The sequence below is a fragment of the Sulfurimonas sp. RIFOXYD2_FULL_34_21 genome (assembly GCF_001830805.1).
GTDB lineage: Bacteria > Campylobacterota > Campylobacteria > Campylobacterales > Sulfurimonadaceae > Sulfurimonas.
In genome coordinates this window covers 1-57,671 of record NZ_MICH01000008.1, presented here as the reverse complement: position 1 = coordinate 57,671, position 57,671 = coordinate 1, and the positions used below count along the sequence as shown (strand labels likewise).

At 33.8% G+C, this 57,671-nt stretch carries 52 protein-coding genes, 2 tRNA genes and 1 other RNA gene (1 of these 55 running past the window's edge); 37 read left to right on the top strand and 18 right to left on the bottom strand.

The window, feature by feature from the left end; genetic code table 11:
* The 4 genes from A2530_RS05145 to A2530_RS05130 all read left to right on the top strand — a co-directional run.
* Window positions 1-400: the end of a glycosyltransferase family 1 protein gene (locus A2530_RS05145; RefSeq protein WP_294886251.1), read on the top strand. Its footprint begins 719 nt before the window's first position; the window shows 400 of its 1,119 coding nt (coding positions 720-1,119); its start codon lies beyond the left edge, outside the window; it ends in the stop codon at window positions 398-400.
* The gene (locus tag A2530_RS05140) at window positions 397-1,485 is read left to right on the top strand and encodes a glycosyltransferase (RefSeq protein ID WP_294886249.1); all 1,089 of its coding nucleotides are present in this window, start codon (window positions 397-399) and stop codon (window positions 1,483-1,485) included. Before A2530_RS05145 ends, A2530_RS05140 begins: the two co-directional genes overlap by 4 nt.
* Window positions 1,486-1,493: 8 nt before the next feature.
* Window positions 1,494-2,804 (top strand): sugar transferase, encoded by a 1,311-nt coding sequence (locus A2530_RS05135; protein WP_294886248.1) that lies wholly within the window; start codon window positions 1,494-1,496, stop codon window positions 2,802-2,804.
* A gap of 73 nt (window positions 2,805-2,877) precedes the next feature.
* Complete coding sequence (locus tag A2530_RS05130; RefSeq protein WP_294886246.1) at window positions 2,878-3,771, top strand: GGDEF domain-containing protein; 894 nt, start codon at window positions 2,878-2,880, stop codon at window positions 3,769-3,771.
* A gap of 1 nt (window position 3,772) precedes the next feature.
* On the opposite strand, the gene ssrA is transcribed toward A2530_RS05130, so the two are convergent.
* Window positions 3,773-4,149: a transfer-messenger RNA gene (ssrA, locus tag A2530_RS05125) on the bottom strand.
* Window positions 4,150-4,282: 133 nt separating this feature from the next.
* Between ssrA and A2530_RS05120 the strand changes: the two genes are divergently transcribed.
* From A2530_RS05120 to A2530_RS05095, 6 genes are all read left to right on the top strand, one after another.
* Complete coding sequence (locus A2530_RS05120; protein WP_294886245.1) at window positions 4,283-4,693, top strand: FixH family protein; 411 nt, start codon at window positions 4,283-4,285, stop codon at window positions 4,691-4,693.
* A 9-nt stretch (window positions 4,694-4,702) separates the two neighbouring features.
* Window positions 4,703-5,878, top strand: coding sequence for a TolC family protein (locus A2530_RS05115; RefSeq protein WP_294886243.1), 1,176 nt, complete (start codon window positions 4,703-4,705; stop codon window positions 5,876-5,878).
* Window positions 5,878-6,840, top strand: coding sequence for an efflux RND transporter periplasmic adaptor subunit (locus tag A2530_RS05110; protein WP_294886241.1), 963 nt, complete (start codon window positions 5,878-5,880; stop codon window positions 6,838-6,840). The genes A2530_RS05115 and A2530_RS05110 overlap by 1 nt, the downstream gene beginning before the upstream one ends.
* 4 nt (window positions 6,841-6,844) lie before the next feature.
* Window positions 6,845-9,892: a CusA/CzcA family heavy metal efflux RND transporter gene (locus tag A2530_RS05105; RefSeq protein WP_294886239.1), complete on the top strand. Its 3,048-nt coding sequence runs from the start codon at window positions 6,845-6,847 to the stop codon at window positions 9,890-9,892.
* A 12-nt stretch (window positions 9,893-9,904) separates the two neighbouring features.
* Window positions 9,905-10,564 (top strand): response regulator transcription factor, encoded by a 660-nt coding sequence (locus A2530_RS05100; RefSeq protein WP_294886237.1) that lies wholly within the window; start codon window positions 9,905-9,907, stop codon window positions 10,562-10,564.
* Between the two features lie 64 nt (window positions 10,565-10,628).
* The gene (locus tag A2530_RS05095) at window positions 10,629-11,687 is read left to right on the top strand and encodes a HAMP domain-containing sensor histidine kinase (RefSeq protein ID WP_294886236.1); all 1,059 of its coding nucleotides are present in this window, start codon (window positions 10,629-10,631) and stop codon (window positions 11,685-11,687) included.
* Window positions 11,688-11,695: 8 nt separating this feature from the next.
* On the opposite strand, the gene A2530_RS05090 is transcribed toward A2530_RS05095, so the two are convergent.
* The 5 genes from A2530_RS05090 to mraY form a co-directional block, all read right to left on the bottom strand.
* Window positions 11,696-11,771 (bottom strand) — tRNA-Phe (locus A2530_RS05090).
* Window positions 11,772-11,802: 31 nt separating this feature from the next.
* Window positions 11,803-11,878, bottom strand: a tRNA-Phe gene (locus A2530_RS05085).
* A gap of 65 nt (window positions 11,879-11,943) precedes the next feature.
* A complete protein-coding gene (locus A2530_RS05080) occupies window positions 11,944-12,507 on the bottom strand; it encodes a phosphoribosylglycinamide formyltransferase (protein ID WP_294886234.1) in 564 nt (187 codons plus the stop codon).
* Window positions 12,507-13,706: a UDP-N-acetylmuramoyl-L-alanine--D-glutamate ligase gene (murD, locus tag A2530_RS05075; protein ID WP_294886233.1), complete on the bottom strand. Its 1,200-nt coding sequence runs from the start codon at window positions 13,704-13,706 to the stop codon at window positions 12,507-12,509. The genes A2530_RS05080 and murD overlap by 1 nt, the downstream gene beginning before the upstream one ends.
* A complete protein-coding gene (gene mraY, locus A2530_RS05070; protein WP_294886231.1) occupies window positions 13,706-14,767 on the bottom strand; it encodes a phospho-N-acetylmuramoyl-pentapeptide-transferase in 1,062 nt (353 codons plus the stop codon). Before mraY ends, murD begins: the two co-directional genes overlap by 1 nt.
* Window positions 14,768-14,840: 73 nt before the next feature.
* Here mraY and gpmI point away from each other — a divergent pair, with 73 nt between their 5' ends.
* The 5 genes from gpmI to accA all read left to right on the top strand — a co-directional run bounded on the left by gpmI (window position 14,841) and on the right by accA (window position 19,714).
* Window positions 14,841-16,316: a 2,3-bisphosphoglycerate-independent phosphoglycerate mutase gene (gpmI, locus tag A2530_RS05065; protein WP_294886229.1), complete on the top strand. Its 1,476-nt coding sequence runs from the start codon at window positions 14,841-14,843 to the stop codon at window positions 16,314-16,316.
* 20 nt (window positions 16,317-16,336) lie between these two features.
* The gene (fabG, locus tag A2530_RS05060; RefSeq protein WP_294886227.1) at window positions 16,337-17,083 is read left to right on the top strand and encodes a 3-oxoacyl-ACP reductase FabG; all 747 of its coding nucleotides are present in this window, start codon (window positions 16,337-16,339) and stop codon (window positions 17,081-17,083) included.
* Between the two features lie 132 nt (window positions 17,084-17,215).
* Window positions 17,216-17,443, top strand: a complete 228-nt coding sequence (acpP, locus tag A2530_RS05055; protein ID WP_294886226.1) for an acyl carrier protein — start codon at window positions 17,216-17,218, stop codon at window positions 17,441-17,443.
* A 102-nt stretch (window positions 17,444-17,545) separates the two neighbouring features.
* Window positions 17,546-18,763: a beta-ketoacyl-ACP synthase II gene (locus A2530_RS05050; protein ID WP_294886224.1), complete on the top strand. Its 1,218-nt coding sequence runs from the start codon at window positions 17,546-17,548 to the stop codon at window positions 18,761-18,763.
* A gap of 15 nt (window positions 18,764-18,778) precedes the next feature.
* Window positions 18,779-19,714 carry an acetyl-CoA carboxylase carboxyl transferase subunit alpha gene (gene accA / locus A2530_RS05045; RefSeq protein ID WP_294886222.1) on the top strand — a complete coding sequence of 312 codons (936 nt, stop codon included), beginning with the start codon at window positions 18,779-18,781 and terminating at the stop codon, window positions 19,712-19,714.
* A gap of 6 nt (window positions 19,715-19,720) precedes the next feature.
* On the opposite strand, the gene A2530_RS05040 is transcribed toward accA, so the two are convergent.
* The 5 genes from A2530_RS05040 to A2530_RS05020 are packed head-to-tail and all read right to left on the bottom strand — an operon-like array spanning window position 19,721 to window position 23,984.
* Window positions 19,721-20,512 (bottom strand): 3'-5' exonuclease, encoded by a 792-nt coding sequence (locus A2530_RS05040; RefSeq protein WP_294886220.1) that lies wholly within the window; start codon window positions 20,510-20,512, stop codon window positions 19,721-19,723.
* 10 nt (window positions 20,513-20,522) lie between these two features.
* A complete protein-coding gene (locus A2530_RS05035; protein WP_294886218.1) occupies window positions 20,523-21,110 on the bottom strand; it encodes a phosphoribosylanthranilate isomerase in 588 nt (195 codons plus the stop codon).
* The gene (rpe, locus tag A2530_RS05030) at window positions 21,110-21,751 is read right to left on the bottom strand and encodes a ribulose-phosphate 3-epimerase (protein ID WP_294886216.1); all 642 of its coding nucleotides are present in this window, start codon (window positions 21,749-21,751) and stop codon (window positions 21,110-21,112) included. Before rpe ends, A2530_RS05035 begins: the two co-directional genes overlap by 1 nt.
* 44 nt (window positions 21,752-21,795) lie before the next feature.
* Entirely contained in the window at window positions 21,796-23,190 is a 1,395-nt protein-coding gene (locus A2530_RS05025) for a chemotaxis protein CheX (RefSeq protein ID WP_294886214.1), read from the bottom strand.
* Window positions 23,187-23,984 (bottom strand): HDOD domain-containing protein, encoded by a 798-nt coding sequence (locus tag A2530_RS05020; protein WP_294886212.1) that lies wholly within the window; start codon window positions 23,982-23,984, stop codon window positions 23,187-23,189. The genes A2530_RS05025 and A2530_RS05020 overlap by 4 nt, the downstream gene beginning before the upstream one ends.
* 157 nt (window positions 23,985-24,141) lie before the next feature.
* Here A2530_RS05020 and rpmB point away from each other — a divergent pair, with 157 nt between their 5' ends.
* The 3 genes from rpmB to argJ are packed head-to-tail and all read left to right on the top strand — an operon-like array spanning window position 24,142 to window position 26,657.
* Window positions 24,142-24,330, top strand: coding sequence for a 50S ribosomal protein L28 (rpmB, locus tag A2530_RS05015; protein WP_294886210.1), 189 nt, complete (start codon window positions 24,142-24,144; stop codon window positions 24,328-24,330).
* Window positions 24,331-24,349: 19 nt separating this feature from the next.
* Window positions 24,350-25,486 (top strand): TrkA family potassium uptake protein, encoded by a 1,137-nt coding sequence (locus A2530_RS05010; protein WP_294886209.1) that lies wholly within the window; start codon window positions 24,350-24,352, stop codon window positions 25,484-25,486.
* Complete coding sequence (gene argJ / locus A2530_RS05005) at window positions 25,479-26,657, top strand: bifunctional glutamate N-acetyltransferase/amino-acid acetyltransferase ArgJ (protein ID WP_294886208.1); 1,179 nt, start codon at window positions 25,479-25,481, stop codon at window positions 26,655-26,657. The genes A2530_RS05010 and argJ overlap by 8 nt, the downstream gene beginning before the upstream one ends.
* Before the next feature lie 37 nt (window positions 26,658-26,694).
* Here the strand turns inward: argJ and A2530_RS05000 are convergent, their stop codons facing one another.
* Genes A2530_RS05000 through A2530_RS04985 form a run of 4 tightly spaced genes read right to left on the bottom strand, consistent with a single transcriptional unit; the run spans window position 26,695 to window position 31,233 of the window.
* The gene (locus A2530_RS05000) at window positions 26,695-27,306 is read right to left on the bottom strand and encodes a TRIC cation channel family protein (protein ID WP_294886205.1); all 612 of its coding nucleotides are present in this window, start codon (window positions 27,304-27,306) and stop codon (window positions 26,695-26,697) included.
* A 3-nt stretch (window positions 27,307-27,309) separates the two neighbouring features.
* Entirely contained in the window at window positions 27,310-27,837 is a 528-nt protein-coding gene (locus A2530_RS04995) for a gamma carbonic anhydrase family protein (protein ID WP_294886203.1), read from the bottom strand.
* A 1-nt stretch (window position 27,838) separates the two neighbouring features.
* Entirely contained in the window at window positions 27,839-29,941 is a 2,103-nt protein-coding gene (locus A2530_RS04990; protein WP_294886202.1) for an RNA degradosome polyphosphate kinase, read from the bottom strand.
* A 56-nt stretch (window positions 29,942-29,997) separates the two neighbouring features.
* Complete coding sequence (locus A2530_RS04985) at window positions 29,998-31,233, bottom strand: apolipoprotein N-acyltransferase (RefSeq protein WP_294886200.1); 1,236 nt, start codon at window positions 31,231-31,233, stop codon at window positions 29,998-30,000.
* A 102-nt stretch (window positions 31,234-31,335) separates the two neighbouring features.
* Here A2530_RS04985 and yajC point away from each other — a divergent pair, with 102 nt between their 5' ends.
* From yajC to A2530_RS04915, 14 genes are all read left to right on the top strand, one after another.
* The gene (gene yajC, locus A2530_RS04980) at window positions 31,336-31,602 is read left to right on the top strand and encodes a preprotein translocase subunit YajC (RefSeq protein ID WP_294886199.1); all 267 of its coding nucleotides are present in this window, start codon (window positions 31,336-31,338) and stop codon (window positions 31,600-31,602) included.
* Window positions 31,592-33,157, top strand: coding sequence for a protein translocase subunit SecD (gene secD / locus A2530_RS04975; protein WP_294886197.1), 1,566 nt, complete (start codon window positions 31,592-31,594; stop codon window positions 33,155-33,157). The genes yajC and secD overlap by 11 nt, the downstream gene beginning before the upstream one ends.
* Before the next feature lie 2 nt (window positions 33,158-33,159).
* Entirely contained in the window at window positions 33,160-34,131 is a 972-nt protein-coding gene (gene secF, locus A2530_RS04970) for a protein translocase subunit SecF (protein ID WP_294886195.1), read from the top strand.
* Between the two features lie 72 nt (window positions 34,132-34,203).
* Window positions 34,204-34,392, top strand: a complete 189-nt coding sequence (locus tag A2530_RS04965) for a PLDc N-terminal domain-containing protein (protein WP_294886193.1) — start codon at window positions 34,204-34,206, stop codon at window positions 34,390-34,392.
* A gap of 74 nt (window positions 34,393-34,466) precedes the next feature.
* Window positions 34,467-34,805: a DUF6394 family protein gene (locus tag A2530_RS04960; protein ID WP_294886192.1), complete on the top strand. Its 339-nt coding sequence runs from the start codon at window positions 34,467-34,469 to the stop codon at window positions 34,803-34,805.
* Between the two features lie 9 nt (window positions 34,806-34,814).
* Window positions 34,815-37,283 carry a leucine--tRNA ligase gene (gene leuS / locus A2530_RS04955; RefSeq protein ID WP_294886190.1) on the top strand — a complete coding sequence of 823 codons (2,469 nt, stop codon included), beginning with the start codon at window positions 34,815-34,817 and terminating at the stop codon, window positions 37,281-37,283.
* Window positions 37,284-37,285: 2 nt separating this feature from the next.
* On the top strand, window positions 37,286-37,807 hold the full coding sequence (gene lptE, locus A2530_RS04950; protein ID WP_294886188.1) for an LPS assembly lipoprotein LptE: 522 nt from the start codon (window positions 37,286-37,288) through the stop codon (window positions 37,805-37,807).
* Window positions 37,808-37,816: 9 nt separating this feature from the next.
* Window positions 37,817-39,373 carry a GGDEF domain-containing protein gene (locus tag A2530_RS04945; RefSeq protein ID WP_294886187.1) on the top strand — a complete coding sequence of 519 codons (1,557 nt, stop codon included), beginning with the start codon at window positions 37,817-37,819 and terminating at the stop codon, window positions 39,371-39,373.
* Window positions 39,370-40,518, top strand: coding sequence for a bifunctional folylpolyglutamate synthase/dihydrofolate synthase (locus tag A2530_RS04940; RefSeq protein WP_294886186.1), 1,149 nt, complete (start codon window positions 39,370-39,372; stop codon window positions 40,516-40,518). The genes A2530_RS04945 and A2530_RS04940 overlap by 4 nt, the downstream gene beginning before the upstream one ends.
* Window positions 40,511-41,467: a M23 family metallopeptidase gene (locus A2530_RS04935; protein ID WP_294886184.1), complete on the top strand. Its 957-nt coding sequence runs from the start codon at window positions 40,511-40,513 to the stop codon at window positions 41,465-41,467. Before A2530_RS04940 ends, A2530_RS04935 begins: the two co-directional genes overlap by 8 nt.
* On the top strand, window positions 41,464-41,820 hold the full coding sequence (locus A2530_RS04930; RefSeq protein WP_294886183.1) for a polymer-forming cytoskeletal protein: 357 nt from the start codon (window positions 41,464-41,466) through the stop codon (window positions 41,818-41,820). The genes A2530_RS04935 and A2530_RS04930 overlap by 4 nt, the downstream gene beginning before the upstream one ends.
* 19 nt (window positions 41,821-41,839) lie before the next feature.
* Window positions 41,840-44,812: a DEAD/DEAH box helicase gene (locus tag A2530_RS04925; RefSeq protein WP_294886181.1), complete on the top strand. Its 2,973-nt coding sequence runs from the start codon at window positions 41,840-41,842 to the stop codon at window positions 44,810-44,812.
* A 242-nt stretch (window positions 44,813-45,054) separates the two neighbouring features.
* Window positions 45,055-47,514, top strand: a complete 2,460-nt coding sequence (locus A2530_RS04920) for an N-6 DNA methylase (RefSeq protein WP_294886179.1) — start codon at window positions 45,055-45,057, stop codon at window positions 47,512-47,514.
* A 98-nt stretch (window positions 47,515-47,612) separates the two neighbouring features.
* The gene (locus A2530_RS04915) at window positions 47,613-48,425 is read left to right on the top strand and encodes a TIGR00282 family metallophosphoesterase (protein ID WP_294886177.1); all 813 of its coding nucleotides are present in this window, start codon (window positions 47,613-47,615) and stop codon (window positions 48,423-48,425) included.
* Here A2530_RS04915 and A2530_RS04910 read toward each other — a convergent pair.
* Entirely contained in the window at window positions 48,422-48,880 is a 459-nt protein-coding gene (locus A2530_RS04910) for a hypothetical protein (protein ID WP_294886175.1), read from the bottom strand. The genes A2530_RS04915 and A2530_RS04910 overlap by 4 nt on opposite strands.
* Before the next feature lie 139 nt (window positions 48,881-49,019).
* On the opposite strand from A2530_RS04910, the gene A2530_RS04905 reads away from it, so the two are divergent.
* Window positions 49,020-49,694, top strand: a complete 675-nt coding sequence (locus A2530_RS04905; protein WP_294886173.1) for a response regulator transcription factor — start codon at window positions 49,020-49,022, stop codon at window positions 49,692-49,694.
* Entirely contained in the window at window positions 49,688-51,082 is a 1,395-nt protein-coding gene (locus A2530_RS04900; RefSeq protein WP_294886171.1) for an ATP-binding protein, read from the top strand. The genes A2530_RS04905 and A2530_RS04900 overlap by 7 nt, the downstream gene beginning before the upstream one ends.
* Here the strand turns inward: A2530_RS04900 and A2530_RS04895 are convergent.
* Window positions 51,079-52,722: a DNA polymerase III subunit gamma/tau gene (locus A2530_RS04895; RefSeq protein ID WP_294886169.1), complete on the bottom strand. Its 1,644-nt coding sequence runs from the start codon at window positions 52,720-52,722 to the stop codon at window positions 51,079-51,081. The two genes, A2530_RS04900 and A2530_RS04895, sit on opposite strands and share 4 nt — an antisense overlap.
* Before the next feature lie 117 nt (window positions 52,723-52,839).
* On the opposite strand from A2530_RS04895, the gene A2530_RS04890 reads away from it, so the two are divergent.
* On the top strand, window positions 52,840-53,886 hold the full coding sequence (locus tag A2530_RS04890) for a chemotaxis protein CheX (RefSeq protein ID WP_294886167.1): 1,047 nt from the start codon (window positions 52,840-52,842) through the stop codon (window positions 53,884-53,886).
* Between the two features lie 11 nt (window positions 53,887-53,897).
* On the opposite strand, the gene A2530_RS04885 is transcribed toward A2530_RS04890, so the two are convergent.
* Window positions 53,898-55,658 (bottom strand): EAL domain-containing protein, encoded by a 1,761-nt coding sequence (locus A2530_RS04885; RefSeq protein ID WP_294886165.1) that lies wholly within the window; start codon window positions 55,656-55,658, stop codon window positions 53,898-53,900.
* Between the two features lie 195 nt (window positions 55,659-55,853).
* On the opposite strand from A2530_RS04885, the gene A2530_RS04880 reads away from it, so the two are divergent.
* Both A2530_RS04880 and A2530_RS04875 read left to right on the top strand, forming a co-directional pair.
* Window positions 55,854-56,111, top strand: a complete 258-nt coding sequence (locus tag A2530_RS04880; RefSeq protein WP_294886164.1) for a hypothetical protein — start codon at window positions 55,854-55,856, stop codon at window positions 56,109-56,111.
* Between the two features lie 61 nt (window positions 56,112-56,172).
* Window positions 56,173-57,555 (top strand): DUF3373 family protein, encoded by a 1,383-nt coding sequence (locus A2530_RS04875; RefSeq protein WP_294886162.1) that lies wholly within the window; start codon window positions 56,173-56,175, stop codon window positions 57,553-57,555.
* The last annotated feature ends 116 nt before the right edge of the window (window positions 57,556-57,671 follow it).

The window sequence follows — 57,671 nt, the reverse complement described above, 5'->3', positions numbered from 1 at the left end:
TAGAGAAATAATGGAGATTGTTAACAATAACAAGGACAATATACATTATCTTGGTTTTGTAAGTGATGAGGAGTTGGCAAAAGTATATAATCTCGCTTCACTTTTTGTATTTGCCTCTTTTTATGAGGGCTTTGGTCTGCCGCCACTTGAAGCTATGGCATGCGGGACTCCTGTCGTTTGTTCAAATTTGACGTCAATGCCTGAAATTTGCTTAGATGCGGCAATATACTGTGATGCTTATGATGCAGATGATATATCAAAAAAGATAGAAATTGTTTTAAAAGATGATACTTTAAAAGAAGAGTTAATCAAAAAAGGCTTAAAAAGAGCAGGCGAATTTACATGGAAGAAGTCTGCCGAGGAACATGTAAAAGTTTTCAAAGAGGTAATGGGTAGTTGAGAGTAGCGATAGTACATGACTGGCTTGTTACAAATGCGGGAGCTGAAAAGGTTTTAAGAGGCATTATAGATGTCTATCCTGACGCGGACATTTATTCTCTTGTAGATTTTTTAAGCGATGAAGATAGAGAAGCAGTTTTAGGCGGTAAAAGAGCAAAAACTTCATTTATACAAAAACTCCCGTTTGCTAAAAATCATTTTAGAAACTATCTTCCTTTTTTCCCGATTGCCATAGAGAGTTTTGATTTAAGCGCTTATGATTTGATAATCAGCTCTTCATGGGCAGTTGCAAAAGGTGTTAAAAAGCATAAAAACCAGCTTCATATCTCATACTGTTATACGCCTATTCGTTATGCTTGGGATTTGTATGATGAATATACTGCCGATTTAAAACAGCCTAAAAAATTTTTGGTACAAACAACCCTAAAATATATAAGAAGATGGGATATAGCAACACTTGATAGAGTAGATTATTTTATAGCGGATTCTAAATTTGTACAAGAACGCATTAAAAGAACATATGGGAGAGACTCTATTGTTATATATCCTCCCGTAGATACGAAAAGCTTTACGTTTAAAAGCGATAAGGATGATTTTTATCTTAGTGCTTCAAGACTGGTACCTTATAAAAAAACAAAACTTATAGTAGAAGCTTTCAATGAGATGAGCGATAAACGGCTTATCGTAATAGGAAGCGGCGAAGAGTATGATGAGATAAAAAAAATAGCAAATCCAAACATATCTGTCTTGGGATTTTGCGAAAATAACATTTTGATAGATTATATGCAGCGAGCAAAGGCTTTTGTTTATGCTGCAGTTGAGGATTTTGGAATTGTGCCTATTGAAGCCATGAGCTGCGGAACACCTGTTATAGCTCTAAATGACGGCGGTACGGCAGAAACAGTTACAAACCATGTAAACGGAGTCCATTTTAAACATCAGACAAAAGAGGATATAACTAGTGCCGTTAATGAGTTTGAGAGTTTAGTTTTTAATCTCTCTGATATATCAAAAAATGCCGAGTATTATGCAAAAGAGAGATTTGAAAAAGAGATAAAAGAGTTTATAAATAGTTTTGAAGTATAATCAAGACTATGAATAATTTTAAATTTAATACTACACGCTATTTGCTGCTACTATTGCTCTTAAGTGTTGATTTCTTGGCACTATATCTATCTTTAAACGTATCGCGGATTTTTCAGGAAGTACATGTAGATATATCTTTATATTTTTGGATTATTATTTTAATACTCTCTTTATTTGCTATTGAGAAGATATATATAGTACGATATGATTTTTGGGGCGATGCAAGAAAGGTGCTAAGAGGATTTATGTTCTCTTTCTTTACTGTTTTTACCGTTATTTCTCTTGCTAAAATATCGAATGACTACTCTGTCTCTTTTTTACTTGAATTTTTTATAGTTGCTATATTTTTTACCCTTCTTTTTAAAAGATTGTTTAAACAACTTTTTTTTATGCTTGATATTTTTAAAATCAGAGTCAAGGTTATGGCAGATGAAGAGAATTATAAAATAATATGTGATGAGATAAAAGACAATTGGTATTTTGGTTATAAACTAAGCGATGAAAATTATGATATCGTTATAGTCTCTTCAAAAGGATTTGATACGGATAAACTTCAAGATAGCATAAAAGAGTTCTCTCAAAATACAAAAGATATATATGTAATTCCATATTTAAACTACCTAAACTTTTCGCATACAACTATAGTTGATTTCTCAAACATAAGATTTTCAGCATTTCATATCGAAAACAGACTTTTAAACTATAAAAATATATTTATAAAGTATTTTTTTGAAAAAATAATCGTCATTTTGCTTTTTCCTTTTACTTTAATTTTACATCTTTTGATAAGTTATCTTATAAAAATCGATTCAAAAGGCGATACCTTTTTTAAACAGCAAAGACTAGGCAGAGACGCCAAAGTTTTTACATGTTATAAATATCGTACCATGTATGAAGAGAGTCAAAATATTTTGGATGAGTATATTTTAAAAAATCCTGATGAGACTGAGTATTTTAAGAAATACCATAAATATAAAAATGATCCCAGAATTACGAAGATAGGCGAGTTTTTAAGAAAAACATCACTTGATGAGTTGCCGCAGTTTTATAATATATTAAAAGGCGATATGAATTTAATCGGTCCACGACCCTACATGCTTAGCGAACTAGATGATATCGGAAAAGGCAATGAAGAGATAATTCTAAAAGTAAGACCCGGAATTACAGGATTATGGCAGGTAAGCGGTAGAAATAAACTGACGTTTAAAAAGAGAGTAGAGTTAGATGTATGGTACATACAAAATTGGTCGCTTTGGATGGATTTTGTCATATTTGTAAAGACGATAAAAGTCGTACTTTTTAAAGTCGGTGCTAAATAAGGCAATATTATGAGCATGCTGCTTAATAAATTTAAGATACAATATTATAAATATTAATATATAAAGGTATTTTATGAATAGTGCCGACAGAATAGATATTCACAAAGATTTATCTAGTAATTTAAAATCAAATTTAGATATACATCTAAGAAAAATGATTGAACTGTTTAAAATAATAGTGTGCAATCATAAAATAGATAACTTAGATAATATGCTTGAGAGACACTCATATAATAACTGTGACATAACATCTATGTTAAATGCAATTTTAAATTCTAAAGTAAAAAATATAGATGATAAGAAGGAGAAAATTTTAGATTTTGAAGATCATCATAGACGATTACATACTCTGCTTGAAAGCCTATTAACAGAATACCAAACAGCAAGAAAGATAAATGAAAAGACATATGAAGACTTTGCAGTAGTAGAGTTTCAATTTATACAGAAGTTAACTGCTTTGATAATTGAGAGTGAAAATTATGAGAAAAATTTTGACGGGCTTACGAATATATTTAATAGAAGATATTTTTTTGAAAAAGTTGATTACGATTTTTCAAAAGCAAGACGAACAAGAACTGATTTTACTATCGTAATGGCAGATATTGACTATTTTAAAAAAATAAATGACGGATATGGACATCAAATAGGTGATGAAGTACTAATAAAAATTAGTAAAATTTTCATTGAACATATTAGGGCGTATGATGTTGTTGCAAGATATGGCGGAGAAGAGTTCATTTTCTTTATATATTCAGATGCGAAAGAGACGGTAACGATAATTAATAGAATTAAAAATATAATTGAAGCTGAAATAATGGAGATAAATACTCATACAATAAAAGTAACATGTTCTTTTGGCGTGGCACAAGATAGAGGAGAATTGTCAATCAGAGAGTTGGTTTCATTAGCCGATAAAGCACTTTACGAGGCAAAAGATAACGGTAGAAATCACATAGTAACTATTTAAATGGTGGAGCTGTGGAGGATCGAACTCCAGTCCGAAACCACGCTACTCCTAACATCTACATGTTTAGTAAAGTCGTTTGTGTTTAATCTTGCTTCACACAACTTGCAAAGCTACGCAAGACGAGCCTCTAAGGTTCTTTTTACGTCCGAGACAAACGTAAAGTATATCTACATAAGGGTTATACTTCGAATCCTGCCTATCTAGAGTCAACAGGTGAAGCAGCCCGACCTCTTACGAGGGGGTAAAACTTAAGCTACTGCTAAAGCTGGGCGATAATTTGTATTGTTTGCGTTTAAGCAAGTTGAGCCGCGTAACGGAAATGCTCAGTCCGACATGCCATTAGAAGCTACTTGATCCCGTCGAAACCAGGTCAGCCCCATATAAATGAAATTATATCAAATATTTATGTACAAAAAGTAAAGAGTACATGTAAAAATTTTCTACACGATTACTACACATTAAAAATAATATACTAAGGAACAAATAAAAAATAATATAACGGAGTATCAAAATGAAAAAGTTTTTAGTAGGGAGTGTTTTAATTTCAAGTCTTGCTTTTGCAGGTGGTTTTATGGAGATGGGAAACAGCGGTGATTTACATGTGATGCTCTCAAGCGAGCGAGTTTTAAGCGAGGGGCAAAACAAAATTAAAGTTGAATTAAATAGAGGTGACCACGGTGGAGTGGTTGTAGCTGCAAAAGATGTTCGAATAAAGTTTTTTATGCCTGAAATGCCCGGAATGCCATATATGGAATCAAAAGATATCTGTAAAAAATCAGGCGAGAGTTTTGAGTGCAGTGTGAATTTTGCAATGAACGGTACTTGGCAGTATCAACTCTTTATAAAAGATGATAAAAACAAAGATTACAAATATAAAGGCAGTGTAACTCTTGGTCAGTCGTCCTCATCGCATAATCATTAAGGTTTAAGTATGAAAGTGCTGACTCTTCTCATCGTACCGTTTATATGTTTTAGTGCAGAATTTGACGATGTGTTCAAAAAGGCAGTTGAACGCTCTCCCGTAATACGAGCGAAATATGAGAAGATTTTAGCATCGCGCCAGACGCTTATAAGTGAGACTACATACAAAAATCCTATTATAACTATCGGTGTGAATGACTTGCTTTTAAACGAAAATTTTCTTAAAAGAGATCTTGAACCTATGCAGACTCAGTTTATAGGTATAACTCAAGAGTTTGAAACATTTGGAAAACTTGATATTAAAGAGGCAATATTTAGAGCTGATACTTTGATTTTAGAGTATGAACTTGAAGATATAAAACTTGAGCTTTATAAAAAAACGGCATTAAATGTAGAGAAAATCGCAACTTTTAGCACTCTTGTAGATATTTTGGAGCAAAAAAAATCAAATCTAGTGATGCTTCTAGGATATTATGAAAGCAGTATCAGCGTTGCCGATGTGTTTAGGATGAGCGTTGAGCTTCAAAAAAAGATATTTGCAGTCGAAGATAAGATTTTGGAACTTAAAGATAATATAGAGTCACTTAAAAATGAGTTTAAATATCTTAGTAATCAAGATTTTATACCGATAAAACAAGTCCAAATCGGTAGTGAGTTTTTTCAAGAAGATATTAAAAAATCTCCAAAATATAAGATATTTGAGATAAAAACAAAGCAGTTGGAACTTCAAAACAGACTTGAAGATAGAAAAAAATATTCAAACGTTAATGTAAACATGAGTTACAATTATCGTGAAAATTTTGATGACTACCTTTCTGTCTCTGCTTCCTTTGCTCTTCCTATTTATGGAACGGAAGAGGCAAAAGTCAAAAAAACAAAACACCTTGTTGCCGAAAATATCCAAAAAGAGGATGGTTACATGTTAAGCGCTATTATGATTTTTCAAAATAACTATAAAAAGGTAGAGTACTTAAATGAAAGAGTAAAAAATCTTGACACGATTTTATACAAGTACAAAGAGTTGAATCTATATGATAAATCAAATATAAAAAATAGTGTAACATTAGAGAAAAATATAGAAAATGAGAATCTGCTTCTTGATTTAGAGATAGAGAAACTAAAATACAAACTGGATATAAAAACGGCTCACTTAGAGCTGTTTTATATCACAAAAGAGAGCATATAATGAAAATTCTTTTTTTAATACTTTTAGGCTTAACGCTACTAGATGCAAAAACGTTTGAGCAAGCTTTTAATATAAACGTTATAAAACCAAAAATGCAAACACAAAAAGTGTCCAAAACTTACTATGCTACAACCTCTTATAACGAGGGCAAAATATATGATATAAATATAAGATTTGACGGTTTTATAGAAAATTTAAAGGCTGATGAACTTTATAAGAGAGTAAAAAAAGGCGATAAGCTTTTTGATATCTACTCAAAGGAGATATATACTCTAAAAAAAGAGCATGTCTCTACAAAAAATTTTCCGGCATTGCAAGCTACTATTTTGGAGAAGCTAAAACTTTACGAACTTGATGATAGTGCAATATCTATAAGCGGTTCTACAATACCTTTTAAGAGCAAGTTTAACGGGGAGATTATTCAAAAAAATGTCAGTGAAGGCTCTTTTGCAAAAGCAGGTTCTACACTTTTTAAAATTGTTGATAATTCCGAGATGTGGATTATTGCAAAAGTTTATCAAAAAGATTATGAGTTCATAAAGCAGGGGATGAATGCCACTGTCGAGATAGAGGGAGTATCTAATCCGATTGCGGCAAAGGTTAGTAAAATATATTCTAAGATAAACAAAAATGATTTGACGTTTGACGTTAGAGTGGATTTGGATAATCAAAATAGTAAAATTATGCCTGACATGTTTGCAAAAGTGAGTTTTAGCAAAACAGCAGATTCCTCTCTTACTCTTCCGAAAGATGCCGTTATAAAAAGAGGCGATAAATATTACGTATTTATAAAAATTTCTCCTAATGAGTATGAACCCAAAGAGGTGGAAGTTAATTATATCGGTGGATATTATCAGATAAGTGGCGGCATAGACGAGACAACGGAAGTTGCACAAAATGCACTCTTCTTGCTTGATAGCGATGCTGTTACTAACGGCTCTTACATGAGCGAAAAGTGGTAATAAGATGGTTGAAAAAGTAATAGAGTTTAGCTCAAAAAATATATTCTTGACTATTATACTGTCAGTTATTTTAACTGCCCTTAGTATATTTAGTCTCAAAAATATTTCACTTGATGCACTCCCTGATCTCTCTCCTCCGCAAGTTATACTTCAAGTTTCATATGCGGGGCAGTCTCCAAAAATCATAGAAGAGCAGGTCTCATATCCGCTTATAAGCTCTTTGATGTCTCTGCCTAATATCAAAACTATTAGAGCTATGAGCAGTTTCCAAAACGCTCTTATCTATATTATTTTTAAAGACGATACGGATATTTACACTGCAAGAAGCAGAATTTTAGAGCAACTTTCCTCCATACTTCCGACTCTGCCCGATGGTGCAAAAGTAAGCATGGGACCGGATGCGACCGGAGTTGGATGGGCTTACCAGTATATATTAAAATCAAATAAACTAAATCTCTCGGAGTTAAGAGATTATCAGGATTACTATTTAAAATATGGTCTTTTGGGTGTTGACGGTGTTAGTGAAATTGCGGCAGTGGGCGGATTTGTAAAAAATTACCAGCTTTTAGTCGATCAAGACAAAATGATAAAATACAACATAGGCATAGACGAGATAACCAATGCATTAAAGAAAAATAATCAAGACAGGGGCGGCGGTGTACTTTTAGATAACGGTTATGAGAAAATTATTCAAGCGCGCGGATATGCTTCAAATATAGATGATATTGAAAATATAACTTTAAAAGTAAACGGTGTAACACCTATAAAGTTAAAAGACATAGGTGAGATAGCCATAGTTCCATCGCCAAGACGCGGTATTGCAGACTTTAACGGTGAGGGCGAAGTCGTTGGCGGTATAGTTTTAGTACGCTATAAAGAGAACCCTTATGAGGTAATTAAAAAGATAAAAGCAAAAATCGAGTCGTTAAAAAGTGATGACGTTGAGATAGTAACGGCTTATGACAGAAGCAAACTGATAGATAAAGCTATAGATACACTAAAAAATACACTTATTGAAGAGTCTATTATCGTTATCATTATTACTGCTCTTTTCTTGTTTCACTTTAGAAGTGCTTTGGTTGTTGTTATCATACTTCCCTTGACTGTACTTCTTAGCTTTTGGCTTATGACGCTCTTTGATATCGGCTCAAATATAATGAGTTTAGGGGGCATCGCCATAGCAATAGGTGCGATGGTTGATGCTTCTATCGTAATGATAGAAAATGCCCATAAACATCTAAGCAAAAGTGACGGAACTAAGAGCAGAGTAGAAATTATTATAGACTCTTCAAAGCAGGTAGGTCGTCCAATCTTTTTTGCTCTAATACTCATTGTTGTCTCATTTTTGCCTATTTTCGCACTTGAAGGTCAAGAAGCAAGGCTATTTTCGCCTCTTGCTTATACAAAGACATTTGCAATGCTTATGGGTGCTATGTTGTCCATTACGCTTGTACCTGTACTAATGATACTTTTTGTGAAGGGCGATATCAAAAAAGAGGAGAACAACTATATAAATAGGTTCTTTATATTTTTATATACTCCTTTGCTAAAACTGTTTTTAAAAATAAAATATTTGATTCTTCTTCTTTCCATTATAGCCGTAGCTTACATGTACCCGCTGTATAATGCTCAAAAATGGGAGTTTATGCCGCAATTAAATGAGCAAGATTTTATGTATATGCCTGTTACGCCTTATGGAATAAGTATTGAACTAGCAAAAGAAATTACTCAAGAGACGGATAAGATTATTAAAAGTTTTCCTGAAGTAGATACCGTTTTTGGAAAAGCAGGTCGTGCAGATAGTGCAACAGACCCGGCGCCTCTTGCTATGATAGAGACTATTATTACTTTTAAAGACAAATCTCTTTGGAGAGAAGGGATGACCTATGAAAAGCTAATGTCAGATATGGAAGCGGCACTTAAAGTAAAAGGGTTGATTAACTCTTGGACATATCCAATTAGGGGCAGAATAGATATGCTCTTAACGGGAATCCGCACACCTCTTGGTATAAAACTTTACGGAGATAATAACAAGATATTGGAAGAGATATCTTCACAGATAGAACAGAAGCTAAAAACTATGCCACTTACGTTAAGCGTATCTGCGGATAAGTCAAATAGCGGGTATTTTCTTGATATAGATATTAAGCAAGAGAGCTTATCAAGATATGGGCTTCAAAAACAAGTAATACTAGATACTATCTCTCTTGGTGTAGGAGGATTGGGAGTAAGCACATTCATAGACGGTCTTAAACGTCATCCGATATCTATAAGGGTTAATTCAGAACAAAGAGAAAATATAGACAAAATCAAAGAGCTAAAGGTCAAAACAAAATCAGGTTTTTTGCCTATTAATATGTTTGCAGATATAAAATACACCGAAGGTCCTAGTGTAATAAAAAGTGAAAAGGGGATGAAAGTCTCTTTTGTTTATATTACGCCAAAAAGTGATGTAAGTGTAGATGAATATAAAAGTGCGGCTAAAAATCTACTGCAAAGCATAGACCTTCCAAAAGGGTACTATTATGAGTTTGCAGGACAGAGCGAGTACTTGGAATCGGCTAAAGAGAGACTAAGCTTTATTGTTCCTATAGTCCTAATTAGTATATTTGTTCTAATCTATTTTGCTCTTAAAGATGCAATAAACTCTCTTATAGTCTTTTTAACACTACCTTTTGCAGTTCTTGGAGGACTTTTATATATAGACTATTTAGGATTTAATCTTTCAGTCGCAGTAATAGTAGGCTTTTTAGCACTTCTTGGTATTGCCGCAGAGACGGCTATAGTTATGGTTATCTACCTTGAAGAGGCTATAGAAGAGAATATATCTACGCATGAAGAAGCAATTATTAGAGGTTCTGCAGGACGTCTAAGACCTAAACTTATGACTGTTTTTGCAATACTCGGCGGGCTTGTGCCTATTATGTATATTCATGGAGTAGGGAGCGAAGTTATGCAAAGAATTGCGGCACCTATGATAGGCGGAATAGTAACCTCTGCTATTTTAACGCTTCTTATCATTCCTTTGTTATATTCTATAAGAAAAAGATAGTAAAATGACACAATGAAGATTTTATTATTAGAAGACGATGTAATTTTATCGGAAATATTAAGTGAACATTTAAGCGAGAAGGGTTATCAAGTTTTATCGGCTTATGACGGTGAAGATGCTTATGATAAAATAGTTAAAAATGGGTATGACTTAATGCTCTTAGATGTCAACGTACCGCTTTTAAACGGTTTTGAGCTTCTAAAACTTTTAAAAGAGCAGCATATACATATACCGACTATTTTTATTACCTCGCTTGATTCTGCATATGATTTAAAAAAAGGGTTTGATTTGGGGTGCGATGATTATCTCAAAAAACCATTTGATTTGATGGAACTTGATGCAAGGATAAATCATCTTCTTAAAGTACATAATTTAAACTCCTTACATGTAGTTATAGATAGCAAAAGTTACCTTGATAAACTTACTTATGAACTTGTCAAAGAGGGCAAAAGAGTAAAACTTTCAAAAAAAGATTTTGAAATTATTAAGTATCTTCTATCACAAAAAGATAAAATTGTCTCACATGTAGAACTCTGTGCTAATATTTGGATAGATAGCGAAATACCGACCGATGCAACGCTGAGAACGCATATCAAAAATATCAGGATGCATCTAGGCAGGGATTTTATAACTACTATAAAAGGGGTCGGATATAGAGTTAACATCAAATGAAAAAAGGTCTCTTTACGGCTTTTTAGGGCTTTATCTTAGTTCATCTATTTTGCTGATTGTCTTTATGGCTTTTAGTTTTTACGGTTATGAATCTTCCAATATTATCTCAATGAAAAAAGAGAAGATGCAAAATATTGCTCTTAACATCTCTTCTAAGATAATAGCTTCATATATGCGCTCGGAGCCTCTTAGTGTCGATGCCGTAAATGGATATGAGATAACTCTCTACGATTCAAATAAAGTTTTATTATATGGGTTGCCTTTAAATGGTATAGAGTTTAAGCAAGGCTTTTATCATGATGATAAATTTGACTATTTTATTGACCTTAGCCCACAGCTTCATCACGGTGTAAAGTATTTGGTACTAAAGAGCAAAAATGCTAATGAAGAGATTTCAAAACTAATACAGAGCACTCTATTTATAGCTATATTTTCTGTTGTTTTAGTTGTTGTTGTCGGCTATTTTTTGACAAAAATGTTTTTAAAACCTATACAAAGTGAGAGAATAAAACTGGATAAGTTTATAAAAGATTCGACTCATGAGTTAAATACTCCGATAACAGCTATTTTGATGAGTATCGATAGGCTTAAAAAAGAGAATATTGATGAGAAGATTTTAAAGAGAGTGCAAATCAGTGCAAAAAGAGTTCAGAAAATTTACTCAGACTTAACATACCTGCTTTTAGAAAACAAAAATCAAGAAGCAAAAAAAATCAATCTAAAAGATATCATAGAAAATGAACTTACTCTCTATGAAGATTTGGCATCTAAAAAATCACTTACCATACATAAAGAGTTAGAGAATATGTTCTTTACTATTGATGAGGTAAGTGCTCAGAGACTCTTTAGCAATCTAATATCAAATGCTATTAAATACAATAGGCACGGTGGCAAAATAGAGTTAAAACTTGTGCAAAACGAGTTTATAATCAGCGATAGCGGTATAGGAATAAAAAAAGAGCTTCAAGGCAAAATTTTTGATAGATTTTACAGAGCTAACGAGTATGAAGGCGGTTTCGGAATTGGTTTGGATATCGTTAAAAGAGTGTGTAGCAGATACGGTATAAACATAGAAGTCTCTTCTAAGGAAAAGGTTATGACCAGTATAAAGTTAAAGTTTTAAAAAATAGGTGGTGGCCAATCTCGGAATCGAACCAAGGACACAATGATTTTCAGTCATTTGCTCTACCGACTGAGCTAATTGGCCATATAAGAAATAGTAATTGTTTTAAAAGAGGTGGTGGCCAATCTCGGAATCGAACCAAGGACACAATGATTTTCAGTCATTTGCTCTACCGACTGAGCTAATTGGCCATCTTTTAAAGAGCGCAATTGTAGCTAGTAAGGACTGAAAGTTAGCTTATGTATCTGTTTTTTAATTATTTTAAATACTTTTTAAATGCTTCTACAATAGCAATTAGTTCAAGTTGTTTAACTTTTGACTCCAAAGAGTCCGGAGTTTCATTTTCATTTAGAGTAAGTCTTTTTTGTAAAATTATTTCTCCATCATCATAATTTTCATTTACTACATGAATTGTAACACCGCTCTCTTTTTCTTTGCCCTTTACTACGGCTTCATGCACAAAATGTCCGTACATTCCTTTTCCCCCATATTTTGGAAGGAGTGCGGGATGAGAATTTATAACTTTAAAGTTATCGGTCACATTTGGTGAGAGCTTTTTCATGTAACCTGATAAAAAGAGATATTCGCATTTATACTCTTTTAAAAGTTGTTCTATTTTTTTATCCGGATTTTCATCTGTTTTTGCGTTTACTATAAAATTATTGATTTTATGCTTTGTGGCATTTTGCAGGGCAATGGCATCTGGATTATTTGATATAACGAGAACGATTTCAATATCCAGTTCTTTTTTTTGAGATGCTTCATGTAGAGCATTAAAACCGCTTCCATTATACGATGCCAGTATTGCAACTTTCTTCACTAAAGCTCTTTAACCGTTTTTTTAAATAAATCGCCTCTGTGTGCGTATGAAGTAAACTCATCAAGACTAGCAGCCGCAGGAGAGAGAAGAGCTACTTCATTATCTTTTAAATTTTTATCTATTTTTTCAACCGCATCTATAAGATTTTTACAAAGGTTACATGTAACTTTGTACTCTTTTGCCAGATTGAAGAGTTTTTCTTTATTTGAACCGATTGCATAGATTGTAACGTTGCATGTTTGCAGATAGACAAACAGCTCATTCAAATCGACACCTTTGTCGTCACCGCCTAAGATAAGATGTACATGTAAATCTTTATAACGTTTTAACGCTACTATAGTCGCATCAAGGTTTGTGGCTTTTGTATCGTTTACCCATAGACGACCTTTAGCGTCGCATAACTCCTCTTGTCTGTGCGGATCAATTACAAAAGTGTTTATTTTTTCATAATCAACTCTGTCAAATAAAATTTTATCGACTGCCATCGCCAAAAGAGCATCCATCAAAAAAGCTCCCTTAAAATTTACTTTGTTAATTTCTATCTCAAAGTACGCTGCCAAATCATTTTCATCTTTGTATGTAATTACATGTGCAGAAGTTTTTATATCTTTATATGTATATGGAATTATCGCAATTTCACCCTCACGCATTTTAGCAACAGGTTTTAGTTTAGCTTCTATATAGTTATCCATATCCCCATGCCAACTTAGATGATCAGGTGTTATAGGCAGTAAAACGTATATATTAGGCACAGCTTTATTTGTATAGTGAATCGTAAAAGAGCTGGTTTCAAGTATCCACATATTTGCTTGTTTGTCTAATTCTCCGAGAGGTCTTCCTATGTTTCCCCCCTCTTGTGAGCCTTTGTCGCTTAATAGAAATTGCATCATCTGTGTCGTGGTAGTTTTTCCGTTTGTTCCGCTTATCCAAACGCAAAGAGGAGACTCTTTTGCAAAGCAGTCATACTCACTTATTAGATTTCTCGCTTTTTGTATTAGCGGGTTTGATGGAGCAATTCCGGGGGATGGAATCTCCAAATCTGAGTAAATTGGGTTAAAATCAGATGATGGTTTTATTTTAAAACCGTTTTCATCCGTAAATGGTTTTACACATTTGTCGTCATAAAAGATTGCATGCGGATATAGCTTTATCAATGCTTTTGTTGTTTTTCCATAACCAAACAGAGATACTCTTTTCATTAGCGAATCTTTAGCGATATCAGAGCAAGAATATTTGAAAGTATGGCAATTATCCAAAATCGTACAATTATTTTGTTCTCTGCCCAATGTTTCATCTCAAAATGGTGATGGATAGGAGCCATTAAAAAAACTCTCTTTTTTCTAAGTTTATAGCTTCCGACTTGTAATATTACGGATAGAGTCTCTATTACAAAAATCAAGCCGATTAGAAGAAGTAAAATCTCACTCTTAGAGATAATTGCAAGATAACCTAAAAATGCACCTATCGTAAGAGAGCCGCTATCACCCATAAAAACTTCGGCCGGGTGACAGTTGTACCATAGAAAACCGGTTAATGCACCGACTAAAGCACTTGAAACAATTGCAACTTCTCCAATATTTATATTTGGCATCAATAAATATGAGCTAAAAGTAACATTTCCGGTAATGTAAATAATAATACTAAAAGAACCAAGTGCAGCTATGGAAGGAACAGTTGCAAGTCCATCAAGTCCATCTGTTAGATTTACGGCATTTGAAGTCGCTATGATTATAATTACCCAAAAGATGATAGCATACATCTGCATGTCAAAGATAGGATTTTTTAAAAAAGGTATATATAGATTTGTATTAAAATCAGAAACAAGATATAAAAAAATAGAAATAACTAATGCAAAAGCACTTTGGAGCATTAGTTTGGTTCTTGCTTTTAGTCCTGCTAGGTTTTGATTTTTTTTGATTTTTGCAAAATCATCTTTAAATCCTATAAAAGCAAATAAAATAAGAGTAATTACTGCGCCTACCGCATAGACATTAGAAAATTTTATGCTTAAAACAGAGGCTAAAATAGTAGCGGCAATAAAAACTATTCCACCCATTGTAGGAGTCCGTGCCTTATCTTTGTGTCTATCCGGAGCCCATTCATTTATCGGCTGCACACTCGATGTGCTTTGTGCCCATTTGATAAAGCGAGGCATTAATAAAAGTGTAAAAAATAGAGCTAAAAAGAAAGATATTCCGGCTCTTATAGTTATATATCCAAGTAAGTTTATGTTTAATATTTCAGAGAGCCAGTATAGCAAAGTGGGGTATCCTTGTAAAATAAAAATGACATTATAGTATAATTGCATAAAACTTTTGTTAGAAGGATAAAAATTGACAAAAAAAGCTGTTTTAGTCATAACGGACGGTATCGGCTACTGTTCAAAGACAGAATACAATGCATTTTATCATGCAACAAAACCGACTTATGACAAACTATTTTCAAATACTCCTCACTCTCTGATTGATACTTACGGACTTAGTGTTGGACTTCCTGAAGGTCAGATGGGAAACTCTGAAGTAGGACACATGAGCATAGGAAGCGGTAGAATTTTATATCAGGATTTAGTAAAAATATCTCTAGCACTTAGTGAAAACAGATTTAAAGACAATGAAGAGTTCAAAAATCTTTTAGATAAATCGGATAGGCTTCATATCATCGGGCTAATGAGTGACGGCGGTGTTCACTCACACATAGACCAGTTTATGGGGATAGCCGATATCGCGGCAAAAGAGGGTAAAGAAGTTTTTTTGCACCTTATAACAGACGGTAGAGACGTCTCTCCGACTTCTGCACAAAGATATATCAAACAAGTTGAATTGCATTTAAACGAGAATGTGAAAATCGCTACAATAAGCGGTCGTTTTTATGCAATGGATAGAGATAACCGCTGGGAAAGAGTAGAGAGAGCTTATGAAGCTATAATAAATGCGACTCCAAAAACAGACTATGAACCCTCAGGATATATAGGCTCATCTTATGCTCTTGGAGATACGGATGAATTTGTTGCTCCAGTGGCATTTGAGGGCTATGATGGGATGAGAGACGGAGACAGCGTACTGACAATAAACTTTAGAAGCGATAGAATGCGAGAGATGGTAACTGCTATTGCAGATAAAAATTTTAGCTGGTTCTCAAGAGTACATGTAGATGTAAATCTTGCAACGATTACCGAGTATGATAAGAGCTTCTCTTACCCGGTTTTGTTTAAAAAAGATGCTCCGCAAAATACTCTCTCAGAGATAATTTCAAAAGCAGGGCTAAGACAGCTTCATACGGCAGAGACAGAAAAATATGCACATGTAACATTCTTTTTTAACGGAGGAATTGACGAACCTTACGAAAATGAAACAAGAGTTTTGATTCCGTCTCCAAATGTAAAAACTTATGATGAGAAGCCAGAAATGAGTGCAAAGAAAGTCGGTGATGTTGTATTAAAAGCTATGGATGATGAGTTTGATTTTGTGGTAGTTAATTTTGCAAACGGCGATATGGTAGGGCATACCGGTAATTTTGAAGCGGCAAAGAAAGCAGTAACTGCGGTAGATAGTGAGCTTGGCAAAATTTTACAAAAAGCAAAAGAGATGGACTATGCGGTTGTTATTACGTCAGATCACGGAAACTGTGAAGAGATGAGAGATAATGATGGAAATATCTTGACAAATCATACCGTTGGAAAAGTGTGGTGTTTTGTTGAAGCAGACGGAGTAAGCAAAGTTGAAAACGGCGGATTAAATCATATCGCACCTACTGTTTTAAAACTTATGAATATTGAAGTACCATCTGAGATGGATCACAGTCTAATCTAAAAAATATAAGGAATAAAAAAATGAAATTTAGCGGAAAAAATGTTTTAGTAACCGGTTCAAGTCGCGGTATAGGTGCAGAAATTGCAAAAGTTTTAGCAGGTTATGGGCTTAAAGTTTGGATAAACTACAGAAACGGCGCAACAGAGGCGGATAAAGTGAAAGATGCTATCGAAGCCTCAGGCGGAAGTGCAGCGGTAATCGGTTTTGATGTAAGCGATGAAGATGCATTCGTTGATGCAATTAAGACTATTGTTGATTGTGACGGAGAGCTTAGTTATCTTGTAAACAATGCAGGGATTACGAACGATAAACTGGCAATTCGTATGAAGAGTGAAGATTTTATGTCAGTTATAAATGCCAACCTTTTATCATGTTTCATTGGATGCCGTGAAGCTATGAAAGCAATGAGAAAGAAAAAATTCGGCTCAGTTGTAAATATTGCTTCAATTGTCGGTGAAACAGGCAACGGCGGACAGACAAACTACTCTGCAAGTAAGGGCGGAGTAATTGCTATGACAAAAAGTTTTGCAATAGAATCGGCAACGAGCGGTATTCGCTACAACACCGTAACACCCGGTTTTATAGCAACAGAAATGACGGATGTTTTAAGTGATGAAGTCAAAAGCAGTTTTACTTCCAAAATACCTATGGCACGTTTTGGAAATCCTAGTGAAATAGCAGAGGCGACAGCCTTTTTACTCTCTGACCACTCTAGCTACATTACGGGAGAGACACTCAAAGTAAACGGCGGAATGAATATGGCGTAAGTCATATTTTACTCTATCAAAACACTTTGATTAGGGGCTTAAGTATTCAATATTTTATTTTTTTGCTGTTAGTTTATTTAAGTTAAATATGCTACAATTACGAGATTTTACATATAAAACATAGGAGCTAGAATGGCACTTTTAGACGATATTAAAGAAGTAGTAGTAGAACAATTAGGCGTAAATGCTGACGAAGTAAAAGAAGACGCGAAGTTTGTTGAAGATTTAGGTGCTGACAGCCTTGATGTAGTTGAATTAGTAATGGCACTTGAAGAGAAATTCGATATCGAAATTCCTGATGATGAAGCTGAAAAAATTCAAACTGTTAAAGATGTAGTTAATTATATCGAAAGCAAATAATTATCTAAAAATTCTACTGAGTAGCCCTCAGTAGTAAATATTTTTTAATAGCTAGTTTTCTGGTTATTTAAAAGTATTTTATATATTTATACGGAGATTTTAATGAGAAGAGTTGTAGTTACTGGTTTAGGCATGATAAATGCAGTTGGAAATGATAAAGAGAGTTCTTTTAAAGCTATTTGTGATGGCGAATGCGGAATTGACACAATCACTCTTTTTGATCCAGAAAATTACAGTGTTAAAATTGCAGGAGAAGTTAAAAACTTTGACCCAGAGACTGTTATGGCTCCAAAAGAGGTAAAGAAAGCTGATAGATTTATACATCTTGGACTAAAAGCAGCTCAAGAAGCTATGCTTGATGCAAACTTGCCTGAAGATACGGATATGGAAAGATTCGGTATTAGTGCAGGTTCTGGTATCGGCGGACTTCCGTCTATTGAGAAAAATTCCATTATTATTGAGACAAAAGGTCCAAAAAGAATCAGTCCGTTTTTTATTCCTGGTGCTCTTGTAAATATGCTTGGCGGTTTTGTCTCTATAGAACACGGAACAAAAGGTCCAAACCTTTCAAGTGTTACCGCATGTGCTGCGGGAACTCACGCTATAAGTGAAGCTGTTAAAACTATTATGTGCGGTGGAGCAGACAAGATGTTGGTAGTCTCTGCAGAGTGTGCGATTACAGGAGCAGGTGTTGGCGGTTTTGCTGCTATGAAAGCGCTTTCAACTAGAAATGAAGAGCCGAAAAAAGCTTCTCGTCCTTTTGACACAGATCGTGACGGTTTTGTTATGGGTGAAGGCGCTGCAGCACTTATATTAGAGAGTTATGAAGATGCAATTGCTCGTGGAGCAAATATATATGGCGAAATTATAGGTTTTGGCGAAAGCGGAGACGCTAACCATATTACAACGCCGAGCCTTGACGGTCCTTCGCGTGCTATGAGGGCAGCATATAAAATGGCAGGTAATCCTAAGCTTGATTATGTAAATGCACATGGGACAAGCACTCCTATAAATGACAAAAATGAAACTGCGGCAGTAAAAGAGTTGCTAGGTGGAAAAGAGAATTGTCCCCCGATGAGTTCTATTAAAGGGCAAATCGGTCATTGTCTTGGTGCTGCAGGCGGTATAGAAGCTGTTACATGTTTATTAGCAATGCGTGATGGAATTATTCCTCCGACAATAAATTATGAGACACCTGATGAAAATTGTGATTTAGATATTGTTCCAAATAAAGCAAGATATGCCGAGCTTAATACAGTAATGAGCAACTCTTTTGGTTTTGGTGGAACAAACGGTGTGTTAATTTTTAAAAAAATCTAAGTACAAGGATTTATTTTGGCAACATATTTAGATTTTGAGAGCAAAATTAAATTTATTCAAGAAGATATTATATCTGCACAAGTTCGCCATGATGAAGGTGCAGTAGAATCTCTCAAGGCAAACTTAGACAAAGAAGTTTCAAAGATATTTAATAACCTATCTCCGTTTCAACAGCTTCAGCTTGCGCGTCACATAGATAGACCATATGCGCTTGATTATATTAATCTAATTATGAGAGATAAATATGAGATACATGGAGATAGACATTTTCGTGATGATGCTGCTATTTTATGCTATCTTGGCTACATAGGCAATGAAAAAGTTATGGTTATAGGCGAACAAAAAGGTCGCGGAACAAAAAATAAAATAAAAAGAAATTTTGGTATGCCTCATCCGGAAGGGTATAGAAAAGCACTTCGTGCGGCAAAATTGGCTGAAAAATTTCATATTCCTGTCCTTATGCTAATTGATACTCCTGGTGCATACCCAGGTATCGGAGCAGAAGAGAGAAATCAGAGTGAAGCAATTGCTAGAAATCTCTTAGAACTCTCAGCCCTCAACACACAAACGGTCTCTGTGGTAATAGGTGAAGGCGGAAGTGGTGGAGCATTGGCAATAGGTGTTGCCGATAAATTTGCTATGATGAGATACTCTGTATTTAGCGTTATTTCGCCTGAGGGGTGTTCTGCAATATTATGGAATGACCCGGCAAAAGCAGAGGCGGCCACAAATGCTATGAAAATTACAAGCGGAGATTTAAAAGAGTTAAAGCTAATTGATGACATTATTGATGAGCCGTTAATAGGTGCACATAGAGATAAAGAAGCCGCTGCTGTTGCAATAGCTGATTATTTTCTAAGTGAGCTTGCCAAACTTCGTGAAATGTCTAATCAAGAAAGAATGGATATGAGATACAACAAGCTTGTGAGTGTGGGCGCATTTAGCGAATAGGTATTTTCAAATCTCTTTTAACAAAGGGTCAAATTTAGGTCTTTTTAACCTTTTTGCCTCTTTTGAAAACTTTATAAAATCTTCAACAGTTTTTACATCTTTATCTAAATTTGCAAGTGATAATTTAAAAAGCTCATAAGTTGTTATAACATCGCTCATAGCTCTGTGATGAATTGCATCAGGATTTAGATCAAATGATTCATTTAAGTAAGAGAGAGCATATCTATATGACTCAATTGTTCTTTCAGCCAATGATAGTGAGCAAAGACTTCTGTTTAGAAGCGGAGCAAGTCCTATTTTTTGCATACTAAGAGATATGAATTTATAATCAAACTTCACATCATGCGCTATAAAAACAGCGTCTCCTAAGAAATTTTTGAAATCATACATTACTTTTTTAAGAGTAGGTGCATCTTTTGTATCTTCTACAGTGATACCTGTTATTTCCGTAATGTGTTGATTTATCTCATGACACTGAACGAGTGACTCATAACTGTCTATAATTTTTCCGTTTTTAACTTTTACTGCAGCAAGCTCTATTATCTGATGTTTATCTATTTTTGAGCCGTTAGTTTCAATATCTACTATACAAAATTCTGCATCTTCTATGGAGATAAACTTTGTTGCAAAGAAAAATGATCCTTGCTGTTTTAAAATCTCTAAGCCCTGCGAATGCCAGAGTTCAAGAGAAAAGTCTAAGTCGTCATCAATCTGCTCTCTTAGTGTTTTTGAGGAGAGTCCTATTGAGGATAATTTGTGAATACTTTTAGCATCTAGTGAAAAATCATTAATAAGCATCTGCTACAACTTAGTTTTTTGCATTTTTTATAAATTCCATAACCCTATTACTATCTTTTTTACCATAAGAGAATTCTACTCCGCTACTGACATCAACACCGTAAAATCTATACTGCTTTACTAAAGATACATTTTGCGGAGTTAATCCACCGGCTAAAATAATTTTTGAACAATCAATATCTTTAAACCATTCTAGATTAAGTTGTTTTCCTGAGCCGCCGTATGTTTCGCAATAAGTATCTACAAGTCTATATTCATCACTAAATTGCAATATATCTTTAGGCTCTTTTGCCCGTATAACCTTTATGTAAGGAACAAAGAGTTGTTCGTACAGTTTATCAGGAGCGTCAAAATGGATTTGAGCTAAAGTTGCTCCTGCTTCTTGGCAGTATGAATTTATTACTTGGGCATCACAGTTGACAAAAAGGGCTACTTTTTCAACAAAAGGAGGTAATTTTTTTATAATCTTTCTCGCATCAGACGGTGAAATGTATCTAGGAGATTTTTCATAAAAAACAAATCCCAACGCATCTGCACCTGCTTCTATTGCTTCCATTGCATCTTCATAAGATGTTATACCGCAAATTTTACAACGCATTAGATTTGTAGGCTCTCTATGGCTTCTTTTTTGTTTGAATGGTTAAACACATAACTTCCGGCGACTACAATATCAACACCCGCATCTTTTAACATGTGAATATTTTTATCACTTACTCCGCCGTCAACTTCTATAAGGCATTTTGGATTTATTTTATCTCTCATAGCACTTAATCTTTTTGCTTTTGGTATAACGCTCTCAATAAAACTTTGTCCTCCAAACCCAGGATTTACACTCATTAACAAAACCATATCTAAATCTTGTAAAAGATACTCTATAGCTTCAGGTGGAGTATGTGGATTTAAAACGATAGCCGGCTTTATACCGAGTGAGCGAATTTTTTGAATAAGCCTGTGAGGGTGTTTTTCCTCTTCTATATGAAAAGAGATATATTCAGGTTTTAGCGGAGCAAAAAGGTCAACAAAAAAAGTGTTGTTTTCAACCATGAGATGAATGTCAAGCGGCTTAGTTGCACACTTTGCGATTGCTGATACTACAACAGGTCCTATCGTCAAATTCGGAACAAAATGCCCATCCATTACATCTACATGTACAAAATCGCATCCTGCTTTACATATAGCCTCGATATCTCTTTGTAGATTGCCAAAATCTGCGGATAAAACACTAGGAGCTACTTTCATTAACTCTCCTTTATAAATGGCGCGATTATACAGTTTTGTATCTTTTATCTTGTTAAGAAAAATAAAAAAGTATCTCCGTTAAAGGACAAATCGACCTGAACGCCTTTTCTATTTTCAACAACCTCAAGCAGACTATCAACGTCATGATAAGTTCTAGGAAGTGTTATATTAACACTTATTCCTTCGTCAGCAAGAAGGGTTTTAATTTTTCCGCCTACAATATTTACAAGCTCTGCAAGAGTATCTAAAATCATCTCTAAATCATCAGTATTTTCTCCTATCAACAACTCACATGCTTTTTTTGCTATACCAGATGGAAAAATCAAAACAACCATGCCGTCAATATCGCCGTAATAGCCGATAGAACTTGCAATTTTTCCCTCTTTATTGTTTATAATTAACTTTTGCACACTAGCAGACTCTTTTATCGCTTTTGCATTAGTCATCATCTCAATCGTAATTACGGTAGCATCGATAAATTTCGGTAACTCCGTTACATTTTCTTTATTTAATACTCTTTTGTTTTTTACATTTGATGCACTGCTAGCACCTAGCTCCTTTAGGAGTTCTTTATTTTGGAGGATATCGTCCATTTGTTCGTAAAAAAGTATTCCCGAATCTTCTAGTGTATCTCTAAATGTTTCAGGTGCTTTGTCAAACTTCATTCCTACAAAACAGATAGTGGCGTTATATTCTGCAGCAGAACTAGCAAGCCTAGAAAAAAAGTTAAGAGCATGTATGTTCATGCTAATTACTTTATAGGCATCAAATATAAAAAGTCTAAAGCCTACGTTTAGTGAGTTGTTGTGGTACTCTATATTAAACTTATTGCTTATTTCGACATCTAAAAACATAGAAATAGTATATATAATAGCGTTTCCTGTTACTCTTGTTGCGACCTTTTGTCCCATCTGTCCTAAAAAGGTTGAATCAATAATATAATCATATAGATTTGTTTTCTCTTTTTTATCATCAAACTCTTCAAGAGATTGAGCAATAATGGTATTGTGTCCATTATCATGCAATTCTATTGCAATTGCAGTACGCTGAGATCTATCACTGCTGTATATTAAAATATTTTTATTTTGATTTTTAAAGCTGGATGAAAAAAGATAAGCTATATCCAAAGTTTTAAAAAGTGAAAAATATATTTCATCTTGATAAAAATTTTTTATGGCAACATACTTTTTACGGTCATAATCGCAAAAGCCGACCGCTGCATGATTATTTTTACGAATTTTGTAAAAAAGTTTTATAAAAGTATCTAAACCGTTGCGATTAAAAAAAACAACTTTTTTAAGTGAAACCAAAATCATATCAACTTTTAAATTGACGGTTGCCTCAATATCTTCAATACATAAAAAGGCTCCTGCACTATTTCCGTCTAAAAAACCTTGAGGAGAAAAAACGGCAATTGAATTTTTAACTACGGGCTTCATTGAATCTCCATAAGCGATGCAAATTCATTATATATATCTTCAATATACTCAATCTGAAAATCGACAAAATCGTTTAACCTTGCTTCTATAAAAGCAGGTTTAGATAGTTCATAAAAGAGCAGAAGGTGCATCCATTTTCCAAGTTGATTAATCTCTTTATTGTCCGATGGTTTGACTCCTGATGAAGCTTGAACTATTTGCGAGATTTTTGAATCCATTTCCCACTTTTGTGCTATTTGCTCACAAACATCAAAGAGACTGACTCCGCAAAGACGAATTAAAATTGTATTAAAATCAAGAGCTTTTGTTGTTCTTAAAAGATTTACATCATCAATTTTTTGAACAAATAGCGCCTCGGTTACTATAATACTTGCCGGAAGTAGGCTAATAGCGGCATATATATTTTTATCATCAATTTTTAGATGCTTTAGTATAGTCTCCCACTTTTTTGATAAATTTGCTTGAAGTTCATGGAATAACTTGGCATTTAATTTAAATAAAACCCATTTATTAGGGCTTAAAAGAGATATCATGTAGTTGTATAAAGTCTGTTGCGAGAGAGAAACCCCAAGAATGCCAAATATCTGAGAGATATCGCTAACTTCATTTTTAAAACCGTAGATAGGCTTGTTTACAATGTTTTTAAGATATGCTTTAAGTGCCAAGTCGCCCTCGGCAACTTTTGCAGCTTTAGTAAGTTCGCCTACGTTAAGAAGTGAAATTGTCTCTTTTAGAATTTTTGGCGAAGGCGGTATTTTTTCTATGAAGCTCTCTATTTTGTCTTTTGTTATCATTTTGCCGCATTATAGTTGATTTTGTCTATTCTATCTACTTATGGATAAAATAATTATAAAAATACAAAAGAAACGTAATTGTATTTACCCTTAAGCAGAAGTTTTGTTTGGGCTTGTTATAATTCGCAACTTTAAAACCTAATATAAGGAAGCTAATATGGCAAGAAAATGTGCTATAAGTGGCAAAGGCCCAATGAGCGGAAACAATGTTTCTCACGCTAAGAATAGAACAAAACGTCGTTTTTTATTAAATCTTAGAACAGTACGTATTACTTTAGAAGACGGTACAACTAAAAAAGTTAAAATCTCTGCAAGAGAGCTACGCACACTTAAGAAAAACTCTTAAGATAAATTAGGAAATTAACTTGAATCTCTTAGAGAAGATTCGAAATTTTCTACATTGGGAGTCATCTCCCAAACCTCATGTAACACTCAATAATGAGTTTTATTCCCAACTTTTACCTTTTAGAACACCGCTTATTTTAATCCAAATGCTTATGCTTGTAGGAACTTTGGGTTACATATACATAGAAGATTACACGATAATGGATGCTATATTTCAATCCGGATATACATTCACTACTGTTGGATTCGGTTCATTAAAAGAGGAAGAGTTTTCAGCGGTAGGTCAAATATTTACCGTAACTCTTATAATATTGGGTTTTACGGTTTTTACGGTTGCCATCGGTATTGTAGTCGATGTTGTTAGAAAAGGCGACCTTAGCAATATAATGAAGGAGAGAAGAATGTTATACAGTATAGCAAGACTTAAAAAGCACTTTGTTGTATGTTATCACAATGATTATACTCTTGAAGTGACAAAAGAGTTAAGGAAAAATCATATACCTTTTGTAGTAGTTGACCCAAGGGAAGAGATTCATCAGTGGGCTCAGCAACATAATTATACGACATATTTGAAAGCAGAACCTCATGCCGAACTTACAATGCTAAAAGCGCATCTCTCATCTGCAAAAGGATTGGTAACGTTATCGGCTTCGATTTCAGATAATATTGCTTTGATAGCTTCGGTTAGATTGTTTGAAAAAGAGCATTTTTTGCCAAGACCATACTATGTAATCTCATCGGCAGAGAGTGCCAGTGATGTTGAAAAATTAAAAAAGCTAGGAGCTGATACTGTTGTTTCTCCTACAAAACTAACAGCTCAAAGAGTTAGTGCAATGGCGGCTCGTCCGGATATGGAAAATCTGCTTGAAGAGTTTTTGTATCAAAGTGACAACCCTTTGGACATGGAAGAGATTGAAGTGCCTAAATATAGCTGGGCAGTTTTAAAAAAACTTAGAGAGACTCATATTAGAGAAATAACAAATACTTCCGTAGTCGGAATTAGAAAAAAAGACGGTAAATTTGCCGCTATGCCAAAAGGCGATGTTCTTATTACAAGTGAGTGTAAACTGCTAGTAATAGGTACACAAAAAGGTATTAGCGTAACTAAAGAGCTTTTAAGAAGAAGAGATAAGCCAAAGGAGCTGAAATTTGTATAATATAGTTTATTCACAAGGTGGAGTTTGTTTAAGTGATGGTTTTTTTGCCGATGGCATTAGTGCCGGTCTAAAAAAAGACGGTGCAAATGACATGGCATTTATATACAGCGACGTTGAGTGTGTCGTAGCCTCGGTTTTTACAACAAATAAAATGTGTGCCGCACCGATTAGACATTTTCGTTCTATGGGTGACTTTAAGAGTAATTTTATAGTTATTAACTCTAAAAATGCAAATGCAATGACGGGAGAAGCCGGAGTAGAAGATATAAAAGAGGTACTCTCTACATGTAAAGATAGTGTGAAAAATCCCATTATGAGTTCTACGGGCGTAATAGGCGTAAGGCTTCCAAAAGCTAAAATTATTGAGGGTATGAAACTTTTTGATTTGAGTAAAAAAGATTCAAATAGTGCCTCAAAAGCGATAATGACGACAGATACATTTGCAAAAGAGATAGCATTTAACGTAAAACTTGATGATGGAAGCAGTTTTAATATAGGGGCAATAGCAAAAGGTGCCGGGATGATAAACCCTGCAATGGCTACAATGCTCTGCTTTATCACGACTGATGCTAAGGTATCAAAATCAGATATGCAAGAAGCTCTTGATGAGGCAGTAAAAACCACTTTTAATGCAATAAGCGTGGACGGCGATACCTCTACAAACGATACTGTTTTACTTCTTGCAAACTCTAAAAGCGGTGCTTACGATAAAGCAGCATTTGCCGAGGCTCTCTTTAAAGTAATGCACTTTTTAGCACTAGAGATGGTAAGAGACGGCGAGGGTGCTACAAAGTTGGTAACCTATAAGGTAACTGGTGCTAAAGATGACAAAGAAGCTGAAATAGCTGCAAAAGCACTTTCAGATTCACTTTTAGTCAAAACTGCGTTATTTGGCGAGGACCCAAATTGGGGGAGAATTGCTTCGACCATCGGAGCAAGCGGAGTAGAGGCTTATGAAGATAAGCTTAAAATATCGTTTGATAATCTTTGCGTTTACGATAAAGGCAATATTTATTTTGATGCTGAGATGGAAAAAAAGTGTGCAGTTGTTATGCAGCATCAAAAATTTACTATTAGTTGTGATTTAGGTATAGGTAATGGCAGCTTTAAAGCGTATGGATGTGATTTGGGACATGAATACGTTAAGATAAATGCGGATTATAGAACTTAGTTACAAAATTGACATGTGATAAATTTTCACATGTCATTTAGCCGAGTGTTGGCAGATTCCACGCCTTTTTATAAGCAATCAGTCTAAGTGCTATGCTAAGTAGTGCGGTAGAGACAATCGTAAATTCATTGATATAATCAAACATATTTAAAATACCAAGTAAAAGAGCGACTATAACTGCTATGGAGCCGTAAAAGTCACTTACTAAAACTGATGGTACTTGATTTATCAAAATATCTCTTGTAACCCCACCGCCCATTGCAGATATAAAACTTAATATAATAATTCCAAAAAAATTATACTCTGCATTTATTGCAAGAATGGCACCCGTTATGCTAAAAGATACAAGGCCGATAGTGTCGCTTATAACAAATATCCATTTTTTCTCAAATGATGGTTTTTGGTATATTTTAAATGTATAAACAATTATAAGCGTAATCAAAAATGTTAAAGCAGGGTAGAGATACGAAAAAGCAAAAGGCGTTGCATTTAAAATTGTATCTCTAATAATTCCTCCGCCAAAAACCGTTAATGTCGAAGCTATTAATATACCTAAAATATCTAAGTTATTTTTAATTGCTATCAAAAAACCGCTGATACTAAAAGCGATAATGCCGATAATATCAGCGTATATAAAAAACTCCGGCATAGTCTATTTTTGATAGTGAGATTTAAACTCTACATATCTATTAGCTGAAGCATATAGCTCTTTTACCTCTTCATCGCTCAACTCTCTTATAACTTTTGCCGGACTTCCCATAATAAGTGAACGAGGGGGGAATACTTTATTTTTTGTTACAAGTGCGCCTGCTCCTACAATCGACTCTTTACCTATTACTGCGCCGTCAAGTATTGTAGCGCTCATTCCGATTAGACAAGCATCTTCTATAGTACATCCATGAAGCATAACGCGATGACCTATTGTTACGTCATTGCCTATTATAGTAGGATATCCGTCGCTTCTATCAGCCTTTTTATGATGTGTAACATGAACCATACTTAAATCTTGAATGCTTACCCTATCCCCGATTGTTATGTAATGAACATCGCCCCTTATTACCGTGCCAAACCAGATAGAACACTCTTTCCCGCATGTTACGTCTCCTACAACGTCTGCAGAAGGTGCAACCCAAGTTCCTTCTCCTAGTTTTGGTTCCATATCTTTAAAACTGTATAACATCTCAGCGCTCCTCCTCAATAAATATATTTGAAGCAAGCTGCTCAACCGAACTTGCACTCTCTTTGGCTATTGCTTTAGATACTCTGTTTACATAATCTTCCAAATGTTTATGGTTGTTTATAGTTTTGCTATCGTCATTTTTTATTTTGATGTATGAACCGTCGCTTTGAAGTTCATGTGCTAAAGTATTGTCTGCACATTGAAGTTTTAATATTTGGATGATTTTATCTTTGGCTTTATCATCCTTAATCGCAGTTAAGAGTTCTATACGTCTCATCAAGTTTCTAGGCATCCAGTCGGCACTTGAGATATACACTTTTGTCTCATCGTTTTTAAAATAGAATGTTCTTGAGTGTTCAAGATATTTTCCCAAAATTGAGATAACTCTTATATTTTCGCTAACTCCTGCAATATTTGGTTTTAAGCAACACACTCCGCGTACGATAAGGTCAACTTTAACACCTGCTTGACTAGCTTTATATAAAGCTCTAATTACGTCATCATCCACAAGAGAGTTGAGTTTTGCAATTATTTGACCGTTAGAACCTTTTCTTGTCTCGTTTTGAATTAGAGATAAAATTTTAGGTTTTATCTGAGACGGTGACATGTAAAGCTCGTTAAGTTTACCTTTTTTGCTAAAGCCTGTTAAAAAATGAAAAAATCTAGTCATATCGTTAGTAATTTCATCTTTAGATGTCAAATAGCTCATATCCGTATATATTTTTGAAGTAGCAGGATTGTAGTTACCGGTTCCTAAGTGTGCGTACTGCTTTAGTTTTCCGTTTTTTCTTCTTGTTATAAGTGTTGCTTTTGCATGAACTTTAAAACCTTTGATTCCGTAAATAACATGTGCGCCTGCTTTTTCAAGTGCTTTTGCCCAGATAAGGTTGTTTTCCTCATCAAATCTAGCTTTTAGTTCAACCATAACGGTAACCTGTTTGCCTGATTCGCTTGCATTCATAAGGGCTTTTACAATTGGCGAATCCGTTCCTGAGCGATAAAGAGTCATTTTGATTGATACTACGTCAGGGTCTTTTGCAGCCGTTTGAATCAGCTGAATTATCGGGTCAAAACTCTCGTAAGGATGATATAGCAAGATATCTTGTTTCTCTAAAGTCGTGAATATATTTTCACTGTTTTCTAGTGGCGGTAGAGTCTTCGGCTTGTATGGAGCCGCTAAAAGATGTGCAAAATTTTTATTTGAGACAATCTGCCAAAGACTAGATAAATTTAAAAAAGTGTGGAATTTATATATATCATCTTGATATACGTTTGTATGACGATTGAAAAAACTTACTATTTCATCATCTCCGTTTATTCCTACCTCGAGTCTAACCATAGCACCTTTTCGGCGAAGTTTCAGTCCTTCTTCCAAAATCTCTAAAAAGTCGTCTGCTTCCTCTTCTTCTATCTCAATATCAGCATTTCTGGTTACTCTAAATGCAGCATACTTTATAAGAGTATAACCTGGGAAAAGGTCTCCGATATGTTGTGCTACAACACTTCCGATTGGGATATAAGTTCCGTTATCAAGCTCTATAAATCTCTCTAAAACCCTCGGAACGCGAACAATACCGAATCTCTCTATAGAGCTGTTGTCGCTGTCGCTTAATTTTACGATAAGACCGAAGCTAAGGTTGTTAAGATGCGGGAACGGGTGTGTCGCATCAACGGCAATAGGAATTATAACTGGATATATATTTTCATTAAAATATCTATTTAACTTATGCTTTTCATTTTGGTTCAGTTCGTCATAGTATTTGACTCTGATACCCTCAGGCTCTAGCTTTTTTAAAATACCGTTTAAACAGTGTTCAACTACTTGTTGTTCTTGATGAAGATATTTTCTTATTTCACGAAGTTGTTGAAGAGGTGTAAGTTTGTCTGCACTTGAGACTATTATACCTGCAGTAAAGAGTTTTTTAAGACCTGCTACTCTAATCATGTAAAACTCATCTAGGTTTGTTCCATAGATAGCTAAGAACTTAAGACGTTCCAAAAGCGGAAGCGACTCATCCTGAGCCTGTTTTAAAACTCTCGTATTAAATTGAAGCCATGATAATTCACGGTTGTTGTACAAGTCCGGATTTTTGAGATTTAACATCATAAAACCTTATAAAAATAATTTTTAATAATAAAAGGAATTATATCCAATAAAGGTTACTTTATGATTGCAGTGCCTCTCCAATTAGCGCTATGATAGATTGTAACTCCATTTTTACGGGCATAAAATCTCATCAAAAGTTTTTGCAAAGTCGGTTCAATTGAGGGATAAAACCAAGCATTGTTGCTTGTAGCTACAACAAAATCTACATCTCCCTCATAAATTTCTTTACATGTAGCCTCATAACATATAGCATTTCTAAACTTTACTCCTTTAATTGTAAAATCGGTAGGTTCTGTGGCTGTTTTAAAATCAGATGCTCCTGCGAAAAAAACATCGTTTACATATTTTTTAATAAACGAAGGAAGCGGAATATACTCCCCAAAAGGAACTAAAACCAGTTTTTTTGCTACTTCAAAATTTCCCTCGTTAAATATATAAGTTACGTTATAGTGCTTAGTACCTTCTCTTAAGAGTGAGCCTGTAACGATTGCAATCTCATTTGATAGAACTTTTAGTTTATCTATAACCGCCGGTGCTTCGTTCATGTAAAACGGAAAAACAGATTCAGGCAAAACAACTACGTCATAGTTTTCCTTTATTGCACTGCTTATTTCCGAGAAAATCATTTTAATCGTCAAAGCAAGATTCTCTCTCTCCCACTTTTGATCTTGATTAATGTCTGTAGCGACAAGCTTTATTTTAAGAGGAGCATCTTTTTGAATAGGATAATTAAAATTTAATGCAAAGAAAAGAAGCAAAAGAGGTAAATATCTATATGTCTTTATGTAGTTTGGAGCAGAGAGAGCTAGAAGTATTATTGCAAGCTGATATTTAAAAACGCCAAAATAACTATCTACAAAAAGAAGTTCGATTTGAAGCCAGTTAAAATCAACAGGTTCAAAAAAACTTAAAGCAAAAAGGAAAACCGCTCTAAGAGCCACACTGTTTGTAAGAGCTAAAACACCAAAAAACAACATGTAAACAGTTGCAAATATTAATGTGATAATAGGAGATAGATATCCGACACCGTTATATTTAAAACTGTATCCAATCCAGTAAAACCAAAGTAAGCCTATAAAAAATCCGGCTATTAAAACTGCTCTTTTTGGTATGTATAAAAGAAGTGCTAAAGAGAGAATACCAAAAATAGTATTTAATATTTTTATTGTAAATCCAAAATTTTCCAGATATAAAAAAGCACTAAAAAGAAGTGAAACTATAACTCCAACTGTTAAATCAAATAGTATGGGATTATATTTAATTTTAATGTTTTTTAGTTTTTCAACCATATTTAAGCCTTGTTTATGATTTGAAATTATAGCGCTTTTCAGTCTTCTATTAATTTACTTTTTGTATAATCGCTCCAATTTATTCAAAGGAAGTTAAGAGTCATGGAGATATTAAGTCAACTATTACCGTTTATATTTTTAATTGCAATTATGTATTTTGTAATTATTCGTCCACAACAAAAAGAGGCAAAAACTAGAAAAGAGATGATAGAAGCTCTGAAAAAAGGCGATAAAGTTATTACGGGCGGCGGGCTTATAGTAGTAGTTCATAAGGTTGAAGAGAATTTTTTAAGCGTTAAAATAAACGAAGATACAATTGTAAAAATGACTAAAGATTCAGTTATTAGAAAGTACGAGGATGAAGCTTAATTATCGCGTAGTAATTTTTACACTCTCTATAGTTTTTGGTCTATTTTTCTCTGCTCCGTCACTACTTCAGATGCAAGATGGAAAAAAAATTACTCTAGGGCTTGATCTTCAAGGCGGTCTGCACATGCTTCTTGGCGTAAAAACAGACGAAGCTTTAAAATCACGTATAAAATCAATTGCGGCAAGTATTAAACATTACGGAGAGAGAAAAGATATATTGATTGATTCTCTTAGTTTTGATGAAAATAGAGTGACATTTACTCTTTTAGATAAAGATGATACAAAAACTATAAAAGAGTTTTTATCTAAAATAAATGGTTCTATCGTTGTTGTCGAAGGTGAGAAAGTTACCTTAAGTCTTAGCAAAGAAGAGATACTAAAAACACAAGAACAGGCAATTTCTCAAGCAATAGAGACAATTAGAAACAGACTTGACCAGTTTGGGTTAGCCGAACCTGTAGTTGCCCGTCAAGGCGAAGAGAAGATTCTTGTTGAATTAGCAGGTATTAAAACCGCAGAAGAAGAACAACGCGCTCGTGAGCTTATTTCACGTGCCGCAAAACTTGAGTTAATGGCTGTTGATGAAGATAGGGCAGGTAGAGTTTATAGCATGAGCGATAGTGATGCCGCATCTTATGGCGATGTTATTTTAGAAGATGCTTCAAATCCTAAAATCAAACATTTGGTTAGAGAAATTCCTATACTTGATGGAGGAATGTTAACTGATGCTCATGTTGGATTTGATCAGAATAACCGCCCTTTGATAAACTTTTCACTAAATGCAGAGGGTGCGGAGATATTCGGAGATTTTACAGGAAAGAGTGTTGGAAAAAGATTAGCAGTAGTTCTTGATGGTAAAGTTTATTCTGCTCCAAATATCAATGAGCGTATAGGCGGTGGAAGCGGACAAATTTCCGGTAACTACACTGTTATGGAAGCTAAAGATTTAGCTATTGCTCTTCGTTCAGGCTCTCTTTTGGCACCGATTTATTTAATGGAAAAACGCTCGGTAGGGCCTAGTTTAGGGGCTGATAGCATTAAAGCCAGTATGATTGCGCTTATCGGCGGATTTGTCTTAGTTATAGCGTTTATGATTGTCTATTATAGAATGGCAGGAGTTATCGCAAATATTGCTTTAATCGCAAATCTGTTTATTATTTTAGCAGTTATGAGTCTCTTCGGTGCTACTCTTACGCTTCCCGGAATGGCGGGGATAGTTCTAACTGTCGGTATGGCAGTAGATGCTAATGTTATTATTTCAGAGCGAATTCGTGAGCTTTTGCATGAAGGCGTATCTATACATAAAGCGATTGAAGACGGTTATTCAAATGCTATGCGTGCCATTCTGGACGCAAATATTACTACACTTATAGCAGCAGTCGTTTTATATGCCTATGGAACCGGTGCAATCAAAGGTTTTGCAATTACTATAAGTATAGGTATTTTAGCTTCTATGCTTACGGCAATTCTTGGAACACACGGGATTTATCAGATGTTAGAGAATAGAGTTCAAAAAAGTAAAAATAACCTTTTATGGTTTGGGATTAAGGGCTGATAATGGAATTTTTCAAATATACAAGAACCTTTAATTTTATGGGTAAGTCAAAGCTTGCAATGATTTTGTCAATAGTTATGGTTTTAGGTTCTTTTGTAGTATTGGCGACAAAAGGTCTCAATTATGGTGTTGATTTTGCCGGAGGAACGATAGTTCAAGTTAAATATAATAGTGCTGCGCCTATTGATACAATGAGAGAGAAGCTAAAGGGCAATGAAATTTTTGAGGGCGCATCGATAACAGAGTTTGGCTCAAAAGAAGAAGTTGTTATTCGTATGAGAACTACTACCGGAAATGTTACGGTAGATATAGGCGACGTAACCCGTGAGGCACTTAAAGATACCGGAGAGTTTGAGATTCGCCGTGTTGATATAGTCGGTCCAAAAGTCGGAAGCGAATTAAAAGAAAAAGGTATAATGTCTCTTTTCTTGGCTATTTTGGGAATCTTAATTTATGTTGCTTTTAGATTTGAGTGGAGATTTGCGCTAGCTTCAATTATAGCGCTTGTTCATGATATCTCTATTGCCGCAGGAGCAATTGCTTTAGTGGGTCTTGAGGTAAATCTGGATGTATTAGCTGCACTTCTTACTATTTTAGGGTATTCGTTAAATGATACTATTATAGTGTTTGACCGCATTCGTGAGGGTATAACAAAAAATAGAGATACACAATTTAGCGAGATTATTGATGATTCAATAACAAATACACTTTCAAGAACAACTCTGACATCGCTTACGACGCTTTTTGTAGTATTTACCCTTTTTATGTTCGGCGGTGAAATTATTCACGCTTTTGCATTTACTCTTTTAGTAGGTATTGTTGTAGGGACATACTCTTCAATCTTTGTAGCTTCCCCAATTTTACTAGTGCTTGGATTTGATGTGAAAAACTATCATGTAAAACTTGCCGAAAAAGCAAAAAGAGAAGCGGAAAAAGAGAGAATGAGATCTCAGTTTGAATCAGGGGTTATGTAAAGTATATTAACTTTATATTCTTTGATTAAATTAATGTAACAAGTTCTATAATCATTCCAAAAGGAGTCTATTATGAGCAACGTTACGTTAGTTATTTTCTTTCTTTTTATAGTTTTCTGGCTATATAGCATTATTTCAGTATTTACTAGCGAATTTAAAGATAAAAAGCAAAAAGTATTTTGGTCGATAGGTATAATTTTTGTCCCGTTTTTAGCTTTTTTTTATCTATTTATGAAAAAAAATTTACTTCAAAATAAGTGAGAAAAAGACTTCAGTCACTACTTAAGATACTTTTTGTATAATCTGCACAATTAATTTAAAGCTAAGGTGTCGGTATGGATTGGGGTAAGGTAATATACGTATTTTTCTCGTTGATGAGTTTAACATCAATCGCAGGCTTTTTGTATGAGCATAGTGCAGTTGCACTGTTTGTTGCGGGCAGTTTAAACTTAGTTTCTACGTTTTTAAAAATCGGTGTAAGAAATCTTCTATCTGCAGAACTTCTGGCTTCGTCTTTAGTTGCCGATTTACATCTTATACCTGCGTTTATTTACCTTGAAATTGTAGGAAATTTAGAGTGGGCTATAGCTTTAACTATAGGTGCATTAATTGCAAATCTTTTCTCTGTAGGATTGGTTTATATAGAGAGTTCAAAAAATCGTGATGAGTATTAGGAGTAATTGTTGGAATATAGTTCAAAAGCCATAGAAGCAAAGTGGCAAGAATATTGGGCAAAAAATAGAAGTTTTGAGCCTAGCGAAGATTTTACAAAAGAGAAAAAATATATTTTAAGTATGTTTCCGTTTCCTAGTGGGCGACTTCATATGGGACATGTTAGAAATTATACGCTAAGTGATGCTTTTGCTAGATATTACCGTCAGCAAGGTTTTAATGTTCTTCATCCAATCGGTTTTGACAGTTTTGGTATGCCTGCGGAAAATGCGGCTATTAAAAACGGTTCACACCCAAAAGGGTGGACTTACGACAATATAGACTACATGAAGGGTGAATTCAAGACTTTAGGGTTCTCCTTTTCAAAAGAGCGTGAACTTGCAACCAGTGATGAGCTTTATACGAAGTTCGAGCAGGGTTTTATAATAGACATGTACGAAAAAGGTCTTTTATACCGTAAAAAAGGGTTCTTAAATTGGTGTCCTCATGATCAAACTGTTTTAGCAAACGAGCAGGTGGTTGATGGTTGTTGCTGGAGATGTGATACGCCTATTGTCAAAAAAGATATGAACCAATACTACTTTAAAATTACACAATATGGCGACGAGCTTTTAGATGATTTGAAAAAGCTTGAAGGCGGTTGGCCGAAGCAAGTTCTTACTATGCAGGAGAATTGGATAGGAAAATCAAACGGTTTGGCGTTTGACTTAGCATTTGATGAAGCATCGCTTGAAAAACTAAATAACAAATTTAAAAGTTTTGATGTTTTTACTACTCGTCCCGATACAATCTACGGAGTAAGTTATACTGCTTTAGCACCTGAGCATGAGATAGTTTCTTATATGATTGAGAACAATCTTTTAGATAAAGAAGTAGTTATTAAAATAAATGAGATGAAAAATGCTTCATCTATAGATAGACAAAAAGAAAAAAGCGGTGTGCCGCTGAATTTACATGTTATTCATCCTCTAACGAAAAAATCGGTGCCTGTATGGGTAGCCAATTTTGTTCTTATGGATTACGGAAGCGGCGCCGTTATGGCTGTTCCTGCCCATGATGAGAGAGATTTTGATTTTGCCAAAAAGTATGATTTGCCTATCAATGCGGTAATAAAACCGTTTGAAGGCGAAGCAAACTGTGATAAAGCATATACTGAAATAGGAGAGTTGTTTAACTCGGAGAGTTTTAACACTCTTAACTCCAAAGATGCTCAGTCAAAGATAATAGAGTATTTTGAAGAAAAAAAGATAGGCAAAAAAACAACCAATTACAAATTAAAAGATTGGGGTGTTTCACGTCAAAGATATTGGGGTGCACCTATACCTTTTGTTCATTGTAATGATTGCGGTATCGTTATGGAGAAAAAAGAGAATCTTCCGGTTGCTCTTCCTCATGACGTGTTAATTAACGGTGAAGGAAATCCTCTTGAAAATCATACGACTTGGAAACATTGTAAATGTCCTTCTTGTGGAAAAGATGCCATCCGTGAAACGGACACCATGGATACTTTTGTTGAATCTAGCTGGTATTTTTTAAGATTTTGTGCATCGCCTAAAAACTGGGAGAACGAGGCATTTTCAGCGGAGCAGATTAAGTACTGGATGCACCAAAACGGGCATGAAGGAGTTGATCACTATATCGGTGGGATTGAACATGCAATACTGCACCTTTTGTATGCAAGATTTTTTACAAAAGTATTTCGCGATTTGGGTTATTTGGATTTTGATGAACCTTTTGAGAGACTATTGACGCAAGGTATGGTTTTAAAAGACGGTGCCAAGATGAGTAAGTCAAAGGGAAATACGGTTGATCCTGATGCATTGATTGAAAAATACGGTGCAGATACGGCAAGACTTTTTATCCTTTTTGCCGCTCCTCCGACACAAGAGCTTGAGTGGAATGACAGCGCTGTTGAAGGGGCTTACAGGTTTATAAAAAGATTTTACGAGAGAAGCTCAAACATATATAAAACGGATACTATACCTGCGATCGTTCACTCCTCTTTATCAAAAGAGGAGAAGTTTGCAAGAAAAAAAGTGTATGAAGCATTAGTTAGAGCGAACGATGTTTACGGTGAAAAATATACTTTCAACACTATGATAGCCGGTGTTATGGAAGCTATGAATGCGTTAAATCTGCAAGCAAACAGTGATGTTTGGAGTGAAGCTTATTGGATTTTAACATCAATAATGGAACCTGTAATCCCACATACATGTTGGGAGATAAGCAGTAAATATTTTTCTCTTAACAACCTTAGAGTACAAAAAGTTATAGAAGAAGTTTTTGTTGAAGATACAATTACTTTAGGCGTCTCTATTAACGGAAAGAGAAGATGCGAGATAGAGGTTGCCTCTGACGAATCGGATGAAAATATTATATCTATTGCTAAAGAGAGTGCTTCAAAATGGCTTGAAGGAAAGAATATAATAAAAGAGATTGTAGTTCCTAAGAAGTTAGTTAATTTAGTAATTAAGGATTAGTGTTGAAATTTTTTGCAAACTCTAAAACTCTTTTGTCGCTTCTTTTTATTGTTTTAACTATAAGCGGCTGCGGTTATAAGCCAAGTGCCAAGTTTGCTCGAAGCGTAGTAGGAGAGAAAATAAGCACAAGCGTTATTATCTCATCTGAAGATCCGCAAAATACGGTTTCAATGAAAGATACAATTGACAGAGCTGTTTTGGAAGTATTTCAAGCATCTCTTGTAGATAAGTCGATATCTGATACACATCTAGTTATCAAGATTGCTTCGCTTTCATATTCGCCTATCGTTTATGATGAGAACGGGTATGTGACGGCCTATCGAATGAGTGTTGCTTTAAATATTGTAAGAAATACTAGGAATCTATCCAAAACATATATGACAAGAGGTTTTCATGACTTTTCGGTAGTTCCAAATGCTATTGTTACGGATAAAGATAGATTTGAAGCTATTGATTTTGCTGCACAAAGAGCTATTAAATCTTTTGTAGCTCAAGTTTCTGCCGAGGGAGCTAGAGTTAAATAAGGAGATATTATGAATATCCAAATGATTATTAAAAATGCCGTTAAAAGATTAGAGTTAGAAGGTAAACTTCTAACGCCCGATTTTTATACAGAAGCTTTTTGCAAAGAATCTGCAAAAGCCGGTTTTAATGTAGAAGACTGCTCAAAACTCGATAAATTTACTCTTATGTTAAATAAAGAGTTTCAAAATGAGTTAAAAAAATATCATATAAAAACAATTTCAGAACTAGCACACTTTTTAATATCAAAATTAAATAGAACCAATCCTTCTCACTGTTCAAATTTATTGGAATCACAAACAGTTTTTACAAAAAGAGTACTTCAGGTAATAGAGGTTCTTCATAACAAAGAAGCAACAGAGCTGGCAAAAAAGAGTATTGATTTGTTAAGCAGAGAAGCATCTGTTGCGGAGATTGATCAGTATAGACAGTTATGGATAAATTTTATAACTACATACGATGATACATTTTTGAATAAATTAAAGGCTCTTGGAGAAATCGACGGTAGCGACTTAAAAAGAAGTGTGCAAAACTTGAATCTGGTAAGAATGTGCAATGAATCCCTAAGTACGCTTGAACTCTCTACAATTGCATCACTTTTAGTATCGTCTCTTGTTCCTTCTATTGCTTCTAGCGTAAATGAAAAAATAGCAGATATTAGCCATAAAATTAAAAGTAATCCTGCGATTTTAGAGAGTTCAACTATTGAAGATGAGATTAAATCGGCAATATTACTAAGAATAGCACTTGATAAACAGAGCGTTAAAGAGATGATTGAATCTATTGACGGAGTACTTGACAAGCTCTCAATTAGACTAATCGAGATGATAGAAAGCTCAGATAATTCAACGGTAGAGATTCAAAAGATAAAAAAAGAGCTTGAGAGTTATAACGAGCAAAGCGATGAAAATTCAAATGCAATTTTTGGAGTTGCTCATAAAAAGCTATACACTATAGCCGTGGCATTGGAAGAAAATACTCAAGCATTAACAAAAGATTTAAAGAAACATAGCAGTGAAGTTAAAATATTAAGCAAGAAAATAGAGAGTTTAGAAGAAGAGCTTGAGCGTGCTAAAGAGCAATCAAAAGAAGATTTTTTAACTAAAATATATAACAAACGTGCATTAGATGAGTTTATGAATGTAAAAGAGGCAGAGTTTGAGAGATATGAACGTAATTTTTCTATTGTATTTTTTGACCTTGATTATTTTAAATCGATAAATGATACATACGGGCATGATGCTGGCGATGCAGTCCTTTTTGCTTTTGCCAAAATACTCAAAAATGAAGCAAGAAGTGTTGACATAGTCGGAAGATTCGGTGGCGAGGAGTTTATGGCTATTTTAGGCGAGACCGATACCAATGGCGGAGTTGCATTTGCACAAAAGGTAAGGCAAAAGTTAAAAAAAGCTCGTTTGATGTATAAAGAAGAAAGGATAGAACTAACCGTTAGCTGCGGAGTGAGCGATAGAAAATCAAATTTTTCACTTCAAGGTCTAATAAAATCTGCAGATGAAGTCCTCTATAAAGCAAAAAAAGAGGGCAGAGACATGGTTGAATATAAGTGAGATTAAAACAATATTTAGAAGCAAAACCGCTATATTATGAGAAGATAGACTATACGCGTATGCCGCGAATATATGAGAAAATAAAATCTTCTCTAAGCACTCCTAAAATTGTACATGTAATCGGAACAAACGGCAAAGGGACGACAGGTCGTTTTTTAGCAAATGCTCTTTACTCTATCGGATTTGATACGGGACACTACACGTCGCCGCATATTTTAGAGTTTAATGAAAGAGTATGGATAAACGGCTCAAATGCAACTGATTTGGAGTTAGAAAATGCTCATCAAGAGCTTCAAAAAATTTTAACATGTGATGATGCCGAGTCTCTTAGTTACTTTGAATATACAACACTTTTGGCAATAATAATTTTTAGAGAGTGCGAGTATGTGGTTATGGAAGCAGGACTTGGCGGAGAGCATGATGCGACAAGCGTATTTCCAAAATGCTTAACGCTTGTAACACCCATAGGCTATGACCATGAAGCTTTTTTAGGCTCAAATATTGAGCAAATTGCTACAACTAAGCTAAATGCAATTCAAAACAGCGCCATAATTGCCGCTCAAAGTTATCCTGAAGTTTATAGAGTTGCAGAACAAATTGCTTCACAAAGAGCTTTAAATATTTATAGAGTAGATGAATTTATAAAAGATTTAGACAGAGAAAAAATCAATCAGATAGCAAATAGATTGGCACTTGTTCCATACCTTAAAGATAATTTAACTCTAGGCATAGCTGCACTCAATTTTCTAAAAATAAAATACGAAACTAATGATTTTAAAAACCCGCCTCTCTTTGGAAGGCTTAGCAAAATAAGTGAAAATATAATAGTTGACGTCGGTCATAATGTATTGGCGGCACAAGGCATTGTAAAAGCACTAGAGGGAGATAAATATATAATTATTTACAACAGTTATAAAGATAAAAACTATAAAGAAATTTTATCAATTTTAAAACCTATTATTTTACATGTAGAGATTATAACTATAAATGAGCAAAGAGTTGAATCTATAGAAACTATTAAAAGCACTTTAAAGAACTTAAAGATAGAATATAACATATTTAAAGAGATAAAGCCCGAGTTTAAATATCTGGTTTTTGGCTCTTTTAGCGTTGTTGAGAGATTTTTAAGAGAGCATTATGAATAATCACTTCACGATAACTATAAATGATGATAACGGTGTTAGACAGTTTAATCTTCATCAGATTATGAAAAAAGCGATACTGTATGTTATTTTCTTTGGCGGTGCCGTAACGCTTATAGCCGTTGGAACTATTTTATATTTAAATTATGCAGTTGATGCAATAGAACAAAAACGCCAAACTATGCAAAAAGCGTACATGTTGCAAAAAGAGAAAAATCAAGCACTAGATGATAGTATAAAGCAGACACATCTTTCACTTATAGAAAAAAAGAAAAAGCTAGATGAAGTGTCACAAACACTTTCTGAAATAGAGACGCTCATCGGACTAGCGCCGCAAGAAGAGATGACGTTAGAGCAAAGAGCAGATATAACAAAATTAAATTCCGAACATATGGCTACGCTTATGCAGTTTATTCCAAGCGGCTCTCCCGTAGAATATAACGGAGTCACAAGTGGTTTTGGTTACAGAATACATCCGACACTAAATACCAATGAATTTCATGCAGGAGTTGATTTAAAAGCGTCTATGAATACTTCTGTGTATGCGACTGCTGATGGAATAGTTGAGTGGTCAGGTTTGCACCAAAAAAGCGGATACGGTAATCTTATAATTCTTCAGCACAACTACGGTTTTAGATCCTATTTTGGACATCTGAATAAAATTCTCGTAGAGTCAGGCAAGTTTGTAAAAAAAGGTGATTTGATTGCCTATACCGGAAATACTGGAATGAGTAGCGGTCCGCATCTTCATTATGAAATCAGATTTGTTCAAAGAGCAGTTGATTCTCTCGGGTTTGTACAGTGGAGTGTTAAAAACTATAAAGATATATTTAAAAAGGAGAAACAGATACCATGGCAATCTTTAATAAACGCGACAGCGCACATAAAAGTACCACAACCGACACAAACACTACCATCATCACAGTTGGCTCTACAATCACAGGAGAGATGAATCTATCATGTAATCTTTATGTTGATGGAGAGTTTGAGGGAACTATACACTCTAGCAAAGAGGTAAATATAGGTAAAAACGGGCATATAAAGGGTGATGTTTTTACAACTAGAATGGTAGTTCAAGGCTACATAGAGGGTACGATAAACGCTAAAAAAGTTGAGATTAAAGCAATGGGTAGGGTAAACGGTACTATAGAATCTTCCGAGCTGGTTATAGAGGCAAAAGGTATTTTTGAAGGTAAAAGCATTGTCAAAAATGTATCTGAACTACCGAAAAAACCGTCGTTTGGCACTAAGAATCTAGCAGATATTTTAAAAGATGAAAATAAGCAAGAGGTGAAAGTATCATAGTCCTTTCTTACATAAATTAATGTCGCAAAATATACTTTTTCAATATTATAAAACTGCAAAAAATGCAGATTTGGAAGTTTTGATTTGTCAAGACTCAAAAGAGGCTTATGAGCTAGAGAGCGTAGCAAAGTTTTTTAAAAAAGATGTTCTGGTTTTTCCTGATTTTAGAGCAACGTTTGGCGATGATTTAAGAGTTTACAAGGAGGAAATTCATCAACTTTTCTCTGTTTTAAGAAAATACTATGCTCTTAAAAAAAAGCCGCTTATAATATCACCTCTAAAGACACTTCTGTTTCATATGCCAAAAGAGAGTTTGTTAAGCTCCACGACTTTAGAATTCGGTTCAAAAATAGAGTTAAAAAAATTTCAAGAACAGATGCTTTTTTGGGGTTACAGCTTTGTAGATATGGTTCAAGTGGAGGGGGAAATCTCCTTTCGCGGTGACATCATAGATATATTTCCGCCATCATCGGCAATGCCTCTTAGGATTTCACTATTTGATGATGAAATAGAACAGATAAAATATTTTGAACTAGAATCGCAAAGAACGCAAAAAGATGAACTTGAGAGCGTAGAAATAACACCGGCTTTTTACTCACTAAATGAAGATGAGTTCAATAGTTTAAATGCTAAAATTGCCAAAAGCGAATTTAACTCTTTGGTTAAAGATATTGCTTCTTTGGGACTTTGGCACCTTGATGAGAGCGCGGCGAATTTTTTAGACGGTAAAAATGCGAGACTAATCAGAAATTTAGACACTGCTTTAATAGACGCTTATGCGCTCAACAAACCGACACTTTCACGAGGAGATTTTAATCTCGAAATTTTGCTCTCAAGTGATGAGTTTAAAGAGTTGGCGGTTACTGATATTCATACTCTAGTAAAAGTACACAAAGATAAAAAAATAACGGTTATCGCATCTAATGAAGCGGTTTTCAAACAAGCCGGATTATTTGAACTTAAAAATATAACGCAAATTTATGCTCCATATATCTTAAATATTATTACCAAAGATGAGCTTGTGATTTCTCTTAACAAGCCAGATAAAGTAAGACGCAGAAGAAAAAGCTCAATTTTACTTGATGATTTAAAAGCCGGTGATTACGTAGTACATGAAGATTACGGTGTCGGTATCTTTGAGAGTATTGAAAAGACTGAAATTTTAGGCGGTATTAAAGATTTTATAGTCATTAAGTATGTGGGCGATGACAAGATTCTGCTTCCCGTTGAAAACTTAGATGTCATAGACCGCTATATTGCTTCAGGCGGTTCGGTTCCTGTTCTTGATAAACTTGGAAAGGGAAGTTTCGGAAAGTTAAAAGAGAGCGTCAAAAAACGTCTTATGGAGATAGCGGGTCAAATAGTAAACACTGCAGCCGCAAGAGAGCTAATAAAAGCACCAAAAATAAGTGTAAATATGAGTGATTTAAGAGAGTTTCAAAAATTATCGGGATTTGATTATACGCAAGACCAAATTCAATCTATTGATGAGATAATTGCCCAAATGAGTTCAGGTCACATTATGGACAGACTCCTTAGCGGTGATGTCGGTTTTGGAAAGACCGAAGTTGCCATGAATACCATTTTTGCAGCTTATAAATCAGGTTTTCAATCAGCTCTAATCGTTCCTACTACGCTTCTTTCTGCTCAGCACTATCGTTCACTACATGATAGATTTGATGCTCTTGGCATAAAATGCTCAAAACTTGACAGGTTTGTAAGCGCAAAAGATAAGAAAAACATTATCTCTGCACTCGCTTCGGGAGATTTGGATGTCGTTGTAGGGACGCATACTCTTTTTGATTTGGATTTTAAAAATTTGGGTGTTGTTATAATCGATGAAGAGCATAAGTTTGGAGTAAAACAAAAAGAGAGAATAAAAGAACTTTACCATAACGTGCATCTTCTTTCCATGAGTGCTACGCCTATTCCACGCTCCCTAAATCAGGCTCTTAGCTCTATAAAAACTATGTCGCAACTTCTAACGCCGCCTAGTGAGAGAGAAGCGGTTAGAACATTTGTAAAAGAGTATGATGAAAAATTGATAAAAGAGGTAATTCTTAGAGAGATTAGACGCGGCGGGCAGATATTTTACGTGCATAATTCGATAGACCATATGCCTATAAAGTTAGGCGAATTAAAAGCGATACTTCCATCGCTTAGAGTAGTTATGCTTCACTCAAAAATCTCTGCATCAGATACGGAAAAAGAGCTTTTAAAATTTGAGGCGGGAGAGTATGACCTTATGCTTGCAACCTCCATCATAGAATCAGGAATCCATATGCCTCGCGTAAATACCATCATAGTTGACGGTGCGGATAGATTTGGAATGGCAGATTTGCATCAGCTTCGCGGAAGGGTTGGGCGAGGAAGAATTGAAGGTTTTGCATATTTTATCGTTGAAAACAAAGATAACCTAACCGATGAAGCAAAAAAAAGGCTCTTAGCTCTTGAATCAAACTCATTTTTGGGAAGCGGTTCTGTTCTTGCATATCACGATTTGGAAATAAGAGGCGGTGGAAATCTTGTCGGAGATGCTCAAAGCGGACATATAAAAAATATTGGCTATTCGCTCTATCTAAGACTACTAGAAGATGCTATAAAACTTCTTAGTAATCAAGCACAAAGCGAAAAACTCAAAGTTGATATAAAACTTACTGTCTCGGCTTTTATATCAGATGAAGTCGTAAAAGAGGACAGACTTCGACTAGACATCTACAGACGCCTTTCGTCATGTGAGACACCGTTAGAGATATATGAGATACAAGAAGAGGTAATAGACAGATTTGGAGAGATAGATACTCCTACAAAACAGTTTTTTGAACTGATGGTTATAAAACTTTTAAGTTTGGGAAAAAAGATAAAAAGTGTTTCAAATTATGGACAAAACATCACGTTTTCTTATGTTGATGAGAAAAAAGAGAGTATAAAGTCCGAATCAAAAGATGATGACGATATTATAAAATCGGTGCTGAAGTATTTAAGAGCTTAATGAGTTAACGGAATAAAAATTTAAGATTTAATAGTAAAAATATTACAATTTGCAATATTTTTAAATTATGAAAATTTATTTTTGTAATATACCTCTAAATCATATTGTAGATATATAATGACATATTTTATATCTTATTTTAAAAAATTTAGGCATAAAATAAACCTTGCCTTGTTGTAATGTTTATTAATAATCAATATGAATTTAGATAAAATCAAGTAATTAAATAGGAGGAGTTTAAAGTGACAAAAAATGAAGCAAAAACAGATATAGACTTATTTAACTATTTAACAAATAATAAAATTTTTTCAAAATTTTGGACTCCTAAAAAAACAAAAAACAGATATATTCAAGAAACACTTAGTAAAGCAACTAAATCTGAGATGGAAAATAATAGGGGAGAACCTGATTTAATATATTTAAATGAAGACAAAAAACTTCTTATTTTGGTTGAAAATAAAGACAAAATCAAAGACCATAAATCTAAGAAAGGAAACAAACCTAGAGATTTTGCGATTGATGGGATTAAACATTATTTAAAATTTTTTTTAAATAATAAACTAAGTCTATTAAGTGAAACGACACAAAAATATTTGAAAGATTTTAGAATTTTAGGTATTGCATTCTCAGGAGATATCAATGATAATTTAAACCATTTAATTAATACATTTATAATTCAAGACGATAAAATCAAAGATATTTCTATACTTGAATTTTTAAATGAAGATGATTACATTGCATTATTTGAAAATTTAGATTTAGAACTTATTTCTAATAATATTTCTAAAAGTTCTAGCGAAATAAATAGGATATTACGAAACATAGACTCTCAAAAAAGACCGGTTTTATTGAGTGCATTAATGATTTGCCTATATGAAAAGAATGATTTTCATAATGATTTTAAATCAAATTATTTACATTGGAATATAAAAAATATAATCAGAAATATTCCTACGACAATTGAAGATATTTTATTAAATGAAAATATAGAAATAAACAAGATTAATGTTTTAAAAAATGAGTTGGCATTTATTAATACGGATACAGATTTAAATGATACTGAAATATTGAAAGAAATTTTAACAGAGTTAGAAGATAATGTGATTCCTCTTTTTAATAAACAAAGCAGTTATGATATTATAGGAAAGTTTTATGAAGAATTTTTAAGATACGCCGGTATCGCAAATGTAAAAAAAGGTATAGTACTTACGCCTAACCATATAACGAAATTATTTACCGAACTGATTGATATTAAAACAAATGACATAATTTTTGATGCTTGTTGCGGAACGGGGGCTTTTTTAATTGCCGGCATGAATAAATTAATAGATACTATTCAAAGTTCTAAAATTGCCGATAAACAAAAAAGAATCAGTAATATAAAACAAAACCAACTTTTAGGATTTGAAAAAAGTAATACTATGTATTCATTGGCAATATCTAATATGTTATTTAGGGGAGACGGAAAATCAAAAATTTATAACATCGATTTTTTTTCAAATGAAGCAACTACCGTATTGGATGTCGTAAAACCTTCTATCGGTTTTATTAATCCACCTTATGGCGGGAAAGATAATAAAACTAATCCAACAAAAAAAGAAATACAATTTTTAGAAAAAATGCTAGATAATGTCAGTAGATATGGTGTCATTATTGCACCATTATCTACATTTTTTAAAGATGAAATAGAAAGAAATAGAATTCTTTCAAAGCATACATTAAAATATGTAATAAATATGCCCAGCGAGTTATTTCAGCCAAATGCCTCTACTCATACTGCAATTGCTGTTTTTGAAACAAATTTGCCCCATGATAATAAAGATGTAGTATTTTATGAACTAGAAGATGATGGATTTGTTTTATCAAAAAGTAAAGGACGAACAGATATCTATAATAAATGGAAAAATAAGAAAAAGGATTTATTTGAAAAGTTAAATAATCCTAATAAATTTAACGATGAAATTCATTTAGTATATAAAAGTATAAATGCAACAGATGAATGGATCTTACAAGCACATAAAAAAAACGATTTCTCTATGTTAAGCGATAAAGATTTTATTTCAACAATAAAAAAGAGTATTATATTCAATATAAAAAACGAATTAAATTTGCTTTTTACAGATATTGATGAATTAAGTTTGATGGAGATTTTTAATAAAAATAATATCAACAGTGACTCAATAATTGAAAGAGAAATTCAATTATTTGAAAATATAAAGTGGCAAGAATTTAAATTAACTGATGTTTTTGAAATTAATAAGGGCGAAAGATTAGTTGAAGCAGAAAGGATAGAAGGAGATATTCCTTTGATAACAGCTTCGGCAATTAATAATGGAATAACAAGTTTTATTGATTATGATAGTTTTTATGTAAAGAAAAAAATTTTTGAAAACCAAATTACAATAGATATGTTTGGAAGTGTTTTTTATCATAATTATTCTTATTTTAGTGATGATAATATTCATACTCTGCTATTAAGAGATGAGAATAGAGATAGGTTAAATGATATTAATCAAATCTTTTTGGTAACAATACTTAAGCAGTTATCATCTAAATATGGATATGGAAGACAAGTCAGGATACAAAGATTGGAAAATGAAATAGTAAAGCTTCCTATATTAAAGAAAAATGTTATACATTGGGACTTTATAGAGAATTATATAAAAACCTTGCCCTATTCTAAAAATTTAATAAAAGAGTGATGTCCTTTAATAAAAAAATATTTGTGATAGGCTGTGAGATAAATATTATCTTGGAAATTTGTTTATGAGATGTTGGTTAAGATAAAGGAAAAATAGTAGTGAGAGTAGCATTTATAGGCGATATTGTTGGGAGTCACGGAAGAGATATGTTAAAAGCGCATCTCAAAAATCTAAGAAAAGAGCATGAGATAGATTTTGTAATTGCAAACTATGAAAATGCTTCACATGGGTTTGGACTTACGGTGAAAAACGCCAACGAGATAGTTGGTTACGGAGTGGATTGTATGAGCGGCGGAAACCATACGTGGGACAAAAAAGAGGTAGAGGCGCTTTTTGATACGCATGAGATTTTAAGACCTCATAACTATCCTGATGAGGTAAAGGGAACGGGTTGCAAGATTTACGATGTGGCAGAAGAGAGGCTGGCTGTTTTAAATCTTATGGGGCATTATGCAATGCCATATACTAACAACGCTTTTAGAGCTGCAAAAGAGATAGTTGAATCTTTACATGTAGAAGGTGTTAAAAATATTTTTATAGATTTTCATGCAGAGGCTACAAGCGAAAAACGAGCTATGATGATGCTTCTTCAAGGCAAAGTCAGTGCTATTATAGGCACGCATACACATGTCTCAACCGATGATTTTCAAATCTCAAGCGGTACCGCATATTTAACTGACATTGGACTTACGGGCTGTCGTGATAATGTAATAGGTATGGATGAAAAAGTACCTCTAAAGCAGTTTTTAACAGGACTTAAAGGTCATTTTGATATTCCAAAAAAATGTAAGAAAATAATGCAGATTGCTATTATGGATTTTGTAGATGGCAGATGTGAGAGTGCCTTTAAACTAAAAATATTTGATGATGGAGCAGTTATAAAAACAGATGCATGGATAGAAAAAAATTAAGCAGCAGTTATTTCAAAATACTTATTGTTTGCCAAATAAGTATTTACCATTAAGTGACGTAAACTTTTCTCTTTTGCATCCTTGATATCACGAGGTAACCTTTCATCTATCTTAGGTGTTAGGTTTAATGCAACTATAGGTTTTTTAAGCTGTGAGAACATTTTTGTATTCTCTTCGTAAGCAACTTTTGCGTTGTTTATAATATTTAGTTTTTTTAGTTCGAATCCGCTTTGATTTTGTAACTTCTCTTGAAGTTTTTGTTGAGTGTTAAAAGATTTATAGTTTGAAACATAATCAATCGGCAGAGTTTTATCGGTATGAGACTTTAAACCACTAAGTTTTGATAGTTCGTCACTAAAAGCGTCTTTTTTCTCTTTAACATCACCGTTTTTGAAACTGTTTGTTTTAGTTGAAGTGTCATTTCCGATATAAGTATTATACGACGATACAAACATAAGACACTCCTTAGAATTATTTGCTTAAATTATAAGTCAAGTAAGCTTTATTGATTATAAAATAAAAATTATAATTATTTATATTTTTGATGAACTCTTTTTTGATACAATAATAAAAATATATAATCAGGAATGCATTGTGAGTGCAAAAATTGTTATTGTAGAAGATGAAGAGGATATATTGGAGCTTGTTGAGTATAACTTGCAAAAAGAGGGTTATGAGGTAATAGGTTTTTTAAATACAAAAACAGTAGAGCAGATGCTCATCGAAGAAGATATTGATTTGCTTATAATGGATAGAAACTTGCCCGGTGTAGAAGGAAGCGAATTTGTTCAGGCTCTTAGAAAAGAGGGTTTTGCGACACCAGTAATATATCTAAGCGCAAAAAATCTGGACTCTGAAATAGAAGAGGGCTTTTTAAGGGGCGGAGATGACTATATAACAAAACCTTTTAACATGAAAGAGCTTATGCTTCGTGTTAAAGCAGTTTTGCGAAGAACAACTAAAAAGATTGAAGAAGGGACTCTGGTTCACAGAGATTTGGTTTTGGATAAAAGTTCAAGAACTCTTAGTGTAGAGTGTAAAAACGTTGATGTTACAAAGCTAGAGTTTAATCTGCTTTGTGAGTTTATTTTAAATAAAAACAGTGTTTTAGACCGTGATTATCTTTTGGAAAATGTCTGGGATGACGGCGAAGAGTATCAGTATAGAACCGTAAATGTTGCAATAAATCGCTTAAAAGAGAAGATAGACCCGAATAAAACCAAAGATTATATACAAACTGTTCGCGGAGTAGGGTATAAGTTGTGCTAAAAATCCATCAAATTTTTATACTAAAATTTTTAATACTTTTTGTAAGTACGCTTCTTATAACTTCACTAATAAGCTATATAGCATTAAAATCAATAATAATAGAGCATAATAAAAATCACTTAAAACATGCGATTGAGCTTATGGAAATTGAGCTTAAAAAAGTAGATAATTTGGATGATTTTGCAATGCAGATTTATAAAAAAACTTCGCTTAGAGTTACTGTGATAGCAGAAGATGGAGGAGTTCTGGCAGAATCAAGCGCAGATAAAGTAGAGATGGATAATCATGCTTCAAGATTTGAAATATTGCAATCAAATTCACAAGATTACGGAGATATAACAAGATACTCTAAAACGGTAAAAGCAGATTTTTTATATGTAGCAAAAAAAGCATATTACAAGAATAAACAGATTTACATCAGGCTTTCTATGAGTCTTGCTCAAATAATGTATGACTTTTACTCGCTATGGACAAAGCTCTTTTTTGTTTTTATGGGTATCGTTATTATCGCTACATTTGTATCAAGAAATATGAGTCAAAAGGTTGTACATGATATATCTCAGATAACAAACTATCTTGATGAAGTTTCAAATAAAAATTACAAAGCCGTTGTAAAGACTAAATATTTTTATGAATTTTTACAAATTTCTCTTCTTTTAAAAAATTTAGTAAAAAAACTGAGTAAAAACGAGAAAAAGAAAATTAAAAATATGGCTAAACTCAGGCTTATAAATAAACAGAGAAATGACATACTCTCTGCCCTTTCACATGAGTTTAAAAATCCTGTTGCATCGATAATCGGATATGCACAGACAATTCAAGAAGATAGTGATATGCCGCAAAATATTCGTGAGAAATTTTTAAGCAAGATAAGCTCAAACGGTGAGAAAATATCAAAAATGCTTGATAGACTGGCACTCTCAGTTAAGCTTGAAAACGGGGATTTGACTATTAATAAAAGTGAATTTGACCTAAAGCAGTTATGTACCGAAGTAGCATCTAACTTAATGTTAAAGTATAAAGAGAGAGAAATAATCGTTAACGCAGAACAAAAAACTCTATTTAGTGATAAAACTATGCTGGAACTTGTGCTAATAAATCTTGTTGACAATGCTTTAAAATACTCAAAAGGCGATGTGATAATAAACATAAAAGATGACATGTTGTCGGTAAAAGATAGCGGTATAGGAATAAAAGAGGAGCATTTAGACAAGATAACGACTAAGTTTTACAGAATAGACAAAAACAGTTGGGACAACTCTATGGGAATAGGTTTAGCGATGGTCAAATATATATTAAAATCTCTAAATTCCGAACTAAAAATAGAGTCTGAATTTGCTAAAGGCTCTGTATTTAGTTTTAGTGTGGAGAGTATGTTAAAGAGTTAAATTTTTGATTGAATAGTGATTTTTTTTGCTTCAAAAAGCTCTGTTGCTTTTTGAATCATAGGCTCATCCAAAATGTCTGCACCGTTTATCTCTTTTGATGAATCAACAGTATTACAGTTTGCTACACAACTTGCACTTCCTCCGATTTCTGCATCTTCAATCATGGAAGTTGATGGCGTAAAAGTAGCCGTTTGTTCGGTATTGCTATACTCTTGACTCTCTTCAACACTCTTTGTGCATGGTTCATGTTTTATTTTTGTATCAATTCCAAATGCCTCTTTTGCCAACTGCTTTATAGCAGAATAACCGTGTGTTAATATTTTTTTACACTCATCATCAGCACAACTTTCCCATGTAAGAGTACTATTTTCATAAGAAATAAAGTATATGCTCTGCTCAAAGCATCTACCTAGTTCAAAATTTCTGTCTTTTATATTAGCAATTAACTTTTGAAATATTTTTGTATAAGGATTTATCTCTACATGTAAATCTTTCTCTTTTTCTTCTTGTTTAGTTACACTCTCTTGCATGGGCATGGGCATGGGCATTGTATATGGGGCAGATGGTTTATGAATCTCTTTTTGCAACGACTCTATCATTTGGTCAATCTCTTTTATACGCAAAGCTTCAACCATTTTAAAAAATATAAGCGAAAGAACAAATGAGCCGTCTGCATTTATGCTAAATAGATATTTTGAGTCGCTTAAAATTCTAAAGAATCTATCAAGTACAAGAGTAGAGTAGAGTGCATCACCGGCATACATTTTATATTTTAGATACGCTATAAGTTCATCAACTACCATCTCTGCTTCATAATCTTGCAGGGTTTTTGTAAACTCTACAAGAGCCGCATAATCTTTTGCAAAAACTGCGCTAAAGAGTTCATCGATAAATTTAGGGTCAACTAGACCGAGCATATCGGTTACGGTTTGTATATCAACATGATTTTTAGAGTATATTATAGCTTGGTCTAAAAGTGTAAGCGTATCTCTTAAACTCCCACTTCCGCTTCTAGCAAGAATCTCTAATGCGCCTGATTCATATTTTATACCTTCAAGATTTAAAATATGTGCCAAATGATCTGTAATTTTATTTTGTGCAATTGATTTAAATCTAAAGTGTTGGGTACGGCTTAGAATTGTTGCAGGAAGTTTTAGGGGATCTGTAGTAGCGAGTATAAATTTGACATACGGCGGCGGTTCTTCAAGAGTTTTTAAAAGTGCATTAAATGCTTGAGGCGTTAACATGTGAACTTCATCGATTATAAATATTTTAAATCTGGCAGTTGCGGGTCTGTATTTGGTTTGCTCAATTAGTTCGCGTATATCGTCAATCCCGCGATTTGAAGCAGCATCCATCTCTACAATATCCATATGACGATTTTCAAGTGCCATAATGCAGTTTTGACAAGTTTGACACGGCTTTTGAGTTATGCCTTTTTCGCAAATAAGTGCTTTTGAGAAAATGCGCGCAGTAGAAGTTTTCCCGCTTCCTCGAAGACCTGAAAATAGATATGCATGGGAGAGCCTGTTTGAATCAAGAGCAAGAGAGAGAGTCTGAGAAACTGCCTCTTGACCTATTAGCTCATCAAAATTAACAGGTCTATATTTTCGCGCTAATACTTCAGAACTCTCTTTCACTAAAACACTCCATCTTTGGTTGCGGCAATTTTATCATTTATAGTGTTAAACTTTAATATATCTAACTTTAATTTACCTAGTGATAGAATAACTAAAGTCGTTTATAGAGGATGAATAGTGAACAGCAGTAAAAACAATACGCTTGTAATTAATTATAGAGGTATTATAGAAGAGAGTAGATTTTCATCTTTGATAAACTCAATACCAAGACAGATTGAGATGGCGGTAGATAAAAAATACAGTGCCGTTGTTATATCATTAGAAGGTGCAAGTTATAAAAACAGTTCTACCTCAGAACTTAGCATTATCATAAAAAAATTAGATGATTTAAGAAAAAAAATCAAAATTAATATTGCACTAATTGACTATAACATTCCCTTATATAAATATTTAAAAAAACTCTCAGAACATTCAGAGCTGAAACTATTTAAAAATATTGCAGCAGCAAGACTATTTTTAGAACCAAAATCGTATAAAAAAGATTTACGAGTTTTAGTATATGATGAAGATATGGAAAATTCTCAAAAATTATCTAAAGAGCTTAGTAAGTATGGATACGTAATAACAATAGCAAGCAGTGTAAAGGAGTTTGAAGAGTTAGTTGCAAATAAAGCAAATGATATAATAATCACGCACAGTGCTATTAACGAAAACTCAAAAATTGAAAATGACAATAAAAAACAGCTCTCTTTGTCAAAAAAACTTATTATAAACCTTCCCGTTTTTATGGATACTGCAGTAGAAACATTAGTCTCTTTTACGGGGCTAGAAGCTGAAAAACTATCTCATACAATTCAAAGTTTCGACCCAAATTTAAAAAGAGATGTAATTTGTGCACTTATGCATTTTAGCGGAGAAATGGACGGATATTTTGCTCTTTTATTTCCACGAGATATTGCTCTTATTGCGATTGAGTCGCTTCTTGGCGAAAAAATTGATGAAAATGATAATGCCAGCATTATGGATGGAGTCGGAGAGTTTTGTAATGTTATAACGGGAAGTGCAAAAACAATTTTTCTTGCTAAAGATATTAAGGTTGTCTTTGAGTTGCCTAAAACATATACTTCACCTGAAGAGATTCGACGCGAGGTTGGCAATAATAACGGTGTATGGATTAATATGCAGTTAGCGGGCAAGCCGTTTTACATGTTTATAACAAAATAGTTATATTGATTTTATAGCAGGGTGCTGATAGAGATAGATTTTTCCTCTTTTTTAGCAACTTTTTTTTGCGTGGACAATATATAGTTAATATCCTCCACGCATCTATTTTTAGTTTTTTTATGAATAATAAGCAAAGACGCGCTAACACTTAATAGAGGAAAGTTTTTTATATTTCCGTCTCTGTCCGTGGATGTTATATATCCACTCTTTTTATCTTTTTGTGAGTAAAACTCTCTCACATCATTAGTGAATTTTTTTATAATTTTAAATATTTCATTTATACATGTATCTTCATTATTATCATCGGTTTTTACGCCGCTAAAAAAATCATCTCCGCCGATATGAGCTTTAAAAAATCCTTGAGATAAGTTTTTTCTCAGTATATCAGAAAAGAGTTGTATGACTCTATCGCCGTTTCTAAAACCGTAAACATCGTTAAATGCTTTAAAATTGTCCAAATCGAAATAGCAGATGATATATGAACTCTCATCTTTTGTGATGTTGTAAATATATTTTTCAATCATTGTATTTCCGGGAAGTTTTGTGAGAGGATTTTGATCTCTGGCAAAGATAAGGTTTTGTTCATTCATGATTGTTATTATCGCTCTAGCCGATAAAAAACCATAGTATTTTGAGTTGTTTGTAATTATAATTCCTATAGAATCAGGATTGTTTGAAAAGAGTTCGATAATAGTTGACATGTCACTGTTTATATCGCTTACTCCGCAAGGTTGAAGAAGATTTTGGAGTTTAGATTTTTTATTGCCTTCATTGAGCATAAGGGATCTTCCGTAAGGCGAATACAGAAGCTCTTTTATCTGGTTCTCTTGAAGTATTCCCATAGGTTCATTATTTGAGTTCACAATCGGTACAATGGAGTTGTTTGGATATTTTTTAAAATAGTCTATAACTAAACTCATTTTTGTATTTAACGCAAGTGAATGCATCTTGTCTATATATAGTTCAATTTGAAACTCGTTGTTTATATCTCTTTTATCACTTTTTATTAAATCTACAATATTATCATACATGTCTAATATCTCTTTTGTGTTGGTTGTCGGTCTTTGAATTAAATATCCTTGAGCTAAATGACAGCCGATATCTCTACATGTAAGCAGTTCCTCTTTTGTCTCAACGCCTTCTGCTATGACTTTTATCCCAAGCTGAATTGCCAAATGAGTTATATTTCTTACCATGATTTTCTTCTTGATATCTTTTTGGATATCTGTTAAAAAAAATCTGTCTATTTTAATAATATTAGGAACACTGTCATAAAGTAGTTTGTACCCTGAATAACCTACTCCAAAATCATCGATTGCTATACAAAACCTCTCATTTTTGTAGTGCATAAGAATTTTTTCCATATTGCAGTCACTAGAAATCTCATGTCTTTCTGAGATTTCAAAACAGAGGTTGCTTTTTTTTAAACCGTATTGCTTAAGAATTTTCTTTGTATTTCCATGCGTAAAATCAGGCATCTCAAAGAGGCGGTTATCAAGATTGTAAAATAGTTTTATATCTTTATATCCAGCTATCTGAGTAAATTTTTTCAAAGCTTTTTCTCTTAGAGCTATATCAAATGAGTATAGAATATTATCTTTGTAAACTTCATCAAAGAGTGAAAAAATAGAAGTAAAACCGACTTCTTGAAAGTTTCGCAGAAGGGCTTCGACTCCGAAGATTTTCCCTGTATTGATATTTAGAATCGGTTGAAATGCAACATCTAAAATTTCTAAATTTTTAAGCCATTTTTTCGGTAGGTTATTTTTCATAGCAAAATATTAGTGTTAATTTATTTCATTAAGATTACAAAGATTTTTTTAATAAAAACATATTATTAAATTGCAACAAACTTGCAACACTAAAGTTATAGAATGCGGTCTCAAGTTTTAAATACAACAAAAAAGAACTATTTAAATGATTTTTGTTTTGTTTAAAAGTTATGAAATTTTAAAAAAGGCAGATAAATGAATTTATTCAAATCGTTATTGTTGTTGTTTGTTGCAGTAACTCTCTCTTATGCAGACGGAAAAGGTTTGGCAAAATCGTTAGGTTTAAATCCTAGTTCTAAAGCTATAAAGCAGTGGGAAATGGTCTTTGAAAAAGATAGCAAAATGGCAAAGTATGGGATTGATAAGTTGTCGGATTCTGATAAAGAAGCACTAAAAAAATATTTAACCGCTCATGCAGCAGATTCTGATCATCCTGCAGCAGCCGGAATATAAATTAAGGAGATAGATAGATGAAAAAAACAGTAAAATTAAGTTTGGCAGCCACGTTAATTATGTGTATGGGGGGGGTAACCTCTTAAGTGCGGCAACAAATGCAGAGTTGCAAAAAAAGATAGATGCTTTAGATGCTCAAATAAAAGAGATAAAAGCGGCACAAGTCAAATCAAATGATTTTTTAGAAGAGAGAGTAGATAAAATTGAAACTTCTACGATGGTAGATAAAATAAACCTCGGTTTGGATTTTAGAACAAGAGTTGATAATTTTGAAGCAAAGGACGCTTCAGGAAATAAAACTTCTGCAAAAAATGTTTGGTCAAACCGCTTACGATTAAATATGAACTCGGATATTACAAACGACATGTCATTTACGGGTCGCTTAAGTATGTACAAAAATTGGTCTGATACGGGAGCTAATTATATATACTCTTCAATGGATCCTATGCAAGGAAGACGCCCGTCTGACAGTGGTGTATTTGTTGAGAGAGCATATATTGACTGGACTGCTATAAAAGGCGATATCCCTATTACATTTACAATCGGTCGTCAACCGAGTTCAGACGGTCCTTCTCATCAGTTTAAAGACAATACCGTTAGAAAAGCTACATATTCCGCACTTAGTTTTGACGGAGCAGCAGACGGTATAGTTGCAACTGCAAATCTGCAAAAGGTAACAGGTATTGACAACATGGCTCTTAGAGTCGGTTACGGTAAAGGATATCAAGCAGATACTACTTATACGTATATAGGAGATTCAGGAGCTATAAAAGACACAAATGTTCTTGGCGTATTTTTAGATAGCAGTTTAGGTATAAACGGATCTCTTCTGCAACTTAGCGCAGTACAAGCAACAGATGTGGTTTCAAATACGGTAAATAGTTCAGGAACAAGTACAAATACGAATATTGGGGATGTAACTCTTTATACGGCTATGCTTGAATTTACAAATCTAGCTAATAGCGGTTTAGATTTATTTGCTCACTATGCAGTTTCTCAAAGCAAACCAAACGGTATAACTTCAAATCAAGCAACGCCTTATGGTGATTATCCGATGGGACTTTTAACAAATACACCTAACGATACAGAACAAAAGAACGGTAAAGCATATTGGATTGGCGGTAGATATACAATGCCTATAGATAGTTTAAATAACCCAAAAATCGGTGTTGAATATAACCACGGTGATAAAAATTGGTTTAGTTTTACTCAAGGTTCAAACTCTTTGACGAATAAACTTGCTACTCGCGGAAGTGCATTAGAAATTTATTATATTCAACCAATCAATAGATACGCAAATCTTCGTTTTGGGGCTGAAATGATTGACTATGATTATACATTAAGCGGTTATCAAATCGGTGCGCCTGTGAAAGTATCCGATGTCGGCGGAACAACTTTAGATAAATTAAATAATTACTATTTATTATTTAATTTAATGTATTAAAAATTTAAAGGATTAGGTGAAAGCTTATGAAAACAATAGAACATTTAAGCATAAAAGCGAAAATTTGGGCAATGGTATTAATCGGACTAGCCGCGTTGAGTGTTGTAAGTATAATT

What these genes read in the sequence shown, in the direction of transcription:
- A2530_RS05135 (WP_294886248.1), top strand. Translation starts at nt 1,494, where the DNA reads ATGAATAATTTTAAATTTAATACTACACGCTATTTGCTGCTACTATTG.
- A2530_RS05130 (WP_294886246.1), top strand. Translation starts at nt 2,878, where the DNA reads ATGAATAGTGCCGACAGAATAGATATTCACAAAGATTTATCTAGTAAT.
- A2530_RS05120 (WP_294886245.1), top strand. Translation starts at nt 4,283, where the DNA reads ATGAAAAAGTTTTTAGTAGGGAGTGTTTTAATTTCAAGTCTTGCTTTT.
- A2530_RS05115 (WP_294886243.1), top strand. Translation starts at nt 4,703, where the DNA reads ATGAAAGTGCTGACTCTTCTCATCGTACCGTTTATATGTTTTAGTGCA.
- A2530_RS05110 (WP_294886241.1), top strand. Translation starts at nt 5,878, where the DNA reads ATGAAAATTCTTTTTTTAATACTTTTAGGCTTAACGCTACTAGATGCA.
- A2530_RS05105 (WP_294886239.1), top strand. Translation starts at nt 6,845, where the DNA reads ATGGTTGAAAAAGTAATAGAGTTTAGCTCAAAAAATATATTCTTGACT.
- A2530_RS05100 (WP_294886237.1), top strand. Translation starts at nt 9,905, where the DNA reads ATGAAGATTTTATTATTAGAAGACGATGTAATTTTATCGGAAATATTA.
- A2530_RS05095 (WP_294886236.1), top strand. Translation starts at nt 10,629, where the DNA reads ATGGCTTTTAGTTTTTACGGTTATGAATCTTCCAATATTATCTCAATG.
- murD (WP_294886233.1), bottom strand. Translation starts at nt 13,706, where the DNA reads ATGAAAAGAGTATCTCTGTTTGGTTATGGAAAAACAACAAAAGCATTG.
- fabG (WP_294886227.1), top strand. Translation starts at nt 16,337, where the DNA reads ATGAAATTTAGCGGAAAAAATGTTTTAGTAACCGGTTCAAGTCGCGGT.
- acpP (WP_294886226.1), top strand. Translation starts at nt 17,216, where the DNA reads ATGGCACTTTTAGACGATATTAAAGAAGTAGTAGTAGAACAATTAGGC.
- A2530_RS05050 (WP_294886224.1), top strand. Translation starts at nt 17,546, where the DNA reads ATGAGAAGAGTTGTAGTTACTGGTTTAGGCATGATAAATGCAGTTGGA.
- A2530_RS05040 (WP_294886220.1), bottom strand. Translation starts at nt 20,512, where the DNA reads ATGCTTATTAATGATTTTTCACTAGATGCTAAAAGTATTCACAAATTA.
- A2530_RS05035 (WP_294886218.1), bottom strand. Translation starts at nt 21,110, where the DNA reads ATGCGTTGTAAAATTTGCGGTATAACATCTTATGAAGATGCAATGGAA.
- rpe (WP_294886216.1), bottom strand. Translation starts at nt 21,751, where the DNA reads ATGAAAGTAGCTCCTAGTGTTTTATCCGCAGATTTTGGCAATCTACAA.
- A2530_RS05025 (WP_294886214.1), bottom strand. Translation starts at nt 23,190, where the DNA reads ATGAAGCCCGTAGTTAAAAATTCAATTGCCGTTTTTTCTCCTCAAGGT.
- A2530_RS05020 (WP_294886212.1), bottom strand. Translation starts at nt 23,984, where the DNA reads ATGATAACAAAAGACAAAATAGAGAGCTTCATAGAAAAAATACCGCCT.
- rpmB (WP_294886210.1), top strand. Translation starts at nt 24,142, where the DNA reads ATGGCAAGAAAATGTGCTATAAGTGGCAAAGGCCCAATGAGCGGAAAC.
- A2530_RS05000 (WP_294886205.1), bottom strand. Translation starts at nt 27,306, where the DNA reads ATGCCGGAGTTTTTTATATACGCTGATATTATCGGCATTATCGCTTTT.
- A2530_RS04995 (WP_294886203.1), bottom strand. Translation starts at nt 27,837, where the DNA reads ATGTTATACAGTTTTAAAGATATGGAACCAAAACTAGGAGAAGGAACT.
- A2530_RS04990 (WP_294886202.1), bottom strand. Translation starts at nt 29,941, where the DNA reads ATGTTAAATCTCAAAAATCCGGACTTGTACAACAACCGTGAATTATCA.
- A2530_RS04985 (WP_294886200.1), bottom strand. Translation starts at nt 31,233, where the DNA reads ATGGTTGAAAAACTAAAAAACATTAAAATTAAATATAATCCCATACTA.
- yajC (WP_294886199.1), top strand. Translation starts at nt 31,336, where the DNA reads ATGGAGATATTAAGTCAACTATTACCGTTTATATTTTTAATTGCAATT.
- secD (WP_294886197.1), top strand. Translation starts at nt 31,592, where the DNA reads ATGAAGCTTAATTATCGCGTAGTAATTTTTACACTCTCTATAGTTTTT.
- secF (WP_294886195.1), top strand. Translation starts at nt 33,160, where the DNA reads ATGGAATTTTTCAAATATACAAGAACCTTTAATTTTATGGGTAAGTCA.
- A2530_RS04965 (WP_294886193.1), top strand. Translation starts at nt 34,204, where the DNA reads ATGAGCAACGTTACGTTAGTTATTTTCTTTCTTTTTATAGTTTTCTGG.
- A2530_RS04960 (WP_294886192.1), top strand. Translation starts at nt 34,467, where the DNA reads ATGGATTGGGGTAAGGTAATATACGTATTTTTCTCGTTGATGAGTTTA.
- A2530_RS04945 (WP_294886187.1), top strand. Translation starts at nt 37,817, where the DNA reads ATGAATATCCAAATGATTATTAAAAATGCCGTTAAAAGATTAGAGTTA.
- A2530_RS04935 (WP_294886184.1), top strand. Translation starts at nt 40,511, where the DNA reads ATGAATAATCACTTCACGATAACTATAAATGATGATAACGGTGTTAGA.
- A2530_RS04930 (WP_294886183.1), top strand. Translation starts at nt 41,464, where the DNA reads ATGAATCTATCATGTAATCTTTATGTTGATGGAGAGTTTGAGGGAACT.
- A2530_RS04925 (WP_294886181.1), top strand. Translation starts at nt 41,840, where the DNA reads ATGTCGCAAAATATACTTTTTCAATATTATAAAACTGCAAAAAATGCA.
- A2530_RS04910 (WP_294886175.1), bottom strand. Translation starts at nt 48,880, where the DNA reads ATGTTTGTATCGTCGTATAATACTTATATCGGAAATGACACTTCAACT.
- A2530_RS04885 (WP_294886165.1), bottom strand. Translation starts at nt 55,658, where the DNA reads ATGAAAAATAACCTACCGAAAAAATGGCTTAAAAATTTAGAAATTTTA.
- A2530_RS04880 (WP_294886164.1), top strand. Translation starts at nt 55,854, where the DNA reads ATGAATTTATTCAAATCGTTATTGTTGTTGTTTGTTGCAGTAACTCTC.